At 37.9% G+C, this 57,671-nt stretch carries 48 protein-coding genes, 1 tRNA gene and 1 pseudogene (1 of these 50 running past the window's edge); 28 read left to right on the top strand and 22 right to left on the bottom strand.

Annotated elements, in window-relative coordinates; translation table 11 throughout:
• The 3 genes from Rain11_RS02035 to Rain11_RS02045 all read left to right on the top strand — a co-directional run.
• A partial coding sequence (locus Rain11_RS02035) for a transposase (RefSeq protein WP_133121467.1) occupies window positions 1-456 on the top strand: 456 nt, incomplete at its 5' end.
• Window positions 457-480: 24 nt separating this feature from the next.
• Window positions 481-849 carry a TonB-dependent receptor gene (locus Rain11_RS02040; protein WP_101357668.1) on the top strand — a complete coding sequence of 123 codons (369 nt, stop codon included), beginning with the start codon at window positions 481-483 and terminating at the stop codon, window positions 847-849.
• Window positions 850-951: 102 nt separating this feature from the next.
• Window positions 952-1,947, top strand: coding sequence for an oxygenase MpaB family protein (locus tag Rain11_RS02045; protein ID WP_101357669.1), 996 nt, complete (start codon window positions 952-954; stop codon window positions 1,945-1,947).
• A 46-nt stretch (window positions 1,948-1,993) separates the two neighbouring features.
• On the opposite strand, the gene Rain11_RS02050 is transcribed toward Rain11_RS02045, so the two are convergent.
• Window positions 1,994-2,839, bottom strand: coding sequence for a hypothetical protein (locus tag Rain11_RS02050; RefSeq protein WP_101357670.1), 846 nt, complete (start codon window positions 2,837-2,839; stop codon window positions 1,994-1,996).
• Between the two features lie 144 nt (window positions 2,840-2,983).
• Here Rain11_RS02050 and Rain11_RS02055 point away from each other — a divergent pair, with 144 nt between their 5' ends.
• Complete coding sequence (locus Rain11_RS02055) at window positions 2,984-3,412, top strand: DUF1573 domain-containing protein (protein ID WP_243390524.1); 429 nt, start codon at window positions 2,984-2,986, stop codon at window positions 3,410-3,412.
• Window positions 3,413-3,476: 64 nt separating this feature from the next.
• Here Rain11_RS02055 and Rain11_RS02060 read toward each other — a convergent pair whose 3' ends face one another.
• A complete protein-coding gene (locus Rain11_RS02060; protein ID WP_101357671.1) occupies window positions 3,477-4,358 on the bottom strand; it encodes a geranylgeranylglycerol-phosphate geranylgeranyltransferase in 882 nt (293 codons plus the stop codon).
• Window positions 4,359-4,477: 119 nt separating this feature from the next.
• Between Rain11_RS02060 and Rain11_RS02065 the strand changes: the two genes are divergently transcribed.
• Window positions 4,478-7,060, top strand: a complete 2,583-nt coding sequence (locus Rain11_RS02065; protein ID WP_101357672.1) for a glycosyltransferase family protein — start codon at window positions 4,478-4,480, stop codon at window positions 7,058-7,060.
• On the opposite strand, the gene Rain11_RS02070 is transcribed toward Rain11_RS02065, so the two are convergent.
• Together Rain11_RS02070 and cysC are read right to left on the bottom strand one after the other, a co-directional pair.
• Window positions 7,057-7,887, bottom strand: coding sequence for a hypothetical protein (locus Rain11_RS02070; RefSeq protein WP_101357673.1), 831 nt, complete (start codon window positions 7,885-7,887; stop codon window positions 7,057-7,059). The genes Rain11_RS02065 and Rain11_RS02070 overlap by 4 nt on opposite strands.
• A complete protein-coding gene (cysC, locus tag Rain11_RS02075; RefSeq protein ID WP_101357674.1) occupies window positions 7,884-8,477 on the bottom strand; it encodes an adenylyl-sulfate kinase in 594 nt (197 codons plus the stop codon). The genes Rain11_RS02070 and cysC overlap by 4 nt, the downstream gene beginning before the upstream one ends.
• A gap of 89 nt (window positions 8,478-8,566) precedes the next feature.
• On the opposite strand from cysC, the gene Rain11_RS02080 reads away from it, so the two are divergent.
• The 7 genes from Rain11_RS02080 to Rain11_RS02110 all read left to right on the top strand — a co-directional run bounded on the left by Rain11_RS02080 (window position 8,567) and on the right by Rain11_RS02110 (window position 14,015).
• The gene (locus tag Rain11_RS02080; RefSeq protein WP_133121468.1) at window positions 8,567-9,154 is read left to right on the top strand and encodes a hypothetical protein; all 588 of its coding nucleotides are present in this window, start codon (window positions 8,567-8,569) and stop codon (window positions 9,152-9,154) included.
• Between the two features lie 164 nt (window positions 9,155-9,318).
• Complete coding sequence (gene greA, locus Rain11_RS02085) at window positions 9,319-9,792, top strand: transcription elongation factor GreA (RefSeq protein ID WP_101357676.1); 474 nt, start codon at window positions 9,319-9,321, stop codon at window positions 9,790-9,792.
• A 154-nt stretch (window positions 9,793-9,946) separates the two neighbouring features.
• A complete protein-coding gene (locus tag Rain11_RS02090) occupies window positions 9,947-11,143 on the top strand; it encodes an acyl-CoA dehydrogenase family protein (protein ID WP_101357751.1) in 1,197 nt (398 codons plus the stop codon).
• A gap of 3 nt (window positions 11,144-11,146) precedes the next feature.
• Window positions 11,147-11,806, top strand: a complete 660-nt coding sequence (locus Rain11_RS02095; protein ID WP_101357677.1) for a phosphoribosylanthranilate isomerase — start codon at window positions 11,147-11,149, stop codon at window positions 11,804-11,806.
• Window positions 11,796-12,707: a hydroxymethylbilane synthase gene (gene hemC, locus Rain11_RS02100; protein WP_101357678.1), complete on the top strand. Its 912-nt coding sequence runs from the start codon at window positions 11,796-11,798 to the stop codon at window positions 12,705-12,707. Before Rain11_RS02095 ends, hemC begins: the two co-directional genes overlap by 11 nt.
• A 40-nt stretch (window positions 12,708-12,747) precedes the next feature.
• On the top strand, window positions 12,748-13,248 hold the full coding sequence (locus Rain11_RS02105) for an NUDIX domain-containing protein (RefSeq protein ID WP_243390525.1): 501 nt from the start codon (window positions 12,748-12,750) through the stop codon (window positions 13,246-13,248).
• Window positions 13,221-14,015: an SDR family NAD(P)-dependent oxidoreductase gene (locus tag Rain11_RS02110; protein WP_101357680.1), complete on the top strand. Its 795-nt coding sequence runs from the start codon at window positions 13,221-13,223 to the stop codon at window positions 14,013-14,015. The genes Rain11_RS02105 and Rain11_RS02110 overlap by 28 nt, the downstream gene beginning before the upstream one ends.
• 82 nt (window positions 14,016-14,097) lie before the next feature.
• On the opposite strand, the gene Rain11_RS02115 is transcribed toward Rain11_RS02110, so the two are convergent.
• The 3 genes from Rain11_RS02115 to Rain11_RS02125 form a co-directional block, all read right to left on the bottom strand.
• Window positions 14,098-14,907, bottom strand: coding sequence for a tetratricopeptide repeat protein (locus tag Rain11_RS02115; RefSeq protein WP_101357681.1), 810 nt, complete (start codon window positions 14,905-14,907; stop codon window positions 14,098-14,100).
• 99 nt (window positions 14,908-15,006) lie between these two features.
• Window positions 15,007-15,330, bottom strand: a complete 324-nt coding sequence (locus Rain11_RS02120) for a DUF59 domain-containing protein (RefSeq protein WP_101357682.1) — start codon at window positions 15,328-15,330, stop codon at window positions 15,007-15,009.
• A 25-nt stretch (window positions 15,331-15,355) separates the two neighbouring features.
• Entirely contained in the window at window positions 15,356-16,900 is a 1,545-nt protein-coding gene (locus tag Rain11_RS02125) for a hypothetical protein (RefSeq protein ID WP_101357683.1), read from the bottom strand.
• Between the two features lie 182 nt (window positions 16,901-17,082).
• Here Rain11_RS02125 and Rain11_RS02130 point away from each other — a divergent pair, with 182 nt between their 5' ends.
• Window positions 17,083-18,525, top strand: coding sequence for an NADP-dependent isocitrate dehydrogenase (locus tag Rain11_RS02130; RefSeq protein ID WP_101357684.1), 1,443 nt, complete (start codon window positions 17,083-17,085; stop codon window positions 18,523-18,525).
• 70 nt (window positions 18,526-18,595) lie between these two features.
• A complete protein-coding gene (locus Rain11_RS02135; protein WP_101357685.1) occupies window positions 18,596-19,681 on the top strand; it encodes a DNA adenine methylase in 1,086 nt (361 codons plus the stop codon).
• Window positions 19,682-19,702: 21 nt separating this feature from the next.
• On the opposite strand, the gene Rain11_RS02140 is transcribed toward Rain11_RS02135, so the two are convergent.
• The 3 genes from Rain11_RS02140 to Rain11_RS02150 all read right to left on the bottom strand — a co-directional run bounded on the left by Rain11_RS02140 (window position 19,703) and on the right by Rain11_RS02150 (window position 25,434).
• Window positions 19,703-22,642 (bottom strand): FAD-binding and (Fe-S)-binding domain-containing protein, encoded by a 2,940-nt coding sequence (locus Rain11_RS02140; protein ID WP_101357686.1) that lies wholly within the window; start codon window positions 22,640-22,642, stop codon window positions 19,703-19,705.
• A gap of 86 nt (window positions 22,643-22,728) precedes the next feature.
• Window positions 22,729-24,204 carry a Do family serine endopeptidase gene (locus Rain11_RS02145; protein ID WP_101357687.1) on the bottom strand — a complete coding sequence of 492 codons (1,476 nt, stop codon included), beginning with the start codon at window positions 24,202-24,204 and terminating at the stop codon, window positions 22,729-22,731.
• 150 nt (window positions 24,205-24,354) lie between these two features.
• Entirely contained in the window at window positions 24,355-25,434 is a 1,080-nt protein-coding gene (locus Rain11_RS02150) for an Ldh family oxidoreductase (RefSeq protein WP_101357688.1), read from the bottom strand.
• 146 nt (window positions 25,435-25,580) lie between these two features.
• Here Rain11_RS02150 and Rain11_RS02155 point away from each other — a divergent pair, with 146 nt between their 5' ends.
• Together Rain11_RS02155 and frr are read left to right on the top strand one after the other, a co-directional pair.
• Window positions 25,581-26,564: a bifunctional heptose 7-phosphate kinase/heptose 1-phosphate adenyltransferase gene (locus tag Rain11_RS02155; protein ID WP_101357689.1), complete on the top strand. Its 984-nt coding sequence runs from the start codon at window positions 25,581-25,583 to the stop codon at window positions 26,562-26,564.
• A gap of 78 nt (window positions 26,565-26,642) precedes the next feature.
• Window positions 26,643-27,206: a ribosome recycling factor gene (frr, locus tag Rain11_RS02160; RefSeq protein WP_101357690.1), complete on the top strand. Its 564-nt coding sequence runs from the start codon at window positions 26,643-26,645 to the stop codon at window positions 27,204-27,206.
• A gap of 75 nt (window positions 27,207-27,281) precedes the next feature.
• On the opposite strand, the pseudogene Rain11_RS14040 reads toward frr, so the two are convergent.
• The 3 genes and pseudogenes from Rain11_RS14040 to Rain11_RS02175 form a co-directional block, all read right to left on the bottom strand.
• Window positions 27,282-27,362, bottom strand: a pseudogene (locus Rain11_RS14040) (30S ribosomal protein THX); the annotation flags it as partial.
• A gap of 59 nt (window positions 27,363-27,421) precedes the next feature.
• Window positions 27,422-27,832: a large-conductance mechanosensitive channel protein MscL gene (gene mscL / locus Rain11_RS02170; protein ID WP_101357692.1), complete on the bottom strand. Its 411-nt coding sequence runs from the start codon at window positions 27,830-27,832 to the stop codon at window positions 27,422-27,424.
• A 42-nt stretch (window positions 27,833-27,874) separates the two neighbouring features.
• Entirely contained in the window at window positions 27,875-28,738 is an 864-nt protein-coding gene (locus tag Rain11_RS02175) for a ChaN family lipoprotein (protein WP_101357693.1), read from the bottom strand.
• Window positions 28,739-28,818: 80 nt separating this feature from the next.
• Here Rain11_RS02175 and smc point away from each other — a divergent pair, with 80 nt between their 5' ends.
• On the top strand, window positions 28,819-32,358 hold the full coding sequence (gene smc / locus Rain11_RS02180) for a chromosome segregation protein SMC (RefSeq protein WP_101357694.1): 3,540 nt from the start codon (window positions 28,819-28,821) through the stop codon (window positions 32,356-32,358).
• Window positions 32,359-32,399: 41 nt separating this feature from the next.
• Here smc and Rain11_RS02185 read toward each other — a convergent pair whose 3' ends face one another.
• From Rain11_RS02185 to Rain11_RS02195, 3 genes are all read right to left on the bottom strand, one after another.
• A complete protein-coding gene (locus Rain11_RS02185) occupies window positions 32,400-33,473 on the bottom strand; it encodes a glycosyltransferase (protein WP_101357695.1) in 1,074 nt (357 codons plus the stop codon).
• 2 nt (window positions 33,474-33,475) lie between these two features.
• Window positions 33,476-34,891: a hypothetical protein gene (locus tag Rain11_RS02190; RefSeq protein WP_101357696.1), complete on the bottom strand. Its 1,416-nt coding sequence runs from the start codon at window positions 34,889-34,891 to the stop codon at window positions 33,476-33,478.
• Between the two features lie 92 nt (window positions 34,892-34,983).
• A tRNA-Asp gene (locus tag Rain11_RS02195) sits at window positions 34,984-35,057 on the bottom strand.
• 69 nt (window positions 35,058-35,126) lie between these two features.
• Between Rain11_RS02195 and Rain11_RS02200 the strand changes: the two genes are divergently transcribed.
• Window positions 35,127-35,864 carry a shikimate dehydrogenase family protein gene (locus Rain11_RS02200; protein ID WP_101357697.1) on the top strand — a complete coding sequence of 246 codons (738 nt, stop codon included), beginning with the start codon at window positions 35,127-35,129 and terminating at the stop codon, window positions 35,862-35,864.
• Between the two features lie 44 nt (window positions 35,865-35,908).
• On the opposite strand, the gene Rain11_RS02205 is transcribed toward Rain11_RS02200, so the two are convergent.
• The 3 genes from Rain11_RS02205 to Rain11_RS02220 all read right to left on the bottom strand — a co-directional run bounded on the left by Rain11_RS02205 (window position 35,909) and on the right by Rain11_RS02220 (window position 42,494).
• Window positions 35,909-39,127 (bottom strand): DUF7948 domain-containing protein, encoded by a 3,219-nt coding sequence (locus tag Rain11_RS02205; protein ID WP_101357698.1) that lies wholly within the window; start codon window positions 39,125-39,127, stop codon window positions 35,909-35,911.
• Window positions 39,128-39,216: 89 nt separating this feature from the next.
• Complete coding sequence (locus Rain11_RS14045; protein ID WP_243390526.1) at window positions 39,217-40,866, bottom strand: SUMF1/EgtB/PvdO family nonheme iron enzyme; 1,650 nt, start codon at window positions 40,864-40,866, stop codon at window positions 39,217-39,219.
• A gap of 113 nt (window positions 40,867-40,979) precedes the next feature.
• Window positions 40,980-42,494: an SUMF1/EgtB/PvdO family nonheme iron enzyme gene (locus tag Rain11_RS02220; protein ID WP_101357699.1), complete on the bottom strand. Its 1,515-nt coding sequence runs from the start codon at window positions 42,492-42,494 to the stop codon at window positions 40,980-40,982.
• Between the two features lie 210 nt (window positions 42,495-42,704).
• On the opposite strand from Rain11_RS02220, the gene Rain11_RS02225 reads away from it, so the two are divergent.
• The 8 genes from Rain11_RS02225 to Rain11_RS02260 all read left to right on the top strand — a co-directional run bounded on the left by Rain11_RS02225 (window position 42,705) and on the right by Rain11_RS02260 (window position 52,868).
• Window positions 42,705-43,988 (top strand): sigma-54 interaction domain-containing protein, encoded by a 1,284-nt coding sequence (locus tag Rain11_RS02225; RefSeq protein WP_101357700.1) that lies wholly within the window; start codon window positions 42,705-42,707, stop codon window positions 43,986-43,988.
• A 57-nt stretch (window positions 43,989-44,045) separates the two neighbouring features.
• Window positions 44,046-44,747 carry an outer membrane beta-barrel protein gene (locus tag Rain11_RS02230; RefSeq protein ID WP_101357701.1) on the top strand — a complete coding sequence of 234 codons (702 nt, stop codon included), beginning with the start codon at window positions 44,046-44,048 and terminating at the stop codon, window positions 44,745-44,747.
• Window positions 44,748-44,908: 161 nt separating this feature from the next.
• Window positions 44,909-47,989, top strand: a complete 3,081-nt coding sequence (locus Rain11_RS02235; protein WP_101357702.1) for a PD-(D/E)XK nuclease family protein — start codon at window positions 44,909-44,911, stop codon at window positions 47,987-47,989.
• Window positions 47,990-48,084: 95 nt separating this feature from the next.
• The gene (locus Rain11_RS02240) at window positions 48,085-48,651 is read left to right on the top strand and encodes an RNA polymerase sigma factor (protein ID WP_101357703.1); all 567 of its coding nucleotides are present in this window, start codon (window positions 48,085-48,087) and stop codon (window positions 48,649-48,651) included.
• Complete coding sequence (locus tag Rain11_RS02245; protein WP_101357704.1) at window positions 48,638-49,912, top strand: outer membrane beta-barrel protein; 1,275 nt, start codon at window positions 48,638-48,640, stop codon at window positions 49,910-49,912. Before Rain11_RS02240 ends, Rain11_RS02245 begins: the two co-directional genes overlap by 14 nt.
• A 99-nt stretch (window positions 49,913-50,011) precedes the next feature.
• Window positions 50,012-50,335, top strand: coding sequence for a hypothetical protein (locus tag Rain11_RS02250; RefSeq protein WP_133121469.1), 324 nt, complete (start codon window positions 50,012-50,014; stop codon window positions 50,333-50,335).
• 35 nt (window positions 50,336-50,370) lie between these two features.
• Window positions 50,371-50,781, top strand: a complete 411-nt coding sequence (locus tag Rain11_RS02255; protein WP_101357706.1) for an acyl-CoA thioesterase — start codon at window positions 50,371-50,373, stop codon at window positions 50,779-50,781.
• Window positions 50,778-52,868, top strand: coding sequence for a BatA domain-containing protein (locus Rain11_RS02260; RefSeq protein ID WP_101357707.1), 2,091 nt, complete (start codon window positions 50,778-50,780; stop codon window positions 52,866-52,868). Before Rain11_RS02255 ends, Rain11_RS02260 begins: the two co-directional genes overlap by 4 nt.
• A gap of 48 nt (window positions 52,869-52,916) precedes the next feature.
• On the opposite strand, the gene Rain11_RS02265 is transcribed toward Rain11_RS02260, so the two are convergent.
• Together Rain11_RS02265 and Rain11_RS02270 are read right to left on the bottom strand one after the other, a co-directional pair.
• Window positions 52,917-54,077, bottom strand: coding sequence for a trans-sulfuration enzyme family protein (locus Rain11_RS02265; RefSeq protein ID WP_101357708.1), 1,161 nt, complete (start codon window positions 54,075-54,077; stop codon window positions 52,917-52,919).
• A 73-nt stretch (window positions 54,078-54,150) separates the two neighbouring features.
• Window positions 54,151-54,537, bottom strand: a complete 387-nt coding sequence (locus Rain11_RS02270; protein WP_101357709.1) for a DUF3127 domain-containing protein — start codon at window positions 54,535-54,537, stop codon at window positions 54,151-54,153.
• 64 nt (window positions 54,538-54,601) lie between these two features.
• On the opposite strand from Rain11_RS02270, the gene Rain11_RS02275 reads away from it, so the two are divergent.
• The gene (locus Rain11_RS02275; protein WP_101357710.1) at window positions 54,602-56,584 is read left to right on the top strand and encodes an NADH-quinone oxidoreductase subunit 5 family protein; all 1,983 of its coding nucleotides are present in this window, start codon (window positions 54,602-54,604) and stop codon (window positions 56,582-56,584) included.
• Entirely contained in the window at window positions 56,566-57,537 is a 972-nt protein-coding gene (fcl, locus tag Rain11_RS02280) for a GDP-L-fucose synthase (protein WP_133121470.1), read from the top strand. The genes Rain11_RS02275 and fcl overlap by 19 nt, the downstream gene beginning before the upstream one ends.
• 109 nt (window positions 57,538-57,646) lie before the next feature.
• Here fcl and Rain11_RS02285 read toward each other — a convergent pair whose 3' ends face one another.
• A protein-coding gene (locus Rain11_RS02285; RefSeq protein ID WP_101357712.1) for an Mrp/NBP35 family ATP-binding protein crosses the window boundary here: on the bottom strand, window positions 57,647-57,671 show its final stretch. It continues 1,067 nt past the right edge of the window; the window shows 25 of its 1,092 coding nt (coding positions 1,068-1,092); its start codon lies off the right edge, out of view; it ends in the stop codon at window positions 57,647-57,649.

The following is a 57,671-nucleotide window of genomic DNA, read 5'->3' on the forward strand; positions in this document are numbered from 1 at the left end:
GGACATAGCCCCGTGCTTCGGGAAGGCTGTCGTTATCAACACCTTTCTGCTATCAGTGCCATTAGTCCTGCGGGGGATTTGGTGTATCAAATACAAGAAAGTAGTTTCAAGGGCAAAGATGTGGTAGGTTTTCTCAAAAAATTACTTGACACTTTGAAGCAAAAATTACTCATCATTTGGGATGGGGCACGTATTCATTCCAGCAAAGAGGTGAAGGATTTTTTACGAAAAGACAAGAATGAAACTATTTATCTGGCTAAAATTCCCCCCTATTCCCCTGAATTGAACGCAGATGAACAGGTCTGGAAAACCCTCAAATGTGATATGCTTAAAAATGTTGTCTGTAAAAACTTAGCTCAACTCAAAACTAAACTTCAAAATGCTTTTCAAGTACTTCAACAAGCTACAAAAAAAATTGCTAACTTCTTTAAACATCCGAAAGTAGGTTTCGTATAAATCTTAAATTTATTTAACTATAATATGAAATTGAATTTTCAGAATACTTGGACTTGGACAAAAAATAAGACTATTAGCATAAATAACACTTTTGAAAATCAAGGTATTAGTAATGTTTTGGCGGTTGTTTTCAAGCAGAATGCACAAAATTATATTTTGTTCAACGTAGATTATTTTCTGCCTAACTTAATTACCCCTTCTAATAATTACTGGTTTTTGGATTTAGAATACAGATATAAATTCAAAAAACCCGTGGATTTGAGTATTTATTGCAAAAATCTTTTCAACCAACGTTATTTTGAGCAAATAGAAACTTCTGACTTTGCAATTCTTACCTACCGAACTAACCTACTGCCTCGTTATTTTATGATTTCTGTTTCTTGTAATTTTTAGGTTTTGTAAATCTTTTGCTTTCAATTACCAACCATTGGTTTGCTTATGAACTACTGAAAACAAAAATTCTTAGCAAAGCGTTTTTGCAAAAACAAAATCGCTATGCCCAAAATCTTTGATAAAGAGTTTTTAGCTTCGCAAAGACAAGAAACTGACGCTTATGCCAATCTTTGGGCTGAGGTTGTTTGGAAAAATTTTTCAATCCAAGAAATAAGTGATTTACTTACTTGGCTCAATGGTACGCAAAACACCATTCCCAACCAAATGAAAGCATCTTTACAACTTTATTTTGATGAAGTTATTTTTCCTTCTTGGGCAGATACCGCTAAAATGCAAGCAGGAGCAAGATTTTTTCATAAGCACCGAAGCATCATTTTACACCTTTTAGGAGTACTTTCGCTTCCTTATTGTTATGCGGCAAAAAACGGCGTAAAAGTCCTTACTTTTTCAGGGCGTCTGCAAAATGATGCTTTCAAAAGATTACAAGAAACTGCTATTTTTACCATAAAAGCTAATTCTTTTGTAACCTTGCAAAGCGAAGTTTGGAAAAATGAAATCTTGAAAATTAGACTATTACACGCATTGGTGCGAAAGTTTATTGGGCAGTCGCAAAAATGGAAAACCGATATTTGGGGAGAGCCTATCAATCAGGAAGATATGGCAGGCACAAATTTAGCTTTTTCGTACATTGTATTGCGAGGTATGCGAAAATTAGACATTGATTTTTCCGAAAAAGAAGCAGAAAATTTTTTGCATTTGTGGAATGTAATAGGGTATCTTATGGGGATTAGCGAAGATTTGTTGCCTTTTTCTATGCGTGAAGCCTACTGGCTTGATAAGCAAATTGCCACCACTCAATTTCAGGAAAGCGAGGAAGGCAAAAAACTTACCAAAACTCTTATAGAGGTATTTTATGAGCATCTACCTGCTCGTTTTCTTGCGGATTTGGCGGTAGCAGAAATGCGTTTTTTGCTCGGAAACAAAATTGCCAATATGCTTGAAGTACCACAAGTGATATGGAATAGAAATTTCTTCACTGAAAATTTAACTATTCAAATCAATAAATGGCTAATCAGCCAGCAAAGCATAAAAACATAGATACGCACTTATTTGCAAAGTGCGTATCCGTATGTTCATTTTGTTTTTAGTTCAAAGGGAAGGTAAATGTTCCTCCTCGGGGACCAGTAATGGTAACTGTTACGATTCTGTCGCAAGTTCCATTACCAAAATCTACGGTTTTTTGAGCATTTTCAGAAGTTACCACATACACGCCTGATACAGGTTTGCGAATACCTTGCAACCAACACTCTGTTTTCACAACGATAGGTACAGTAATTTCAGCAGTGAAATTTACCCCTCTGCGGTTAGTACCAGAGGCAGTGCCTGTGATTTGTATTACTTCATTGTAAGGATTCAAATCGCCGTAACCTTGTTGCCATACGCGTACACGATCGGTTTGCCAAGTGAAAGTAGTACCATCAGGGAAAGTTAGTTTGCCATTACGTACTGAAACGGTGTGTGTAGGCACTTGGTCGGGCTGTGTAACGTTTGTAACTACTTTTACGCCTTCTACTTTTACATCATTTACGTAGTAATCTTGAGTAGTAGTGGTAATTACGCTACCGGGCGTCATATAGCCTCCTGTATAGTTAATGATGATTTTTCCACGGCGGGTTCTGCCGTCGTTGCAAGTAGTACCTGTTCCAAAATCAATTACAATAGTTTTAGTGACGGCATTGATAGTAACTATACCACAATTTCTAAAACGCAAAGTACGCTCCGAAATACCTTCATCAGTAGTGCGAAGGTTATTGTTGTTTTCAAGCATTACATCAGAAACGATGTTGTCAAGGTCGTTAAATTGGGCATCTGCTTGGGCGTTATCCACAGAGCTTTGGTCAAAAAGAGGCTCTTGTTTTTTTCTACAACCTACAAAAGCCAAACTAACTACAAAAAGCAAGGCGAAAATAGGGAAAATTACTTTTTTCATATCTGTAAAATTTTAGGTTTTGTAGCTTTGATGTAAACTTTGAGCAAAGGTTTAATTTGATAAAAAAAATTTTTTTTATTTTTTGGAACACCTTTTGCTACAAAAGTGTATTAAAGAAAAAGTTTAACCTAAATCCATAAAAAAATGAAAAAAAATAAACCATTCGGAAATCCCTTTGGCTTCTTGTCAATAATGCTATTATGTATAAGTTTCGGATACGCCCAACCCAGTAGCACGCCCACGGAAAGCCAACCCCAAATTGCATTTGAGAAAACAGTACACGATTTTGGTGAAATTCCGCAAGGAACGCCTGTTACTACTACTTTTACTTTCACTAACAAAGGCAAAACTCCCATAACCATCTCTAACGTGCAGGCTTCCTGCGGTTGTACTACGCCCTCTTACACCAGAGAACCTATTGCACCCAAGAAAAAAGGTGAAGTAACTGCTACCTACAATGCCGCCGCAGTAGGAGAGTTCAATAAAACTGTTGCGGTATTTACCAACACAGGAACACCTATCACACTTACGCTCAAAGGCAAGGTAGTTGCTAAACCGCAAACACAACCTTAATTTTTTAGAGTGGAATTTGTAAGGGTCGGGGGCTTCGCAAAGCGAAGCCCCCGACCCGTCCCTATTAAATCTTTGCAAAAAAAATACTTATCAAACCCAAGAGCATAATAAATTTCACCCAACAGCTCAGATAGCGGAAATGCCTGCGTCTATCGGCGTAATACAAGCGAATAATAACCCAAGCAATCGGCAAGAAAATGATGCTTGTCAGAAAAACGACAATCCTATCGTGTAAAAAAAAGAAACTCACTGCTAAATTGGAAATAAAAGCCATCACAAGTGCATACACAAATATTTTGGTGCGTGGTATGCCCCAAATAATGGGTAAAGTTTTACAACCAAACGCTTCATCTCCTTTCACATCTTCCATATCTTTAATTACCTCTCTTACCAGCGTGATGAAAAACGCAAAAGAAGCGTAAATGTAAATTTCTTCATAGTGCTGATTGTAATAAAAAGCCACTATCCACACCGTAGCTCCTGTAAGCAGTGCAATTGCAAAATTTCCTACAAAAGGCAAGCGTTTGAGCAAATTAGAATACCACCAAAGCAAAAAAATGCAAAAAAAGTTAATGACAGCAATTTTCCAAGAGAGCCAAAAGCTGATAAGCATCGCTAAGGCATTGAGCAGAAAATTGAAAAGCAGAGCCATTCTCCGCTGAATGACACTGCCTACCACTACCCTATCGGGTTTGTTAAGCAAATCTATTTTTACATCGTAATAATCGTTGATGATATAACCCGCCGCCGCAATGAGCACCGTGCTGGAAGAGAGCATAAAAAAACGAAAATCTGTAAAATGTTCCCATACACTTTCGGCAGGGCTATCTATGAAAAAAATCTTTACCAAGTATTGCGTAAAGCCTATCATCAATAGGTTACCAAAACGCACCAAACGAACAAAAGCCCGAAGTACCGAAAACTTGCTCTGCTTAAAACGACCCATTGCAAGAAAAAATCCTCAACAAAAAAAGTAAAAATCACACAAAAAACATAATTTTGAAGCCAACTAATTCTAAACAAAACCAAAAGATTTGACTTCCAAAAAAATCCAACCTTTTTCGTATGAACGGGAAAATCATTTTATCAAAACTTTTACCTCACGTTATTGCGGTAGTATTGTTTGTAATTATATCACTTGCCTATATGTCGCCTGTGATGCAGGGAAAAAACCTTCGCCAACACGATGTAGTTCAAAGTTTGGGGGCTTCACATCAATCGCAAGAATATTACAAAAAAACAGGTGATTTTCCCTTTTGGAATCCGTATATGTTTTCGGGTATGCCCAACTATATGATTTATATGGATTATCCAAGCAGTATTTCGGTGCATTTGGGGCGTGTGCTTGTAAATCTGCTTCCCGAACCTGCCAATATACTTTTCCTGTATATGCTCGGAACTTATGTAGGCTTGTGTCTAATGGGTTTTTCATCTTGGATTGCATTTTTGGGGGCATTGAGTTTTGCTTTTACATCTTACAACATCATCAATATTGACGCAGGACACATCTCCAAATGTGTTTCTGTGGCTCTTATTCCTCCTATCATCGGAGCAGTGTGGCAGGTATATCGTGGCAATTATGTTTTAGGAGGCATTTTACTCACTTTTTTTTCAGCCATTCACCAGTATGCCAATTTTGTGCAAATGACCTATTATTTAGGGCTTACGCTTTTCATTTTCGCTTTGGTAGAATTCATCATTGCTATTCGGCAAAATAGGCTCAAACACTTCGTAATAGCTTCGTTGGTAGCTATTACAGCGGGGGTATTGAGTATGAGCAACCACATCAATCGGTATATGGTGGTGAATGAGTATGTCAAGAATACTACTCGCGGAAAAAATGAATTGAGCGATAGCCCTGAAAATATTGTTTCGGGTGCAACTGCAAAGAAAAATCAAAATAATACAGGAGGGTTAGATAAGGAATACGCTTTTCGTTGGAGCTATGGCATAGGTGAAACACTTAATTTCCTCATTCCAAACGCTTATGGAGGAAGTTCTTTTGAAGCCCCTACCGAAAACAGCAAACTAATGGAAACCTTACAAGAGGAAGCCTCTCAATACAACCTTCCCGCAGAAAACTTATTCAATTATTTACTTTCGCAAGGAGCTTTGCCCGCAATGTACTGGGGCGAGCAACCGGGTACAGGGGGGCCTGCGTATATGGGGGCGGTGCTTCTTTTGCTTTTCATTTGGGGAATGATTATCAGCAAAAATCCGCTTAAATGGTGGATTTTAGGAGCCGTATTGCTTTGTGTGAGCATTGCTTGGGGTAAAAATTTCTTCCTAAACGACTTTTTCTTTGATTACCTGCCAATGTTCAATAAGTTTAGAGCTGTTACGATGATTCTTTCTTTTATGCCAATTTTTTTTGTAATTGGAGCGGCTTGGGGCTTACAAGAAACTCAAAAACTCTTGCAAGAAAATCCTGATATTTTCTGGAAAAAACTAAAAGTTTTTGCAGTTGCTTTTGGTGGAATTATCTTGCTTATGGCACTGGCAAGCGGAATATTTTTTGATTTTCGTTCTGCACAAGATAAGATGCTTATCAAGGAAGGGGGCGAAATGGCTGATTTATTCAAAAAACTGGTAAAAGCCGCTCAAAGCGATAGAGAAGCACTTTTCAAAGCAGATGCTTGGCGGAGTTTTGTTTTTGTACTGCTTGCTTTGGGTACTTTGTGGGCTTTATGGAAAAAGTTTTTGAAGTTTGAAATTGCTGTAGCAATACTTTCTTTGCTTACACTCATAGACTTGTGGGGGATTGCCAAACGCTATTTGAATAGCGAAAAATTTGTGGAAAAGGAAGAAGCTCGCACCCTTGAACCTTCCTCTGCTGACGAAGTCATTTTGAAAGATACCACTTACTATCGCGTACTCAATGTAGGCAACCCTTTCAATGATGCCTCCACTTCGTATTTTCATCATTCGGCGGGTGGGTATCACGGAGCAAAGTTGCGAATTTATCAAGATTTAATCAGCGGGCATTTAGATAGAGAAATACAAGCTCTTTACAAAAATTTGCAAGATAGTGCAGGCAAGCTATCGCAAGGAAGCACCTACAAGCCCGTGATAGATATGCTGAATATCAAATACTTTGTTGTGCCTTTGCAAGGTGGTAAAAGCATTGCTATTCAGAACCCTGATGCCTTGGGAGCGGCTTGGATTGTGCCAGAATACAAAATCGTTGAAAATGCTGATGAAGAACTAAAAGCTCTTAAAAACTTAAATGTTCGTAAGATGGGTATTTTGCGTAAGCAAAAAGGTACAGAAAATTTAAGTAGCGTTCAGTGGGATAGCTTGGCAAAAATACGCCTGACCAAACATTCTCCTAATGAAATGGTTTATGAATTTGAAGCCAAAGCTCCTCAATTGGTTGTTTTTTCAGAAATTTACTACCGAATGGGGGAATCGGGCTGGCAAGCCTACCTTGATAGCAAACCTACCGAATATTTCAGGGCAAACTATGCTTTGCGGGGAATGGTAGTTCCTGCGGGTAAGCATACTATTACTTTCCGCTTTGAAGCAAAAGTGTATCAAGAGGGTGAAAAATTGGCATTTATTAGCTCTGTTGTAATGATTTTGTTGCTTTTGGGCGGTGGCTTTTATCTTTGGAAAAAGAATCAAACTAAAAAAGTCGCTGAAAGTTAGTTTTTAGTAAAAGCTAATTTAGCTCTCAGAAATTGGTTATCAAAACGGCGGGGAAAAGGCAAAAAGTGATGTTTCTCTTGGTAAGGTTGCATTTGCTTCATTACATTGAACCCACAAGCCGAAATTACCCGCCCTGCTTGCTCAAAATAGTGATGAGCTTCCTGCAAATGAAAATGCGTGTAAATAAGCGAAGTATCTAATTTAGAAATTGGACTTATCACACAAAAACGTGGCTTCTGATTTTCCATTTCGGCTTGCTCATAAGCGTATGCAAGCAACTCACATACTTCCGTTTCAGGTTCAGAATGAACTATGAGCCAGTCGTTTTCATCAAAGATACAAGAAACATTTTTGCGAGAATATTCAAAATGCAGGTTTTCTAAATTTTTGCTGTAATGGCTTTCTAAAAAATTCTGATGAGCTTTTTCCAAAGTTTCAAGCAAATAAACTTTTTCAAAGGGCAAAGTTTTTTGCCAAATGCCTTTATAGTTTTCCCATTGCAAAATACGTGCAAAATAAGCCCATTGCAAGTTGGCATCGGCAAATGCCTGCAATTCACCCAAAATGCCACAAGGAAAACTATCTACCCAAACTTGTTCAAAATTGTACTTGCGAAATTGTTGCTGAAGCCAAACCTGATAAAATTCAGGATTTTGGGCTAAATGCGAAGGCAAAGGCAAGATAGGTAAATCAGGAAAGCAACTTTGGGCAAAAGGCGAAGCTGTAAGCACTTTCACACTTTCCAAAGGCACTTGAAAATGCTCAATAAGTGCTTTGGCTCGCGTCAGATGCCCCATTCCACCACCTACGGCATAGTATAAAATCACACTTTGGTAATTTTAGGTAAAATTAGGTCTAAAATCTGCTCCAAACATTCTTCTTTACTTTGCAAGTGCGTGTGTAGCACCAAGTCGGGGTTAAGCGGTTTTTCAAAAGGGCTATCAATGCCTGTAAAATTTTTAATCAGTCCTGCACGAGCTTTGGCATATAGTCCTTTTACATCTCTTTGCTCACAAACTTCCAAAGGGCAATCCAAAAAAATTTCAATAAAATCCTCGCCTACAATATCTCTGACAAGTTTTTGAATTTCATTAGTAGGCGAAATAAAAGAAGCTATCACAATTACGCCGCAATTCATTAAAATTTTAGCTACTTCGGCGGCACGGCGTATATTTTCCTTGCGGTCAGCTTCGCTAAAACCTAAATTGTTATTCAGCCCGCTACGCAGATTATCGCCATCTAATACTTGCGTCAAGAACCCTCGTTCGTATAATTTTTTTTCCAAAAGCAAAGCAAGTTCGCTCTTGCCCGCTCCTGAAAGTCCTAAAAACCAAATCACTTTTGATTTTTGTTCTAAAAGGGCTTCTTTGTGGCTTCTTTGCAAAAATTCAGTAGGAAAAATTTCAGTGGTAGTCATTGGCTAATAGTTATAGTGGAAAAGTTTTTCTTTGCAAAGATATGCAGATAAGTCGGATTTTTTCTAATTTTGTGCAAAATTTTGATAAGATGCTCATCAAGACCAAAAAATACGAACTTACACCCAAGATGTATCGGCGGGTAGGTATGCAGTACATTCTACGTAAGCAGTGGTGGCTTCCTGTGGCTATTTTTGTAGGAATTATTGCTCTCAATGTTATTATCAATGCTTTGGGCTATAAAAATTGGTGGATTTACACGCTTGCCCCACTGGGAGCTTGGCTTTGGTATTTGTTTTGGTGGATACAATACACAGGCATACCCCAATTACCTCAAAACCAAGTGATGTTTGAAAAATATTCATACGAGATTAGCAGTCAGAATATTTTGATGAAAAAAACGCCCCAAGAGGCAATGATGTTCAAATGGGATTTAATCAAAGAAGCTCACAAAAGCAAAGATGCTATTACGCTGGTGATTTCCAAGGGTCAGTTTTTACATTTTCCTTTCAAAATGTTTAACTCTGATAACGAAATCAAGTTTTTAGAAACAATCCTTATACGTAAAAATCTCCTTCCTTCATCAGATAACGAAAAAAATGAAGGTAACAAAGAAAAAACTACTACGGTGCAAGTTTCGGGGAATGGTGTATTACAGAAAAGCAAAAAAAGCAAGTAAAATTCTTGTTTTTTTGAAAAAACATTCTTACTTTTGTAACGTATAAACGAGAGAACGGTCGGCAAGCAGTCAGCCGTTTTTTTTACTCATAAGGCAATACAGGTTAGCTATTCAGCTTGCTTGTATTTTCGTTTTTTGTTGGTTGAACTAAACAGGTTATTGTTATGTCAAAAATTTCTTATTACACCCAAGAAGGTTTAGAGAAGTTGAAAAAAGAGTTGCACGAACTTCGTACCAAAGGCAGAGCCGATATTGCCCGCCAAATCGCAGAAGCACGTGAGAAAGGCGATTTATCTGAAAATGCAGAATATGACGCCGCCAAAGAAGCCCAAGGTTTGCTGGAACTAAAAATTGCTAAATTAGAAGAACTTATCAGCAATGCCCGCCTGATGGACGAAAGCAATATTGATTTGTCCAAAGTTTCTATTTTTTCAACGGTCAAAATTAAAAACAAAAAAACCAAAGCAGTAATGACTTACACGCTGGTTTCACAAGAAGAAGCAGACCTCAAAGCAGGGAAAATTTCCGTAGAATCGCCTATTGGTAAAGGGCTATTGGGCAAAAGCGTTGGTGATGTAGCTAAAATTCAAGTTCCCGCAGGCGAGCTGGAAGTAGAAATTTTAGAAATTTCACGCTAAAAAATGGTCGGTGGGGAAAAAAACACCGACCATTTTAGTTTTCAAGTTTGCATTTGAAAATGTCCTTTTTCTTGCTAACTTTGTACCTATATTTTTGGTTGATAACAAAAAATTTGGTTTTATGCAAGCAAGCACACTCAACGCAAATGGTGAAATGGTGTTTCAGAAACGTTTGAAACAAGATACTTTTGAACACCCCGATTTTTATGGCATTGATGATTTGCTCACCGAAGAGCATAAAATGGTTCGTCAGGCGGTAAGAGATTTCGTAAAAAGAGAAATTTCTCCTTATATTGAAGATTGGTACGAGAAAAATCATTTTCCTTATGAAATAGTGCGGAAATTTGGCGAATTAGGTGTTTTCGGACCCACTTTACCCCAAGAATATGGCTGTGGCGGAATGGATTATATTTCGTATGGTTTGATGATGCAAGAAATTGAACGTGGCGATTCAGGTATGCGTTCTACGGCTTCGGTGCAGGGTTCGCTGGTGATGTTTCCTATTTATGCTTTTGGCTCGGAAGAGCAAAAACGTAAATATTTGCCCAAACTTGCCAAAGGCGAAATGTTAGGTTGCTTCGGACTTACCGAGCCCGATTTTGGTTCAAACCCTGCGGGAATGGTGAGTAATTTCAAAGATATGGGCGATTATTATTTGCTCAATGGTTCTAAAATGTGGATTTCCAACTCTCCCAAAGCTGATATAGCCGTAGTTTGGGCAAAAAATGAAGAAGGACGCATCAAAGGTTTGATTGTAGAACGAGGAATGGAGGGCTTTTCAACCCCTGAAATTCACGGCAAATGGTCTTTGCGTGCCAGTATCACAGGCGAACTTGTATTTGATAACGTAAAAGTCCCCAAAGAAAACCTATTGCCTTTGGCTGATGGACTTTCTGCTCCGCTCAAATGCTTGGACTCAGCACGCTATGGTATTGCTTGGGGGGCTTTGGGAGTAGCAATGGACTGCTACGAATCGGCTCGCAAGTACGCAATGGAACGCATACAATTCGGAAAGCCTATTGCCTCATTTCAGTTAGTACAAAAGAAACTTGCTGAAATGCTTACCGAAATTACCAAAGCACAGCTTATCTGTTGGCGTTTGGGTACGCTTAAAAATGAAGGCAAAGCCACTACTGCTCAAATTTCGCTTGCTAAACGCAATAATATTGAAATTGCTATGAATATTGCCCGTGAAGCTCGTCAAATTCACGGCGGAATGGGCATTACCAATGAGTACCCCATTATGCGTCATATGATGAACCTTGAAAGTGTGGTTACTTACGAAGGCACTCACGATATTCATTTACTCATTTTGGGTAATGCCATTACAGGTATTCCTGCATTCAAGTAGGTTATGCTACAATGGAAAATTTGCGGTATGAGAGATGCTACAAATATCAGTGCAGTAGCATCTCTTTCACCTCATTTTATGGGTTTCATTTTTTACGAAAACTCCAAACGATTTGTAGGGCAAAACTGGCAAATGCCTTACCTATCAAGGCAAATTCAAAAAGTGGGTGTTTTTGTAAATGAAACTTCTGAAAATATTGCTTCCATTGCTCAAAAATACGCATTAGATTATTTGCAATTGCACGGCGAAGAAAGTCCTGAATTTTGCGAAAGGTTAAAGCAAAAACTTCACCTGCCTATTGTAAAGGCTTTTGGTGTGGGACAAGGCTTTGAATTTTCAAATTTAGAGCCTTATCTGCCTTGTGTTGATGCCTTTCTGTTGGATACTCAAGGCAAAGAGCGTGGCGGAAATGGTATTGCTTTTGATTGGCAAATTCTGCAAAGTTATCCTTACTCAAAGCCTTTGTGGATTAGTGGCGGAATTTCTTTGGAAAATAGCCTTGTTTTGTTTGAGTTTTTGCAACAAAAACCGCAAATTCCCGTACAAGTCATAGATTTGAATAGCCGATTTGAAATTGAGCCTGCCTTGAAAGATGTAGAAAAATTAAAAACTTGGAAAACAGCGATTTTTGAACCTTTTTGCCAAACTATCAATGAAACTTAAAATTATCAGTCGTAGCAGTAAGCTTGCTTTGTGGCAAACTGAATTTGTTGCCCAAAAATTGCAAGAAGCAGGTTTTAGCACCAAAATTGTAACCATTGAAACCAAAGGCGATAAAATTCTTGACCGCTCGCTTGCTAAAATTGGCAGTAAAGGCGTTTTTACAGAAGAATTGGAAGCGAAGTTACTTTCAGGGGAAGTGCATTTGGCAGTGCATAGTGCCAAGGATTTGCCCTCTCGCCTGCCCGAAGGACTGAAAATCATTGCCTTTACAGAAAGAGAGCAGATGAATGATGTGCTTGTGAGTTTTAAGGAAAATATTTCGCTCAACGATAAAATTATCGTAGGTACTTCCTCTACCCGCCGCATTGCGGTTTTGAAGCATTTTTACCCACATATTCAAACAACTGAAATACGTGGCAACCTACAAACACGCCTACAAAAACTACAAAATGGGCTTTGCAATGCTCTGATTTTGGCTTATGCAGGCGTAAAAAGAATGAATTACGAACATCTTGTTTGTGAGCATTTGCCTTTGGAAATTTTTACCCCTACCGCAGGACAAGGCAGTATTGCCGTTGAAATCAGCGAGCATTTGGAAGAAAATTTACAGGAAAAACTAAAAAAAATCTTAAATCACGAGGCTACAGCTATCTGTGTAGAGGCAGAAAGAGCTTTTCTGCACACTTTACAAGGTGGGTGTAGTGTGCCTGTATTTGTACTTGCGACTTGGCAAGGCGAAAAAATCTACTTGCAAGGTGGTCTGCTTGCTTGGAATGGTGAAAAAATTATCCGAAAAACAGCTCTCTGCTTGCCTACTGAAGCTAAAAATACTGCCATACATCTTGCCAATGAAGTTTTAGCAAGCGGCGGAAAAGAAATTTTAGCAGTAGCAAGCAAATGAAATTCACGTTTCAAAATTCAAACAGCAAAAATTCTGTATCTTGGAACATCAGACTATCATAGAAACCTTTGGCAATCGCCTGCGTGTGCGTATATGCGGATTGCTGGTGCAGGAGGGCAAGATTTTGCTTATCAAGCATACCAATTTAGGCGAGGGTGGCTACTTATGGTCTCCGCCGGGTGGCGGTTTGCATTTTGGCGAAAGCATAACAAATTGCTTACAAAGGGAGTTTTTAGAAGAAACAGGCTTACAAGTACAAATGAAGCAGTTTTTGTTTGTGTATGAATTTTTAGAGCCACCTCTTCACGCTATTGAGCTATTTTTTGAAGTAGAACAAATTGGAGGAGCATTAAATTTAGGCAAAGACCCTGAAATGAGCCAAGAAAGTCAAATTTTACAGGAAATAGCTTGGGTTGATTACAATTTTTTGAAGCAAGAAAATCCCCAGTGTGTCCATTGGGCTATCCAACAAGCCGAAAACATTGAAAATTTACTTCAATTCAGAGGTTGTTTATGCAAAAATTCTTTCAAGGGAAAATAGTTCTTATCACAGGGGCAAGTTCAGGTATTGGCAAGGCATTGAGAGAAGCACTTTCCCGGATAGGGGCTATTGTGTATAATGCAGATATTCAAATCCCTGCTAATGATATAGAAAATGTCTCTTACTTTCCTTTGGACGTGAGAGATTTTGACCAATTTCAAAATGTTTTTCAAAGTATCTTACAAAAGCACCAACGCATAGATATACTTATCAACAATGCAGGCATAGGTATCGCAGGAGAGGCTCAGGATTTGAGTATTTCGGAATGGAAAAAAGTGCTTGATATCAACCTAATGGGGGTCGTAAATGGTAGCAAAATTGCCTACGATATAATGGTAAAGCAAGGTTTCGGGCATATTGTCAATATGGCATCTATGTCTGCCCTCATATCCTTTCCGCTTGCTGTTCCGTATGCTACCGCCAAACACGGTGTTTTAGGACTTTCTAAATCTTTGCGAGCCGAAGGCAAAGCATTAGGTGTGAAAGTAACAGCTATTTGCCCTGGTTTTGTAGAAAGTTCGCTTTACGAAAATGCTATCAAATCTCACACGAATACCGAAAAAATAAAATCCACGATACCTTTTCCTATTCTTTCTACTGAAAAAGCAGTCGGATATATTCTCAAAGGTATCATTCGTAACCAAGCAGTAGTGATTTTTCCTTTTTATACCAAATTAGCCTTATGGCTTGAAAGAATTTTCCCGAACCTATTAAACAAATTTGTACTTCAAAAAACTATTACAAACTTTCGTGAAAGCAAAACTTGATAAAAATGCAATGTAGTCTAATATAAAAGCCTCTACTTATAAAAAAGTAGAAGCTTTCAATCATTTTTAAGAATCTTTATGATTACTTACAATACTTTGCTAAATACTCTTCACACTCTACATCTCCGTGTTCTTGTGCTTTTTTCCAATCTGCACAAGCTCCTTTTTTATCCCCTGTAAAAAGTTTGGCTTGCCCACGGAAAGTGTATGTACTACCCACACTATTATCTAACTCAATCGACTTATTAAAACTTGCAAGAGCCGCTTTATATTGTTTTTGGTGCATTTCTATTTCTCCTTTTAGGGCATAAGCCTCTGCGTTATTAGGATTTGCGGCAATGGCATCTTTTACGTGTTTAATAGCTTCAGCATTTTTTTCAATATTGAAATAGTACAAAGCTAAGCTATAATGCCCCTTATCATATTTTGGGTTAATTTTTAAGGATTTCTCATACTCTTCTATGGCTTTGGCGGCATCACCTTTGCGGCGATACACATTTCCTCTCCTGATATAAGCCTCTAAATAATCAGGTTTCATTTCTGTAATTTTGTTGAGGTCTTTAATAGCTTCATCTTCCTTCCCCATAGCAGAATATACATCAGATCTTTCAATGTAAGCCTCCAAGTGGTCTGGTTTGAGTTCTATCACTTTGTTGAAGCTATTGATGGCTAAATTATACTGCAACATTGCCTTTTTTGCTAAACCCCTCTGAAAGTGAGCCTCTACGGAGTTGGGTTTGGCGGCAAGCACCAAGTCAAATTTTTCAACAGCGGCGGCATATTCTTTTGCCTCCATTTTAGCAATACCTTCTTTAAGTACCTCATCAAGGTTTTGGGCAAAAGCTATCAGAGAAAGCCAAAAACAAGAAAATAGTAAAGAAAATCGTTTCATAACACTTTTATTTTAAGTTTTACAAAATTTCAATGCAAAAATAACAAATATCTTGCCAAAAAGCAATAAAAATTAAAATTCATTCATTTGTTTTTGAAATTACAAAAATCCCAGTTCTAATTTTGCTACTTCGCTCATCATATCGGTAGTGTAGGGCGGGTCAAAGGTGAGTTCAAGTTCTACATCATTCACTCCTTCAATTGCCTTGATTTTATCTTTTACTTCTTGCGGGAGCATTTCAGCCGAAGGGCAATTAGGCGAAGTAAGCGTCATCTGTACATACACATTGTTGATAGGAAAAATTTTCAGGTCATAAATCAAACCCAATTCCCAAATATCCACAGGAATTTCAGGGTCGTAAATGGTTTTGATAGCTTCAATTACTTTTTCTCGTAAATCTGGAATTTCTGTAAGATGGCTCATAGTTGTAAAGGTTTTTATGCAGAAATTAGAAAAACAAAGTAAGTCCTAACAAAATAGCAAGCATACTATTTTTGCTTTCCGCCGAATAATAAAAATCAGGATTAGGTAAGGTGTAAGGCGTGTAAATGCTTCTATAAGCTGTGTAAGTAACTGCCAAATCTATGGCACTATTTTTAGAAAATATGCCGATACCGCCTGTGTAACTCATAATATTTCGGTTCAAGTCATCAAGTTTAATTTTATAGGGGTCTTGGAAATATGCAACTCCCAACCTTCCACGAAATATACCCGTACGCCCCTCCAAACCTGCTCGCAAATTAAGAGCTGTCTTGTATAGGTTTTTGATAGTTCGGTTATCAGCATCTAAACTAAAACCTTGTACATCTACATCTGTACTAAGGTTCATTCCGCCATAGGTTACCCATTCTGCCTCAGCAGTGAAAAAACCAAATTTTTTGAACTGCACCAAAATACCCGTATTCAAACGCCAAGGAGAAACAAAATTGTAATCTAACTGGCTCTGCACCATTCGGGCGGTAGCAGGTTGAAAAGATGAACCTGCAAAAGTTGCAGTCATTTCATTATCATCTATTTCGGTAAGTAAGTAAGCCGTGGGAGATTGTACCGAGCCTCCTATTCTAAACATCTCCACAGGACGATAAATAAATCCAAAATTGAAATTCACTCCCCCACCTGTTACACTACGTTGGTTAGTTAAGCTAAAAGATTGTAATTCATTGACCGTGGCTTGGCGAGTCAGGTTTTCTTCGTAAATGCTTGAAAGTTTGTAACGAATACTGCCAATACCAAAACCTGCCCCCCAATAAAATTTATCATTGATACTTGACCCGTAAGAAATATTTATCATCGTTTCGCCTCCACGCACCCGATAGCTTTCCCGCTGACGAATAGGAGCGACCAAGTTATCATTTATATCTCTAAATTCGGTGTAATACGAAGTGCTATCATTGACATAAGGATTGATAACAAAAGTAGCATAAGCAAGCGACGCCAAATCATAAATTTCCCCTGTGGCGGCTTCATTCTCAAAAACCCTTGCGTGAATACCATCGGCTAAAAAGCTAAATCTATCCGCCATTGTACTACGCGTATTGATACCCTCATATTCAAAGCGTTTTTGGTAGTTGTTGCTCCTCGTAATAGAAACGGCTATACTGCCACTACTCAAAGAATTTCCACTATTTTCTGTGCTGGTAGTCAGAGGCGAAATCCAACCAAAATGATTGAGTTTAAGAAAGCTATAACTATCCTCAATAGTCTTGCTGATATAGTCGGTACTTGCACCAAAATTATTCATTCCCAAACCCAAAGTCACCTGACCACGTTTAGCAAGCCCTAAACCCGCAGGGTTTAGAATGCAAGAGTACAAGTCGGCTCCCATAGTAACCCCTGTACCTCCTAATGCTTGGGTTCGTGCTGTTCCCATTGGCATAGTGTTTTGGGCAAAAATAAGAGCATCGTTGTAGTAACCCACTGCTCGGGGTTCTATTTGAGCATAAATAACTGAAAAAATCGGAAAAATAAGACTAAACGCAGTCAGTTTTTTCATTGTATAAAAGTATTTTATGATTTTAACTCAAAAGCAAAGTTTTTTGTTCAAATACAGCACTTTTAATGCCATTATTCTTTTAGTAGAGTAAAAATTTCAAAAAAATCCTTTCCAAATCCCCTAAAAATCTGAAAATAGTTTTAATTTGCGTGCCAAATGTTGGACTTAAAAAATAAACAAGTATGCAAGAACTCACACCTATTACGGTAGCTTACGGCGATGGCATCGGTCCTGAGATTATGGACGCCACTTTACGAATTATTATGGCGGCAGGAGCTAAAATAAAACCCGAAGTCATTGAAATTGGAGAAAAGGTATATTTACGTGGCAACCCAGCAGGTATTGATGATAGTGCTTGGGAATCACTCCGTAGAACAAAAGTTTTTTTGAAAGCTCCTATTACTACCCCCCAAGGTGGCGGTTTCAAAAGTTTGAACGTTACTACTCGTAAAATGCTTGGTTTGTATGCCAATGTACGTCCTTGTGTTTCTTATGCTCCTTACGTAGATACCAAACACCCTGTAATGGACGTAGTTATCATTCGTGAAAATGAAGAAGACCTTTATGCAGGTATTGAGCATCAACAAACCCCCGAAGTAGTGCAGTGTATAAAAATTATTACTCGTCCGGGTACAGAAAAAATTATCCGTTATGCTTTTGAGTATGCTCGTCAGTATGGCAGAAAGAAAGTTACTTGCTTCACCAAAGACAACATTATGAAGCAAACTGATGGGCTTTTTCATAAAGTTTTTGATGAAATCGGTGCCGAATACCCTGAAATTGAAAAAGAACATTGGATTGTAGATATTGGTGCCGCCAAGCTCGCCGATACTCCCGAAGCCTTTGATGTAGTAGTGTTACCTAATTTGTATGGGGATATTCTTTCTGATGTTGCCGCTCAAATTGCAGGTTCGGTAGGATTGGCAGGTTCAGCAAATATTGGCGAAGAAGTCGCTATGTTTGAGGCTATTCACGGCTCAGCACCTCGCAGAGCAGGGCAAAATTTGGCTAACCCTTCGGGATTGCTCTTGGGAGCAGTGCAAATGCTTGTGCATATCGGACAAGGCGATATTGCCGAAAAAGTACATAACGCTTGGCTCAAAACTCTTGAAGACGGTATTCATACCTACGATATATTCAAAGAAGGCGTAAGCACCCAAAAAGTTGGTACGAAAGAATTTGCTGATGCTGTGATTGAACGTTTGGGGCAAAAGCCTTCTAAACTCAAAGCCGTAGATTACTCTAATGCCAAAAAGACTATACAAGTAAAGTTGAAGCCTGCTCAACCTGTAAAAATGGAAACTATCGGCGTAGATTTATTTTTGCATTGCAACGACAGAAATGCAGAAAAATTAGGCAAAGCCATAGAGCAAATCAAACAAAACGAACTGCATCTCACTATGATTACCAACAGAGGTGTAAAAGTATATCCTAATGGCTTGCCCGAAACTTTCTGTACCGACCACTGGCGTTGCCGCTTCAAAGGAAATGGTTCTCCTGTTTCTTATCAGGATATTATTGAGTTGCAACGCAAAGTAACCGAAGCAGGTTTTCAGATTATCAAAACTGAAAATCTCTGTACGATTGACGGCGTTGATGCCTTCTCCACGGGACAAGGTGCGTAACAAAAACTTCCCAAAAGCCCAAACTTTTGGGAAGTTTGTTTTTGTTATTTTACAAAAACAAGTTCTATCAATGAAAAATGGCAAAGTGCATAAAAACGATAGGTCAATTTCTCAGCTAAATCTATTTGAGGATTTTAGTTCTAATACTCAAACTAACTCCTCTCAGTGGCTTATTGACGAAATTTTACAGGATTCTCATTACTCCCGCAAAACTTTACTTTTGAACAGCTTAAAAACTTCCAAAGGTTACAAAAGATATTTAGGCAGTCCTTTAAGATACGGCGGGGGAAAATCTTTGGCAGTGGGCAGTATATTAGAATATATCCCTGATAACGTAGAAAGAGTAGTAAGTCCTTTCATTGGTGGTGGAAGCGTTGAAATTGCTCTTGCAAAAGAATTAGAAATTGAAGTCGTTGCTTATGATATTTTTGAGCTGTTAGTAAACTATTGGCAAGTACAAATCAAATATCCCCAAGAATTGTATAAAAAGCTATCTCAAATCCCAAATACAAAAGAAGAATACGAACGTATTAAAAATTTGTTAAAAGAAATTTGGAATAAAAAAGACGGTTTATTGCCAAACAATTACTCCGAATTGGAATTAGCCACTTTTTACTATTTCAACCATAATTTGAGCTATGGACCAGGATTTTTAGGCTGGATGTCCTCTATTTACACAGATAAAAACAGATACGAAGCTATGCTTGAAAAAGTTAAGAATTTCAATGTTCCTAAGTTACAGGTGTATAGAGAAAGTTTTGAAACAAGTATTCCTAAACATAAAAAAGACTTTTTATATTTAGACCCTCCTTATTTTTTGGAAGGTGATAGCAAAATGTTTAGAGGAATATATCCTATGCGAAATTTTCCTGTACATCATAACGGATTTAAGCACGAATTATTAGCTGAACTGCTCAAAAAGCATCAAGGTGGCTTTGTTTTATCTTACAATGATTGTTCTTGGATTAGAGAAACTTACAAAGATTTTGAAATTATTGAAATTGCTTGGCAATACACAATGGGACAAGGCGAAACCAGAATAGGTAAAAATAGAAAAACACGAAACTATGATAATCGAAACATTAAAACTTCTCACGAAATATTGATAATCGGCAAAAGAATGTTTTCATCTAATACAAACATTTCTTACTATTGAATATTTCAATTTTTTTTTCTACTACCTCCTCAAAGCCTGCCACATTACTTCTGCCAAGTGGTAGGCTTTTTTACCTGTACCATCTTTAATTTGATGACGGCAACTCGTACCACTTGCTACAATAATAGTTTTTTCATCAGTTTTTCGGATTTCGGGAAAAAGCACCAACTCACCAATTTTCATTGAAACTTCATAATGTTCTTTTTCGTAACCAAAACTACCCGCCATACCACAACAACCACTCTGAATAAGTTGCATCTGATAGTTTCGGGGTAAAGAGAGAACCTTTTTCGTATAAACCAAATTAGAAAGAGCTTTTTGGTGGCAATGTCCGTGCAGTTTTAAGATTTTAGGCTCATCGCTGAACTGCTCGGCTCGGATATTGCCTTTATCTATTTCAGTGGCTAAAAACTCATCAAGCAAAAAAGTATTTTGAGCAATTTTTTGAGCATCAGGCAGAAGGTCTTTATCTACCAAATCCAAATATTCATCACGGAACGTAAGAATTGCCGAAGGCTCTATTCCCACCAAAACCGTCTTTTCAGAAACCAAATCCTTGAAAATTTTTACATTTCTTTCTGCAATTTGCTTGGCTTTTCGCAAAAGCCCTTTGGAAAGATAGGTTCTGCCACTTTCCTCGCACAAAGGCATCTTTACTTCATAACCCAAAGCCTCTAAAAGTTCTATCGTTTTAATGCCCACTTCTACATCATTGTAGTTTGTAAATTCATCACAAAATAAAATAACAGCCCCAATAGTCTTGTAGCCTGTGTCTTGCTTCTTGTGTCGGTGTTTAGCAAACCACTCTCGTAGGGTAAATTTGTGCAAAGTAGGCAAAGAACGTTCAGGAGCAAAGCCTGCAATTTTTTTGAAAATTTTAGAGGTGAAAGAATTTGTTACCAAAAAATTGTAAAAATTTGGAAATTTAGAAGCGAAATGCGTGCTTTTGGTAAAATTAGCAATCAGTTTAGTACGAAAAGGCACGCCATTGGCATCGTAATAATGTTGCAGAAATTCAGCTTTCATTTTGCCTACATCTACATTAGAAGGACATTCCGCTTTGCAACCCTTACAACTCAAACATAAATCCATTACCTGCTTAATTTGCTCGCTATCAAAAGGGTTGCTTTTGGTAGAATGCGTCAGAATTTCACGCAAAATATTCGCTCGGGCTCGGGTGGTGTCTTTTTCGTTACGAGTTGCCATATAACTCGGACACATCGTACCGCCTGTAATTTCTGTTTTTCGGCAATCACCCGAGCCATTGCACTTTTCAGCCATTCGCAAGATACCTTGCTCTTTTTCAAAGTTGAAAATCGTAGGAATTTCGCGTGTTTTTTGCCCCGCCTCGTAACGTAAGTCCGTATCCATTGGCAAGGTATCTACAATTTTATTAGGATTGAGAATATTCTCGGGGTCAAAAATACGTTTTACTTGACGGAAAAGTTCGTAACACTCCTCCCCTACCATCATTTTAATAAACTCTCCTCGTACTCTGCCATCGCCGTGTTCGCCTGAAAGCGAACCTTTGTATTTTTTTACAAGTTCAGCAGTTTCTTGGGCAATAGCCCGAAAAATTTTTCTATCTTCCACATCTTTCAAATTCAGAATGGGTCGTAAGTGCAACTCACCCGTGCCTGCGTGTGCATAATGCACCGAATATTTACCATATTTTTTCAATATTTCGTTAAACTCTCTGATGTATTCGGGCAAATCCTGCACATCAACGGCAGTATCTTCTACAAAACAAACAGGTTTGGCATCGCCTGCAAGGTTGGAAAGAAGCCCCAATCCTGCATTACGCAAAGCCCAAACTTTGGCAATATCTTCCCCTTTTACCACAGGAAAATGATAGCCTAAATTTTCTCTTTGTAGATGAGCTATCATTGCCGAAATTTTACTTTGCAACTCGTTTTCATCTTTGCCAAATAGTTCTACGGCAAGAATGGCTTGCGGGTCGCCTTGCACAAAAAAGCGGTTTTGTTGCTGTTGAATATTGGTTTTCGTACATTCTAAAATGTAGTGGTCAATGAGTTCGGAAGCCGAAGGATTATACTGCACTGCTACAAGATTAGCCCGTAAAGCCTCATCAATGCTTTGCGTATGAATGCACACAAGAGCCTTATGCGTAGGGGGCAATTCTACCAAATTGAGCTTGATTTCTGTAATAATCATCAGCGTTCCTTCCGAACCGCAAATCAATTTAGCTATATTGAAAGGTTCTTTGCTTTGGGGGTCAAGAAGCGAAGAATTCAGCAAAATATCCAAAGCGTAACCTGTATTTCTGCGAGGAATAGAAGGTTTGGGAAAATTATCACGAATAATAACTTGATTTTTAGGTATTTGCAAAAGTTGAATAAGTTGTAAGACCTCACTTTCTATAACGCTCTCCTTTGAAAAGGGGACGTCTGAAAAGGCATTGAAAGTAACTTCTTTGCCGCTAGCAAGTAAGCCCTTAACTTCTAAAACGTGTTCGCGAGTACTTCCATAAATAATGGAATTAGAACCACAGGAGTTATTTCCTACCATTCCGCCAATCATAGCACGCGTTTGCGTGGCGGTTTCGGGGGCAAAAAATAAACCATAAGGCTTTAAGTAAGCATTCAAATCGTTGCGAATAACGCCCGGCTCCACTCTGCACCATTTTTCCTGCTCATTGACTTCTAAAATTTTTGTAAAATATCGGCTCATATCCAACACTATGCCCGTTCCGACTACCTGCCCCGCCAATGAAGTGCCCGCTGTACGAGGAATAAGCGAAGTTTTATGCTTTCGGGCAAAGGCTAAAAGTTTTTTCAAATCTTCTGTATTCTTGGGATAAGCAACTGCCAAAGGAATTTGACGATACACCGAGGCATCAGTAGCATAAAGCCTCCGCATTGTATCATCAAAGAAAAAATCTCCCGAAAGTTCGTTTTGAAGTTTTTGAAGCTCAATTTCAGGAATATTCAGGCGAAGCATAGCTTGGGGTTCAAAAAGTTCATAAAAAAACTTCCCGAAAGTTACGAATTTCGGGAAGTTTAGCGAAAAATTTCAAAAGAGATTTTTTATAAGCCAAAAGCGTAAAAGAATGTGCCGTCAATATCTTCATAGATGCCTTCAAGCATTACGCCGCCTTCGGCTTTTTCAAGAGCTTTTTCAAGGTCTTTAAGTGTTTTCACAGGTTTTTTATCTACTTTGGTGATAATAAAACCTTCACGCATATTGGTATTTCGGCGAAGTTTGCCGTTGCCAAGTTCTGTTACTTTTATGCCTCCCTGTATTCCTAATTTTTTAGCAGTTTTTTCATCAATCGCTTCTAACTTCGCTCCTAAAAGACTCTGTAAATCTTTGCTATCAGATTTGGCTACTTTTTCTGCTTTACCTTCTTGGTTACGAAGCACCACTTTGAACTCTCTTTCTTTACCTTCTCTATTCACTTTTACTTTTACTTCATCACCGGGACGCTTTCTACCAATAATTTCTTGTACTTCGGAAACATTATTGGTTTTTTTACCATCAACTTCCAAAATTACATCATTTTCTTTAATGCCTGCTTTTTCGGCAGCGGAGTTATCCATTACTTTGGCAACCAAAGCTCCATTAGTTACTGCTAAATCTTTTTCTTTGGCAATTTTACCATCAACATTTTGCAACTGCACGCCCAAAAAGCCTCTTTGCACTACACCATACTGCAAAATATCTTCTACTACTTTGGCAACCAAATTAGAAGGCACTGCAAAACCATATCCCGAATAAGCACCTGTAGGGCTTGCAATGGCTGTATTGATACCAATCAAATCACCATTCAAATTTACCAAAGCACCTCCACTGTTACCTGGGTTAATAGCGGCATCAGTTTGGATAAATGCCTCAATGGCAAAATTTTCACGAACGATGTTAATATTGCGAGCTTTGGCACTCACAATACCTGCCGTAACGGTAGAATTTAAATTGAAAGGATTTCCTACGGCAAGAACCCATTCGCCAACTTTCACATTATCAGAATTATAGAATTTTAAGTATGGTAAATTTTCAGCTTTAATTTTGATAACCGCAAGGTCGGTAGTGGGGTCTGTACCAACAACGGTTGCTTTGAAAGTTCTACCATCTGTCAAGCTCACTTCTACTTCATCAGCATCTTTGATAACGTGATTATTCGTAACAATATGCCCTTTTTCATCAATAATCACCCCCGAGCCGGTACCTACGCGTGGCATAGGTTTGCGTTGAAAAGGTCTTTGGTTATCAAAAAAAGGGTCATTAAAGAAAAACTCAAACATCTCCATTTCGCGGTTGCTGGTGCTACTTACACTGGTAGATTTGATATGCACCACTGCACCCGTTACTTTTTCAGCAGTAGCCGTAAAATCAATAGGGATAAGATTTCCTTCCGCATCTTTTGTATAAATAGCAGAACGAGCATAGTTACCATCTACGGTTTCAATTTTGGTAACTGCAGGTTTTTCAAAAACTTTTACAATTCCTGCTGAAACACCGCCGCCCAAAAGAGCCGCAAGCAACAATTTCTTAAAATCTTTCATAGCGATAATATTTTGGTTTTTACACAAAAACGCAGAAAAAAGGGTTTTATTGTTAGCAAAAAAGCCTTCTCAAAATTAGTGCCAATTTTGAAGGTAGATGTTAGATGATTAGAGTTTAGACGCTGAATATCAACAAAATTAGACTTTTTGTCAGTTTGCAAGTGGGTCAATTTGGAATTTCTCTGCCAAATTGTTCAAGTCAGCGACTACGCTTGGCATAAGTGGAATACCGCTTTGCAGTCTTTCTTTTTCAGTTTCTCTTTCAATATCGCCCGGAATAAGCACTTTTTTATCTTTCACGGCTTTGGCGTTACGAAAAGCCCTTATCCAATTATCCATATGGCTTAAAAATTCCTCTTTGGGGCGGAAAGCGTCTATGCGAATAGCCCCCAAGAAATGCCCTATACCCTTTCCCACAGGATTTGTAGGCAAGGATAAATAACTGACAAAAGGCGGCACCCAAGAAGCATAATTTGCCCCTGAAAAAACCCCTGAAAAAATATCTACCAAAGCTCCCAAGCAATAACCCTTATGACTTCCGTGTTCATAATCGCTACCCAATGGCAGTAATGCTCCTCCTTTCTTGCGTGCTTGTGTATCGGTGGTGATATTGCCTTCGGCATCTTGTAACCAACCCCAAGGGGCATTTTCGCCTTTACGTTCTAAAATTTCAAGTTTTCCATTGGCGGCGGTGGTGGTGGCAAAGTCTGCTACGAAAGGCGGTTCGGTTTGGGCAGGAATAGCTACCGCTATGGGATTAGTGCCTAAAAGTCTATCTACGGAAAAAGTAGGTGCTACCAAAGGACTGGCATTGGTAAGAGCAATGCCTATCATATTTTTCTGCAAAGCCAGCATTGCGTGATAGCCTGCAATACCAAAATGATTGGAATTTTGCACTGCAACCCAACCTGTTCCATAGGTTTCTGCTTTTTGCATCGCTATTTCCATAGCTTTTTGAGCAACCACTAAGCCCACACCGCTATCGCCATCAAGGGTGGCAGTAGTAGGTGTTTCATAAATAATTTTCATTTGCGGTTGCGGGTTCAATCTTTTAGCTTCCCATAGTCTTACATAGCCCGAAAGACGAGCTATGCCGTGAGAATCTATTCCTCGCAAGTCGGCTTTGAGCAAGGCTTCGGTAGCTAATAGAGCCTCTTTTTCCGAAAATCCTATTTTTATGAAAACCGCTTGGATAAAATTAAATAAAATTTCATATGAGAAAATATGCATAAAATTACATCTTTTTTCAAGCAAATTACTGCACAAAAATCCTAATTTTTGCAATTTTCGTATGAAAATTTAAGAAATTTTGAAATAGCGATTTGTTTTCGCTAACAATTCATCTAATTTTGGGCAAATTTTAATAATATACCCTAATGAAATCGGTACAAGAAATTTTCAAAAGTTTTGAAGACTTGCGTGTGCTTGTAATTGGTGATGTGATGATAGACTCATACTTGTGGGGTAGTGTAACACGCATTTCACCCGAAGCCCCCGTTCCCATTCTGAACGTACAACGCCGTGAGCAACGCTTGGGTGGTGCGGCTAATGTAGCCTTGAACTTACAATCTTTGGGAGCTAAACCAATTCTGTGCTCAGTAATTGGCAATGATAATGAAGCCGACAAGTTTTTGCGTTTGTTAGAAATTTGTGGGCTTTCTGCCGAAGGTATTACCCAAAGTATGCATCGCATTACGACCGTGAAGCATCGTATTTTAGCCGCCTCGCAACATCTGCTCCGCATAGATTCAGAAATGGATAAACCCATTGACGAGGAGGAAGAAAAACTTTTATGGCAAAAAATTCAAATGCTTTTACCCCAAACGCAAGCTGTTATTTTTGAAGATTACGACAAAGGAGTTATTACCAAAAATTTGATTGAAAAAACCATACAGCTTGCCCAAAAACTTAATATTCCCACTATCATTGACCCCAAAAAACGCAATTTTGACTACTACGTTCATTCTACGCTTTTCAAGCCCAATCTGAAAGAACTGAAAGATGGACTGAAAATGGATTTTGAGAACAATAACCTTGATGCCATCAAAGAAGCCGTAAAACTTTTACAACAAAAACTTTCTGCTAAATACATAATGACTACCCTTTCGGAAAGAGGAGTGTTGATTTACGCAGAAAACGAAATGCACCACATTCCCGCACATATACGCAATATTGCTGATGTTTCGGGAGCAGGCGATACGGTAGTAAGCGTAGCGGCTCTTTGTGTAGCCTTGCAACTGCCTGCTAAATTCATTGCCGAACTTTCTAATTTAGCAGGAGGCATTGTTTGCGAATATCAAGGGGTTGTGCCTATTCCCAAAGAAAGGCTACTTTCTGAAGCCTTAAAAACAATGACTTGAATAGCTAAAAATTATCCTTTTGCATAGCATTTTGATTTGCTTTTTGTATATTTGCCCAAAACTAAAATATATTGCAATATGGAAGACGAAATTAAAATGTATCTGGACGAAGCCCAAGAAATGATGAAGAAAGCCGTATCCCATACGCAAAGCGAACTTGCCAAAATTAGAGCGGGAAAAGCTATGCCCAGTATGCTTGACGGCATTTTGGTTGAATACTACGGTGTAAATATGCCTATCAACCAAATAGCTACTATCAACACTCCCGATGCCCGAACCCTTACGATTCGTCCTTTTGAAAAAGGCTCTATTAGTGCGATTGAAAAAGCTATTAAAGATAGTGATTTAGGCATCAACCCACAGAATAACGGCGAAATGATTATCTTAAATATTCCCCCCCTCACCGAAGAACGTCGCAAACAGCTTGTCAAGCAGGTAAAGCAAGAAATAGAAAATGGCAAAATCAGTGTGCGAAATGCCCGCAAAGAAATCAACGAGGCTTTACGAAAACTGCAAAAAGAAGGAGCCGCTGAAGATGCTATCAAAAAAGCTGAAGATAGCGTGCAAAAATATACTGATAGCTATATTCACAAGTTAGATGAAATAATGACTACCAAAGAAGCCGAAATAATGAAAGTATAAAAAAAGCCGAGTTTAGCTCGGCTTTTTGCTTTAGTTTTGCTTTTGTTTGTCAGAGGTTGAGGTTTCTTGTGTTTTTTTCTTTTTGCTGGGACGAGTTTTACCATAAGTCCCACGCCAAATTTTACCTCTGCGGGTTCTGATGTCGCCTTTTCCCATAACATTTTGAGTTTTAGAGCTTCAAATTTAGGAATTTTTAGAGAAAACAGGCGAAAATTTTAATTTTTTTGTTTGAGCAAATCTCTAATCTCTGTAAGTAAGACCTCTTGGGCAGGTGGCGGAGTGGGTTCTTCAGCTTTTTTCTTTTTGAGAGCATTGACCGCTTTTACAACTAAAAACATTACAAAAGCAACTAATATAAAATCAATCGTTACGGTAATAAATTCACCATATTTGATAGAAACCTCTGCGGAAACCTCTTTTCCGTTCTCAACAACAGCATTTTTGAGTACAATTTTCCAGTCTTTCAGGTCTTTACCCTGAATCATACCTACCACTGGCATTACCATTCCTTGAATAAAAGTGGTAGTAACTTTGGTGAATGCGGCACCCATTACAAAACCTACGGCAAGGTCAATCAAATTGCCCTTGATGGCAAATTCCTTGAACTCTTTGAGTATGCTTTTCATAAATTTTGAAGTTTTAGAAAATTAAAATGCCAAATATTCTACTCAATACGTTTTCGTCATATCCGCAGGCGAAACTAAAATAAAATTGGCTTTATTTTGATGTTCTTTTTGCAGTTCTTGTAAGTTTTCCTGTTCTACGGTGCTAATTGTAAGAATTTTTAAGTCAGGTTTTTGGCGTTTCAGATACCAAACAATTCCTTCAAAGTTATCGGAATGGTACGAGCCATTGAAGTGCAAGAAAATTTTATTTTTTTGCCAATTTTGTAAAATAAAATGAGCCATCGTTGCATCTTTAATAGCTTGTGCTTGGGCAAAATATTCAGGCTTACTGCTACCCCCTCCCATTGCTCCGTGTGAAGCCATTTTCATCATTTCAGCATAAGCAGGCAAAGAAGCATCAAAAGCAATAGGTAAAGGGGCTATCCATTTTTTGGCATCAGCAGAAAGTTTATTCAAGCTCTCTAAACCCTCACGCGAAACGATATTGGCATACCTGCGAGGAACATTCGTGGCTACAAATGGAATTTTCTGCTTGATGGCAAAATCCAACAAAGGTTTGTAATCAGTACGGTAATTATCCCACATTTTGGCTTCTTTTGTAAAATGATTTTCCTTTATCCAACCATTTGCGTATTCATCAAGCACAATTTGGTCATCTGCTTCAAACATCTCTGCTCCTAATACCAACTTTCCTGCTTGCTTGGCGTGTAAATCTTTCAGCAATTGTAGTTGCAACCAATGACAAATAGAATTGTTGTGCAATTCACCAAAAAAAACAATATCGGCTTTTTCGGCTTCGGCAAGCAAGGAAGCGTATTCTACTTTTTTACCTTTGGCATCAAATAGTTGATAAGCAGGCTTGGTTAGCATAAACAAACTAAAAAACAAAATTCCAATCTTAAACATACATTTTGCATTTTGAAAGAGGCTTAAAATTAAGACTTTTCGCAAAATTTTCTAACTTTGCCTTCCAAAAGTTTTAGAATATGTTACTAACTAAACTGGAAATCAAGGGTTTTAAGAGCTTTGGCGATAAAGTTACCATTTTATTTGATGAAGGAGTTACAGGCATTGTAGGGCAAAATGGTTGTGGCAAATCTAATGTGGTTGATGCTATCCGTTGGGTGCTTGGCGAGCAGAAAACTCGTGCTTTGCGTTCTGATAAAATGGAAAACATCATTTTCAATGGTACAAAAAAACGAAAGCCCTTGAACCTTGCCGAAGTTTCGCTTACTTTCAAAAATACTAAAAATATTCTTGCCACCGAGTATTCGGAGGTTACCATTACACGCCGCTTATATCGTACAGGTGAAAGCGAATACTTGCTCAATAACGTACCTTGCAGGCTTAAAGACATCAACAACCTTTTTTTAGATACAGGTATCGGACCCGATAGTTATGCCATTATTGAGCTGAAAATGGTTGATGATATTCTCAACGACAAAGAAAATTCTCGCCGCAATCTTTTTGAAGAAGCCGCAGGTATTTCCAAATTCAAAATACGTAAAAAAGAAACCCTCAAAAAACTTGAAGATGCCGACCAAGATTTAGCTCGCGTAGAAGATTTGCTTTTTGAGCTACAAAAACAACTCAAAACCCTTGAACGCGAAGCCAAGCGAACTGAAAAGTATTTCAAAACCAAAGAAGAATACAAAAAAGCCAGCCTTGAACTTGCCAAAAAAAGTGTCAGCGATAAACGCGAGCTGATGCTCCATTTGGCTAATCAATTGCAAAAAGAAAATGACGAAAAACTTCATATTCAAACGCAAATTACTGAAAAAGAAGCTCTTATAGAAAAACAAAAAAATGATTTTGCCTTTCAAGGCGAAGCCGTAAGAACTAAACAAAAGGAAGTGAATGAATTTTTTAATGAAATCAGGCAGTATGAAAACGAAAAGAAAATCAGACAAGAACGCATCAAAATGCTTTATGAAAAACAAAAAAACCTCCAAGAACAAATAGAACACGACAAAGAACGTGAGCAAGAAATTCAGAGACAAATTAGCAATTGGCTCGTAGAAAGAGGCTCTGCCGAAAAGTTGATGAAAGAACTATGGCTGGAATTGCAAAGCATTAAAGCCGAATACGAAGCCGAACAACAAAAAGTAAATGCCCTTCAAGGTGAATTTGCTGAACTTTCCACTTTGCTCAATAGCAAACAAGAACAAGTCTTTTCCCTTACCAAACAATACGAAATCAAGCAAACCCAAGTCAAATCTTTGGGGCAAGAAATCGCCAAAGCCAAATCCGAAGGTACGCAGAGAAACGAAGATTTAGCACTTTTTCAGGAGCAACTGGAACTATCTCAAAATGAATTGCAAGACCTGAAAAGTGAATTAGAACGCCTACAAACTAATGAAAATGACTTGCAAAACCGTTTGCAAGACCTTTTAGACGAAAATGCTGAAATCAAGGAGATTTTAATCCAAAAAAATCGCCTCCTTGATGCCAAACGCAACGAATACAAACTGACAAAGTCTTTGGTAGAAAATTTAGAAGGTTTCCCCGAAGCTATCAAATTCCTAAAAAAGCAAGATTTCTTTTCGCAAACTCCTTTGCTTTCCGATATTTTTACTTGCAAAGATGACTACAAGCCCGCCATAGAGGCTTTTTTAGAGAATTTATTAAGTTTTTATGTAGTAAAAACCCCGCAAGAAGCCTACGAAGCGATTTCTTTGCTTACAAAATCTGAAAAAGGAAAAGCTAATTTTTTCATTTTAGAAAGCATAACCCAAGAAAACAAACCTACTCCAAAACCTCAAAATTGTATTTCTGCTCTTGAAATTTTGGAATTTGAACCTATTTATCAAAACTTATTTACTCACTTGTTTGAGAATGTTTTTTTGGCAGAAAAGGAAGCTATTCCTGACTTGCAAAAAAAACACCCCAATTGCATATTCATAAGCAAAGATGCCCAAATAGTCAGTCGGAAAGCACGTATTTCAGGAGGCTCGGTAGGCAGTTTTGAAGGAAAAAACATCGGCAGAAAAAAACAATTAGAAACTCTACAAAAAGAAATAGAAGTATTAGAAAGCGAAATTGCAGATTTACAAGAGCAAAGCCAAGCCAAGCAAGCCGAAATCAATGATTTGAAAAATGCCTCTTTCAAAGAGCAAATCCGAGAAACGCAAATTGCTTTTCATAAAAAAAATGAGCAATTCATAACGCTTCGCACCAAAACCGAACAGCTTCAAAGTCTTATTGAAAGTGGCTCGGAAAATTTAGAAAGTTTGCAAGAGCGTTTGGAAGAGTACCAAAGCGAACTCAAAGCCCTTGAACCGCAAATCAAGCAAGCAGAAGCCGAATTGTATGCTATACGCGAAGAGCATACTACCAAAAATCAGCTTTTGCAAAAAGCCAATGATTTGCTATCACAGAAATTAGGCGTTTTTAATCAGCAAAACCTGAAATATCATCAGCAAGAAAGCCGAGTGCAAAGTATTGAGCAGGAAATCAAATTCAACGAAAGTGCATTAGATGCTTTGCGAAATCGTTTGCAAAAGAACAATGAAGAATTAAGCCGTGTAAGCCTTGAAATTGAAGGCTTTGAAGAAACCAAAGAATCCGAAGATGATAAAATTCTTTTGATGTATGAGCAAAAAGCTGTTTTAGAAAAAGAACTCAATGAAATTGAAAAAGAATATTATGCCTTACAAGGTGAAATTGGAAGGTTAGAAAAAGAAGTACGCGAATTGCAGAGAAAACGTGAGCAAACAGATTTGATTATAGGTGAAATCAATGCGAAAATTAACGAAACAAAGTTATCTTTTGCAAGCATCAAAGAACGGCTTTCTGTGGAGTTTAATGTAGATTTAGAGGCTTTGATGAGCGATGAAAATGCAGAAATTTCCGAAAAAAACGAAGCAGAACTCAAAGAAGAAGTACAAAGACTCAAAAATGTGTTAGATACCATTGGGGCAATTAACCCTATGGCTATGGAAGCATTCAAAGAAATTAAAGAACGCAATGATTTCATTTTAGCTCAAAAAGAAGATTTACTTAAAGCTAAAAATTCTCTTTTAGAAACAATTCAAGAAATTGACACCGTAGCTCGTGAAAACTTTTTGACAACTTTTGAGGCTATCCGACAAAATTTTCAGAAAGTTTTTCGTTCGCTTTTCACCGAAGAAGATACCTGCGATTTGGTGCTGGTCAATCCTGAAAACCCTTTGGAAAGTCCTATTGATATTATTGCCAAACCCAAAGGTAAGCGTCCGCTTACTATCAATCAGCTTTCAGGCGGAGAGAAAACGCTTACAGCTACCTCATTGCTTTTTGCGATTTACCTCATTAAACCTGCTCCCTTTTGTATTTTTGATGAAGTTGATGCTCCTCTTGATGATGCCAACGTGGATAAATTCACAAATATTATTCGCAAGTTTTCCGAAGAGTCGCAGTTTATTATTGTTACCCACAACAAACGTACAATGGCGGCAACAGATATAATGTATGGCATTACGATGTTTCCCGAAGACCCCGGCGTTTCAAAACTCGTACCTGTGGATATGCGTGTATTGCAGAATTAGCAACAAGTTAATAGCCCTCAATATTTTATATTCTAAAAAACTTAATCAAAAAATTGCTCAAAGTTTTTCTGATTAGCAACAACCGAGTAACGTTCAAGAATGGTTATTCGGGCATTTTTGCCTACATTTTTCCTCAATTCAGTATTTTCAAGCAATAATAGCAATGTTTGCTCCCATTCTTGCTCGCATTGACAAAGAAAACCATTGTAGCCATTTTGTACAATTTCGGTATTCACCCCCACAGGCGAGATGACAGGTACAATTTCCAAAGCCATATATTGCAAAGCCTTGAATCCGCATTTTCCTCTTGCCCATTCATCATCTACAAGTGGCATTATGCCTATATCTAAAAGCATAAGGTCTTGAATTTCAGTTTCTTTTTGCCAAGAAATATATTCTAAATTGGAAATTTGAAAGTTAGGGGGCTTATCGGAAATAACAAGAAATAGAAAAGCTTTTTGCTTGGCAATTTTTGCTAAAACCGGTAAAAGCGGTTCAAGATACTGAATAGTAGAATGCGTGCCTGTCCAGCCAATAACGGGTAAATGTTTTTTTTTTACCTGAAATCTATATGGATTATGCCAATTTTCAGTATCAATGGTAGTGGGATTGATAAAAACATTTGGGTTGAATTTTTGGGCGTATTCTGCTAAAAAGCGGTTTCCTGCTGAAATTTTGTAAGCCCAAGCACAAATAAGAGCGGTTTTTTGATGAAATTTGAGCCAAGCTATCATTTTATTAACTTCCGAAGTATTCGGTAGCCAAATGGCATCATCAAAATCAAATATCATTTTTTTGCGAAAAACTTTGCTAATAATCCATTCTACCAAGGGAAATCCTAAGGGAGTAGCCTCCCGATGCACAAATACATAATCATAGCGAGGTATCTGCCACAAAAGCCACAAACGTCTGATGAAACCTCGTAAAATTCCCCAAACTTTCTGCAAAGTATGCCCTCGTTTGTAGAGAATTTGCCAAGTTTTTTCATCTAAAAAGGGTTTAAGGGTAATTTGAAAACCTTTTTCTCGCAAGAAGTCTAAATACTGCTCAAAACGAAAGCGTTGCGAACCTGCTGTTCCCGAAGGATAAGGAAATAAAAATAAGATTTTTTTCATATCTAATTATTCGTGGCTATACTTTTCAATTTCCACCAGCCTTTCTCGCCTTGATATTCGTATTTTTGAGCCAAAGCAGGCAAACGTTTGAATATTTTTTCAATGGTATTTTTTTCGCCTGCAATAATTGTAGGCAAATCTTGCGATAATCTATCGTATATTTCAGCTTGTATATCGTAGTAATCCAAGAATTGTAAATGTTTTTGAGCAAGTTCGTAGTGAAAATATGGGGTTGAGGCTTTATTTTTTAGGTAAAACTCCCACCTTTTTCCCAAAAACCAAATTTTTTCATTTTGAATATCAGGCACTTGCAAATTTTCAAAAAGGCTAATATATTTTTGCCACTTTGCAGGAATTTTTTGAAGTAAAAAAACATAGTTCAAGCCTATACAAACCAGTAAAAAAAATGCAAAAAGCACTTCACGCAACCACCTACTTCTAAATAACAAAAATAAATGAGCTACAAAAAACGCTACTATTGCCCAAAAGGGAGCAAAACTATGTATGGAAATTTCGGGGGTAAAGAAAACACCCAAAACTCCAAAAATCAGCATAAACAAGAGTGCTTGTTGTGAGCGTATCTGGTAATTGATAAAACCACCACTTTGCAAAAGAAAAAGAACACCAAAAAATAAAAAAATAGTGGGTAGAGCTAAAAAAATGGCAAAATGCAGAAAAGACATCGCATATTCTTTGCTTAGCCAAAAACCACTGAAAGCAAAAAATTCCACAAATTGCCCAAAAGCATCTTTGAAATAGAAAATAAGTCCTACCAAGGCAAAAGGCAAGAAAGCCCCCAAACAAAGTAAAACATACTCTCTAATCTGCGTACCCGAAAGTGTGGCAAACACAAACATTACCCCCAAAAGCCAAAAAATGCTTGGAAAGTAGCATAATATTGCAACACCTAAATAAATACCAATGTCAAAGCCTTTCTGATAATGATACTGTTCGTTAAGATGTAAAAGCAAATTGCCCAAAGCAATAATCAAAAAGGTATTGGCAAGTATTTCGGGGGTAAGCGTGAAGCAGTCCCACCAAAGCGAAGCCAAAAGCAAATAAATCAGTGCAGGAATTTGGTTTCTTTCGTGATACATTTTGGTCTTGATAAGCCAATAGTTCCACTGAATAGCTTGCACAAAAACCAGCAAGCTCGCCAAAATATGCAGAGGCACTACACTTTTTCCAAAGAAAAAATAAGAAATGCCATACACGAAAGCAGGTAAAATGGGAGTATTGTCCCAAATATCAATGTAAATCCAATTTCCTTCGGCAATTTTTTCACCCAAAGCCAGAAATTTAGCTTCAATAGGCAGGAGGGGCACCCCTATCCATTCGGCAGGCAGACGAATTACTGCGAAAAGTAAAGCCAGCAGTATTGTACCAAAAATAGAACTACTACGAAAAATGTTTAACACACCCTGATAATTTTGTGGTGAAATTAGCGAAAAATATGAAAATAGCTATGAATAAAAAGAAAAAAGCCTTAAACGTGATGTTTAAGGCTTTGCGGAACGGACGGGGCTCGAACCCGCGACCTCCTGCGTGACAGGCAGGCATTCTAACCAGCTGAACTACCGCTCCGTTTTTCGTGTTGCAAAAGTAGAAATCTTTTTCTTTCTTGCCAAATATTTTCTTAAAAATTTTTTTACAATGAAAAAACTTGGACTGATTGGTTTTCCCTTAACTCATTCATTTTCAAAAAAATATTTTCAAGAAAAGTTCTTGCGTGAAAATTTACAAGATTATTCCTATGAGCTTTACCCATTGGAAAATATCCAACAATTTTCCCAACTCCTCACCCAACACCCCGAACTCATTGGCTTAAACGTTACTATCCCTTACAAAGAACAAATTTTGCCTTTTTTAGACGAAATAAGCGAAAATGCTCAAAAAATCGGTGCTATCAATACCATAGCTATCCAAAATGGCAAAAAGATAGGCTATAATACAGACTACGAAGGTTTTTTAGTTTCACTGCAAAATTTTTTGCAAGACGAAAAACCTAAAAAGGCTCTCATTTTGGGTACAGGCGGGGCAAGTAAAGCTGTACAAGCAGTTTTAGAATTCTTGCAAATCCCTTTTCAACTTGTTTCAAGGAAAAAGGGGACTTCTTTGCTCTCATATGAAGAATTAACCCCACAAATCATAGAAAACGCTTCGCTTATTATCAATACAACCCCTTTGGGAATGTATCCTGAAACCAATACCTACCCACCTTTGCCTTATGAAAGCATAAACCAGAAACATTTCCTTTACGATTTGGTGTATAACCCCGAATTTACACTTTTTTTACAAAAGGGCAAAGCAAGAGGAGCAAAAATTAAAAACGGATTAGAGATGCTCTACCTGCAAGCCGAAGCGGCTTGGGATATTTGGAAAGAGATTTAGACCTATCAAAAAAGCCTCTGCATTTCATTACAGAGGCTTTTGAGTTATTTCATTACTTGCAACCAACCACTACAGTTCACTCCCGAAGGAGACTCTAAATGATAATAGTACGTTCCTGACATTACTTCTTTACCATCGCCCCATTCCTTTTTGTAATTATCAGATTGGAAAATCAACTTACCCCAACGATTCCAAATCTTGATTTTAGAACCTGCTTCCGCTACTTCAAAAACATCATTTACGCCATCGCCATTAGGAGTAATAACGTTAGGTGGGAAAATCGGCGGTTTGGGTACATACACTTTCTTTTCAACTTTGGTTTCGCAATCATTCAAATTTACGCCTACAAGTGTAATAGTGTATTCTCTATCAGGAATGAGGTAAGCGTGCTCAGGAGGGTTTGTGCCCGTGTAAGTAGTACCCTCTCCCATAGACCAACGAAACTGCTTAAATTTAAGCGTATCTACATTTACCAAATTGAGTTTTACACGATAAGGAGTATTACAATCTTTTACAAGTTGGAAGTCAAAATTTACTGGTTCGGCTTGAATAACTGTAACTTTTACTTGTTTTCGTACCGTGCAATTATCATCTTTCATTTCCAATGTATAAGTAGTAGTTTGCAAAGGCGAAGCAATTGGATTAGCAATATTAGGGTTGCTCAGACCTGTTGCAGGTGTCCATTTATAGGTTTTTGCACCACTCGCCACCAACTGCACACTATTAAACTTGCAAATAGTAGCGTCATTAGGAGCTTGAAAATTGGGAATAGAAATGACCAGGTCTTGAACTTTTTGAGCAGTTTTGTTACAACTTGTTACAAACAAGCGAACCTTGTAGTTACCTGAACTTGCAAAAGTATAAGAGAAATTTTGTTGGGTAGTATTAGTGTATAAAATATTTCCTCCAATATCGTAGATAGTCCATTCAAAACTATCAAATTCAGTAACATTAGGCGGGAACACAAAATTTACAAGAGCCGAGCAAGAGGTCCCTCCACCGATAATAGTAGTATTACTGCTGGGGTCTTGCATAGTAAAATCAGCATTGATGTTCGTTTGAAATTTGAAAACTGCACAATCCCAACCTGCTCCCGAAGCAATGGTGGGTTGCCAAACACCTGTTGTAGTAAGAAAGCCACTATTTGAACAAACGGCGTGATACACCGTGCCATCTTTGGCAAAACGGCTTGTACCGCCATCAACGTGTTCGCCTGATGAAGATCCCCCGACAAAAGTAGCATACAACAAACCCACCATATTAGGACGATATACTGCAAGATAAAAATCTCTCCCATCAGTAGTGCTTTTGAAAGCATCAGGCGTAACAGGTGAGCCTGTAACATTAGGAATACTGCTCCAACCACCATACCCCGCGATGTAGATGTTTCCACAAATATCTACAAGAAATGCTGTGGGTGAAAGATTGTAAGTACCATTACCATTACCTACACGAGTACTCCATCCGCTTACGGTCAAATCGCCATTAAGTTTATGGATAAATTGCCCGCTATTGCCATTATTATAGACGCTTGCAGGAGCAATAGGATAGGTAGCATTGAGACTTTGCCCATATGCATAGGCATTGCCATCAGTATCCAAATCAATAAAAAAGACCATATCAGCTTGAGCAGTACCCAAGTAAGTAGAACGAATAAGATTTCCGTTACTATCAAATTTGGCAAGGAAACCATCATCATTGCCAAAAGCCGCAGTATGCAAACCTGTGGCATTCGGTAAATCGGTGCTTCTTGTACCTCCACCAATAAAGATTTCGCCTGATGTATTTGTTTTTACAGAAAGAGCTAAATCTAAATTATTTCCTCCAAAATACCTACCAAAGACCAAATTCAAATTATCATCAAATTTTAAGAGCAGAGCATCTTGTCCGCCTTGTAGAGTTCCTGTAACCCCTGCAATAGTATTTGAGGTAGTATTGGTAGCTACAAAAATATCGTTATTGCTATCTACATAAATATCTCCCCTACTACCATCGCCGTAGTTATTGATTGTCCAAGCCAAAGAATTTGCTTTGATAGCCTCATTACCACTTCCACCAAGCATTCTTGCACGGTTCAAAGAGCCGTCAGCGTTAAGTTTGACGATATACATATCGGTACCATTACTATAAGTGGAAGCCGTCACTGAGGCTGATGTTCCTCCTTGGAAAGTAGGTCCGAAGGTGATAGGAAAATCTGTAGAGCCTGTTGCCCCAAAAGCATAAAGTCTGTTATCATTATCCACAACCAAACTATGAGGAATTTCGTTTTGGTTACCTCCCACAAAAGTTACATACAAAAGTGTAGTACCCGTAGGATTGTATTTGTAAAGGCGAATATTGATAGAGCCACCCAAACTACCTACATTCGTTGGTGTAGGCGAGCCTGAACGCATACCAGGACCGAAAGAAGTAGAGCCTGAATAAAGATGTCCCGCTTCATCAAAACAAGCGGTATTACCATAATTGCTTGCAGTAGCTCCTGAATAAGTGGCAAAGACGATACCTGGGTCTATCACAAGCGGATATTTTTTATTATATCCTTGTGGAAACTCAAAACTTACTATATTTCCATTCAGCACAAATTTAGTAGGCACTTCTACTTCTTTGCCCTTGATAATCTGATAGCTGTAAGGCTTTTTCTCGTAAATACTTCCCAAAGTGGTTTTAATTTCCAAAGAGCCATCGGGCAAAATCTCTAATCCCAAAGCATACTCATATTGCATTTGGATAAGACGAGGATTGGCATTTGGTTCTAAATGAAACTCATATTTTAGTGAATTGCCTTTGCTGAATAAATGATAAGAGATATTTGGATAGATACCTTCAAAAAGTACTTTTTTGTAGGCATTACACTGGTCTGCCCAGAATTTTTTGTCGTTGCCTAAATAATAATTGTATTTGGTTGGTTGAATTTCTGTGGGTTTGGCTTGCACAGGGCTTGCCCCCAAAAATTTTACTACAAAACTATGAAAGCGTATCTCTGCATCGGGGTTGATATCTTCGGGGTGTTCTTGATGATAACGTTTATGAACCGATTGCTCGTCATAGAAAAAATACTGCAAACTACCATTTTGTACATCTAAAAAACCCGAAGGTATTTCAGCACGCAACTGAATATCCTTGTACCATTGTCCTTTGTTTTCTACAAAAGAGATTTGAGCAGGAGCTACCTCTAAGTTTTTGATAGGTGTTTGTTTTTTTTGAGCAAAAATATTGCCCACTATGCCCCCCCACAAGAAAATGAGTAAATATTTATGTTTCATTGTAAAAAAATTTTGCCCGATAAAAATTGTTCAGGCAAAATTACTCAAAAAAATGGAATATTCAAAATAAAATTTTGCAAAAACATCTCCTATTCTTGCTCATTCTGTTCGTTTTGATTTTTCCTTTTATTTTTTCTTTCTTCTTTTTCTTGTGCCTTTTGTTGTTTTTCCTTTAACCTCTGTAATTTTTTGCGTTCTTTGGCTTGTTGAGCTTCAAATTTAGCTTTTCGTTTCTTTTGAGCCTCTGTGAGGTCAGCATCGCTGGTAATGGTGTTGTCTTTGGGGTTTTCCTTTTTGGGTGCATAATTCATAGCACAGCGGAAACCCAAAGTAGCCAGACTCTTGTCCATTTCCAAATATCTACGCGTGCCGGGAATAAGCCAATAGGCTACATCTTTCCAAGAACCACCTTTATAGACCTTGAAACGAGATAACTTTTCTTTTGCTATAATATTGCCGGGTAAGCCAAGCAAGTTATGGCTCATTGCATTTGGGAAAGGCATTAAATTTTCTTTAGCAATATCTATGGTGTCTTTTTGTTGCTGTTTAATTCTTTGCCCTTTCGTTTTCATCGTTGTATCCGACCTACCATAAAGCATCACATTGATTGTGAGTTTGTTTTGATAAGTAGAATCTGTATAAGTGGCTATTCTCTTTACCTGACGTAAATCAGGGTATTCTTCCCAACCTTCTACAAAGTAAGCGTCTTCTACCCATTCATTTACATTTCCTGCCATATTGTACAAGCCAAAATCATTAGGAGGATAGGAGTAAATAGATGCCGTAACCATCGCCCCATCGTTAAGCCTGCCTGCAATACCTGCATAATCGCCCCTGCCACGCTTGAAATTAGCTAAAAATAACCCTTTGTTCGGATTGTAAGGATTACGGGTTTGGCGTGTATCCCAAGGATACAAGCGTTCTTTACCTGCGGCACGAGCATTGTCGTATTGCGTGGCGGTCATCGCTTTGGCGGCATATTCCCACTCGGCTTCCGTGGGCAAACGATAATCAGGGAACTTAATAATATTTGCAGTATCTATTTTTTCGGGTTTGGTAAATTGCCCAACGGTAAGTTTGCCATCAAGTTTTACACCTGAATAATAACTTTTCATTTCTTGATAATGATTTACCATTTTGGTTCGCCACTTGCAAAATTCTTGTGCCTGAATCCAAGTAACTCCCACAACAGGATACATTCTAAATCCTGGGTGGCGTAAATAGTTTTTTACATAAGAATCGTTAGCGGCGGCTTCCGAAGCCCAAACGGTGGTATCAGGTAATAAAATCTCTTCTGCAAATTCTTCAAAGGTCATTCCTGCGGGGATAGAATCACGATTATAATAAAAAAAATTCATAAATTCAAGCCAATGGATATTGGCTATTTCGGTTCTATCCATATAAAAAGAAGGTACAATCACACGCGTAAGACGATTGCGAGAAAGATTAATGACATCTTCTTCGGTAATGCCCATCACGAAAGTTCCTCCTTCAATGAAAACCATATTAGGAGCGTTAGGCATATCGTAGTATTTAGCTACAATCATACTATTATCAATGGTGCTATCGTTATAGGGAATACCCGTAACCTGACTAACACCATCTACATTACCTGCTTGCATATCCTCAAAAGATTGCCGCTCGGTTTTATCTTTTTTCTTGAATAAAGAACAAGCCGAAAAAGTATAAAAAATTATGAACAGAAAAGCCAAGTATGTATATTGGACTTGAATTTTCATAATGAAGTTTTTGAAATAATATTTCAATTTCAAGATTTAGCTGATAGGATTTTTTGCAAACACAAAAAGGCTTTGATAACACACAAAGCCTTTTTGTGGATATCTATAAAAGATTATCTGTACTGACCGCCCACACGCTTATTACCACGACGTTTTTCACCCACTTTCTCTCCCGCCATAATCATAGCACAGCGGAAGCCAATATAATCACGAGCTTCAAACTTGTTTAAGTATCTTCTTGTACCAGGTGATAGCCAGTAAGCTACGTCTCTCCAAGAACCGCCTTTGTATACCCTTGCACTGTCATCAACCAACGAGTTTTTCTTACCAGCAAGCAAGTAATTAGAGGTAGGGTCTCCCACGACAGATTTTGAAGGGTCTGATTTGAGTTTGGTACTATCTAATTGAATTCTTCTTACAGGGTTCAAATCATTTACATCTTCAAAAGCCAAAGGACGATACACATCTTCAACCCACTCAGCTACATTACCACCGATATTGTAGAGACCAAAATCGTTAGGAGGATAAGCATACACCCATTCTGTAATAAGAGCGGCGTCATTTTGTTTTCCTGCAATACCCGCATAATCACCTCTACCACGCTTGAAGTTAGCTAAAAAGAAGCCCATTTGCTTTCCGTAAGGATTACGAGTAGCGTGCCCGTCCCAAGGATATACACGATTATTTGATTGGTTCTCATCTTCATATTGCGTTCCAATCATACCTTTGGCGGCGTATTCCCATTCTGCCTCTGTGGGCAAACGATAATCAGGCATAATTACGCCACTCTCCAAAGGAGCATCTTTGGCAGTTTTGTATTCATTCAAAGCACCATCTTTGTCTTTCTTCTTTGCTTCGTTGAATAAATACTCGTTGGCAGCACGCGTACGCCACTTGCAAAATTCTTGTGCTTGCACCCAATTAATGCCTACCACAGGGAAAAAGCGGAAGCCGGGATAACGCAAATAATTGGCAACATAAGAATCATTAAAAGCTGTTTCTCTTGCCCATACGGTAGTATCGGGGCGTAAGATTTGAACCAAAAAGTAAGAATAATCAAAACGCTTTACATCGTTTGGTTGGATAACATCTAACTTTTGGAAATTGTATTTATTGGTTTTAGTGTTATTTAAGTAATCCACATAAGCATTGTATCGCTCGGTTTTTTTGGAGTCGTAAGTATAACCATCGTGGATATTAGGAATTTCTGACTTGTTTTTATCTTGCTTGTAAAACTCCATAAATTCAAGCCAGTGAATATTTGCCACTTCGGTCATATCCATATAAAAAGATTGGATACTGATAGCTCTCTCACGATTATCGCGGGTGTAAAGAATATCCTCCTCCCCTGAACCCATCACAAAGCGTCCTCCTTCAATAAATACCAAATTGGGACCATCGGGTTGTCCTAAATAAGGTCTTACTTTTAGCGAGGTGTAAGCACCTGTATCTTGCATATTGTAAGGTATGCCCGTAACTTGGCTAAACATACCTTTCTTATGGACATTGTCGCTTCGTTGCACCTGCATTGGGAAACCTTCGCTTTGCTTTTTCCCAAACATACTACACGCCCCAAGCGTAACCGCACACGTACCCGCTACGAGCAAGGTTTTCATACTTTGATTCATAATTCTTGGATTTTTTAACACTATTTCAAGTTTTTTGAGGTTACATCAGTAATTGTACCAAAATTGAGAGTTTTTTTTGAGTTCGCCAAAATTTTTTGAAAAAATTTTTCAAAAAAATTTTTGAAGCAGACATTTTGTCAGCACTTTTGCAACTCTTTGGCACTTTTTTATGTTTATGATTTTGCCTCAAAAATAAATATTTTTTTAATAATGATAACAAATTTAGACCTTCAAAGTATCAAGCAACGTTTCGGAATAGTGGGAAATGCTCCTTTGCTCAATCACGCTCTGGAAAGGGCTATAATGGTTGCTCCCACCGAAATCAATGTGCTTATTACAGGTGAAAGCGGTGTAGGGAAAGAGTCTTTCTCAAAAATCATACATCAATTAAGTCCTCGTAAGCATAATGCTTTTACAGCAGTCAATTGTGGAGCTATTCCCGAAGGAACCATAGATTCAGAACTTTTCGGACACGAAAAAGGAGCTTTTACAGGAGCTGTGGAAAGTCGTAAAGGTTTTTTTGAAGTAACCAACGGAGGAACTATTTTTTTAGATGAAATTGGCGAAATGCCCTTAGCTACGCAAGCCCGCTTATTGCGTGTATTAGAATATGGAGAATTTATAAAAGTAGGCTCTTCCAAAGTACAAAAAACTGATGTACGAGTAGTAGCGGCAACAAATGTCAATTTAGAAGAGGCTATTCGTAAAGGTAAGTTTCGTGAAGATTTGTATTATCGTTTGAGCACCGTTCCCATTTACGTACCCGCCTTGCGTGAAAGAGGCAATGATGTACTATTGCTTTTCAGAAAGTTTGCCACCGATTTTGCTGAAAAATATCGCAGAGACCCCATAGAACTAAACGAAGAAGCAAAAAATATCATTCTGAACTATCGTTTTCCCGGAAATATTCGCCAACTGAAAAACCTTGTGTATGATCTTTCTATCACCGCCGAAAGCCAAATCATTACAGCTGACATTCTACAAAAATACTTACCCAAAGCTATCCATAACAACTTACCCGCTCTTGTAGAAAACGAAAACCAACAGCAAACCTTTTCCGATAGAGAATTGCTCTATAAAGTGCTTTTTGATATGCGTAAAGATGTTACAGAACTAAAAAAGTTGGTCTTGCAGATGCTTACAAGCGGTAGTTCGCTTGCAGGAGCAGAAATTCTCAAAAACCACCAAGACTTGTTCAAAGAAGTACAGGGCTTTCCTGCGGTAGTATCTAGCGAAAGCAATATAGGTAATAAAGTAGTCCTGCCTGTCATTCAGTCCGAAAGTAGTGTCATTCCTTTTTCGGAATCTACCGAACAAATTGAAGATATTCCACACGAAACAGAGGAAGAAACCCTTTCTTTGGAAAAGAAGGAGAAAGAGCTAATTATCAAAGCGTTAAAACAACACAACGGTAAACGCAAGTACGCCGCCGAAGATTTAGGCATTTCGGAAAGAACCCTTTACAGGAAAATCAAAAAATATGGACTTGAATAGTTTGGCACGCTATTTGTGATAATTGCTTTCAGTTATTTAACCTAAACCCAAAAAACTATGTTGAAAAAATTTTCTATTCTCGCTTCCTTCGTAGCCACTTTTGGTGTAGCTACCTCTTTTGCTCAAACTGCTCAAGGTACTTTGTACTTAGGTGGTGGATTGGGCTTTACCACATCTTCAAACAAAGTAACTACTTCTCGCGGTGGAACAACTGTTTCTGCTGATGGTCCTAAAAGTACAAGTTTCTCTATTGTACCCGGTGTAGGTTATTTTATCGCTGATAAACTTGCTGTCGGTATTGATATTTCGTTCCTAAACGAATCAGAAAAAGAACCCTATGAAGGACCTGGTGCTCAAACCGGCGACTACGATAAAGTAAGTGGTAACCTCATTAGCTTCACTCCTTATGCAAGAAAATTCTTTATGCTCAGCGATAATTTCGGTTTCACAGGAACTTTTGGTGTAGGTGTAGGGTTTGGCAGTTCAAAAACTGAATCTAAAAGAGGAAGTACTACTATAACCAATGACGGACCTAAAGTAACTGCTCTTGAAGTTGGCATCACCCCCGGTCTTGTATTTTTCCCTACTAACAAAGTTGGTTTAGAAGCTAACTTCGGTTTTGTAGGTTTCTCTTCAAGAACTCAGAAAACTACCACTGGTGGCGGAGAACTAAAATCTACAGATACTTCTATTGGTTTCGGAGCTAATTCTATCCAACCTACTTTTTCACTTGGCTTCCGTTACTACTTAGCTAAGTAAAATTTCCTAAATTCTAACATATTACGAAATAGCAAGGAACATTGTAGCCTTGCTATTTTTTTATTACGGCGTGCTTGCAAATTTTTAGAGTTTAAGACTTGCTTTTCCCTTTGAATTTTGCTTATTTGCAAAGATAACTACCTATCAAATCGCTTCCTCATATGACTTTTTTGGAGAAAACCTGTGAATTTCTGCTTGAAAATCATCAAAATTTACAAAATATCTGTGTGCTTGTACCTTCTCGAAGAGCTATGCGTTCTTTGCGTTTAGAATTTCGCAAGCAGAAAATAGAAAAAGACCAAATGCCTACGGTATATCCCATAGAGGATTTCGTAAGCCGAACTTATAAAAAAACTGACTTATATGAAAAAACTGACTTAATTGAGCAACTCTTGCTTTTGCAGAAAACCGCTTATGAGGTTCTAGGTAAATCAATGCAATCGCAACAACCCAGCGATAATTTGCTTTCTTGGCTTCCTGTGCTTCTCAAAGACTTCAACCTTATAGACCAAAACCTTGTTGATGCCGAAAAACTCTTTGCCAATTTAGCAGATATTGAAAGAATGAAGTCTTGGGAACTGGACGAAACACGAAAAAAATATGTGCAAGACAAACTCAAATATTATTTTGAATTTTGGGATAAGCTATTTGAAATTTATAGGCAGTTTAAGCAAAATTTAGAGGCTCAGAATTTGGCTTATTTGGGAATGATTTATCGTAAATTGGCTGAAAATATACAAAAGTGGCTCGAAAATGGTTATCAGCATTATTATTTTGTTGGTTTTAATGCCTTCAGCAAAGCCGAAGAGAAAATTATTGATAAATTACTTGCCCTGAACAAAGCTACCTTGCTTTGGGATAGCGACACTTTTTATATGGAACACCAAGGTGAAAATCAAGCGGGTAAATGGCTGAAACATTACAAACTAAAATGGCAAAATTGGCTTTGGCAAGAAAATTTCTTGTTATCGGAAGCTAAAAGAGTGGAAATTATTGGCACAGGCAGTTATAGCCTGCAAGCACAAGTAGCTCAGAATGTTCTCAATAAATGGGATAAAGAAAGTCGCTCACGCAAACGCACCGTGATTGTAATGCCCGATGAAAATATGCTTTTACCACTAATGCATAGCATTTCAGAAGAAAATTACAACATTACTTTGGGTTTGAGTTTGCAAAAATCAACTCTGTTCAACCTCATTTCTCTGCTTTTTGAACTACAACAAACCCGCAAAGAACATAAATGGAAAGCCAAAGATAAAGACGGAAAAAGTGTAGATAAGCATACTTTTGTGTATCATTATAGCAATGTTGCGAAAATTCTCACACACCCTTTTATCCGAAAATTTGAGCAAATTGTACTCAAAAAACATCATTTACCCGCTCATCAAAGTTTTCTTCGTTTGGCTCGTAGGTATTTAGTTCAATACAATAAGGTTATTAACAAATCTTGGGAGCTTAAAAAATTGCCTGAAACCTTACTTAAAGACGAACCTGACGAAGCCATCAAAAGCTCTCTCCAACCCTTCTATGCCGAAATGCAGACGCTCTGCAAGCTAATGTTCAGCTCTTGGAACTTGCAAAAAGTAACTTCTATTTTGCTTCATTTAGAGCGTATTATGCTGTTTTTTGAAAAAAATTTTGAAAGCGAACAAGATGATTTAGAGCAATTCTATATCAAGAAATTCAAGCAGATTTTTGCTAGAATGCGTAAGATACTCAAAAAACGTAATTTCAATATTGATTTCCGTACTTTCAGAAATTTTTTGTTTCAACTTGCACGCGAAGAGCGTATTCCCTTTGAGAGTAGCGTAGATAACCGCCTGCAAATTATGGGCGTACTTGAAACGCGTACGCTGGATTTTGAGCAAATCATTGTAGTATCTGCCAACGAAGGTACTTTCCCTACGGTTCAGAAAAACAAATCGCTTATTCCTTATGATATAGCCAAAGCGTTTGGCTTACCTACTTACGAGGATTACGAGGCTATGCACAGCTATTACTTTTATCGCCTTTTGCAAAGAGCCAAAAAAATTGCACTAATCTATTGTACTTCCAAAGGCGTTTCATTAGTTGGCAACAGCGAAGTAAGCCGCTATGCTTGGCAGTTGGAATATGATTTGGCTCAGAAAAATCCTAAAATAACCATTCAAAAAACGAGTGTTGTTTTTCCTGCTGTTCCTAAAAATCAGCAAGAAGATTTACGCATTGAAAAAAATGAGGAGATTTTGGCAATTATCAAACAAAAGCTACAAAATCAACTTTCCCCTACTGCTATTGACTCATTTATTCGTTGTTCGTTGCAATATTATTTCAATTATGTGGCGGGTATTAAAGAAGCTAAAGAAGTTCGCGATGAGATTGAATCTGACACACTCGGAAGCATTGTACATCACGTTTTGGAGGATATTTTCTTTGAAATTGGCGAAAACAATCAAGTTTCAGCACAAGACTTGCGAGCCGTTTTGCCACAAGTTCCTGAAAAGGTAAAACAAAAATTCAAGGATACGGCTCATCTTTACACGCAAGAAGCTATCATCGGCAATAATCTAATTGCACAAGAGGTAGCTATTTTGTACGTAAAAAACTTTTTAGAAAAACAAATCGCCGAGTTGGAAGATGAAAACAACAAATTAGAAGAAAACCCTGTTTTTGAAATATTGAGTTTGGAGAATAAACACGAGCTTTTACGCATTGAGCCTGCTATTTTCCGCTACCAATACAACGGAGAAAGCCTTGATGTACGCTTGCGAGGCATTGTAGATAGGGTAGATAAAATAAGCGGTATCCTGCGTATCATTGACTACAAGACAGGAAAGGTTGAGAAAAAAGATGTAAGAATTGACCATACCGAATTGCTTTCTATTGCTGATAATCCTGATATGGGTAAAATTAGGCAATTGTGGCTTTACAAATATCTTTTACAAAAAAATTTGGATAGTAATCCTCAATGGGAAATGTATCAGAATGCTCTTGTTGAGGCTGGTATTTACAGCCTTCGCAACCCAACCAAAGAATTACTTGCTCTGCACACCCCTCCTGCTAAATTCAAAGAAAAGGATAAAGATAAAGGCAATCCCGAAAATATACGCCTCAATGATAAAGAATGGTTTTATCAGAAAACTGAAAATTGGCTTTCAGAGGTTATTCGCAAAATGTTGGATAAAGATTTACCTTTTGAGAAGACAGATAACCTAAGCATCTGTGAATTTTGTATCTATAAAAATATTTGTGGAAGGGGGTAAGATGCTAAATGAAAAATAATTCAATTGTAAGAAATGTAATAATTTTGGATTTTTTCAAAAAAAAGTATAAGTTTGCAAAACATACTTGTCTAATAATGTCTGATGTTCAAACCCATATTATTGAGGCTTGCCGCAAGCAATGCCCCAAAGCTCAACGCAAACTTTACGAGCAATATGCCTCTAAAATGTTTGCGGTGGCTTTGCGTTATACTTCGGGAAGGCTTGAAGCAGAAGACGTTTTACAAGAAAGTTTTATCAAGGTTTTCAATCATATCCAAACTTTTCGGGGTGAATGTAGTTTAGAACATTGGATAAAGAAAATTGTTATTAACACGGCTCTCAAACAAAATCGTAGTAAATTATACTTGTTTCCTGCCTTTGATGTGCAGGATTTACCCGAAGAGTATCAAGAAACTTGCGAAATTTTGGAAAATTTAGAATATGAAGACTTGCTCAATATGGTGCAAAGTTTAGCACCTCGTTACAGGGTAGTTTTCAACTTATACGCTATTGAAGGCTATCAGCACAATGAAATAGCTGAAATGCTCGGTATTAGCGAAGGTACTTCCAAATCACAATATGCAAGAGCAAAGCAAATTCTCAAAGAAATGATTTTGCGAGAAAGCCGTCAAACCCAAAAGCCAAATTATGAAAGGTCTTAAAAATTTTGAACATATTTGGCAAGAGAAGTTTTTACACGCTTCTGTAAATCCTTCGGAAAGGGTATGGGAACTAATTGCTTTGCAAATTGATGAAAAACGCCAACAAAGACGCCGAAAAATCATAGCTTGGTGGGCGGCGGCAATGCTAGCTCTCTTTTTAGGCGATGGTGAGCTTTTGTATCAGAGAAAAGGACTTATTGGTGAGTGGTTTGGAGAAACGAATATTTCAAATTTTACAATTATCCACGATACCCCTACAAACACAAATAAACTCATTTCTCCTACTCCTAAAACAACCCCAAAAAAACCTGAAAAAGCCATTACACAATATGCAAATGACACTAAAATTCTGCAAGAAAAACTATTAACTTTTCAGATAAAAGCTGAATTTGAAGTAGAAAAAGAAGCTGTTTTAGCTCAAAAACACCAACAAGAATTTAGCAATGAAAAAGTTGGCACTCCCAAAGCTAAACGTTGGTGGGTTCAGCAAGGCTTGAATGTCGGAAAATTTCAGCAAAATTGGCACTATACGCCTTCACCAATTTTAGCAGGACGTATGCTTAATACCCCGCAAGAACAAGTTATGCTTAAAAGAGAAGAGAATTTGCTCAAAGAACTTTCTACTTATCAAACTCTTTGCACTTGGGGTGCTGGAATGGATTTGGGTTTTCAAATCAATAAAAATTGGTTTGTAAGTGGTGGTTTTCAGTGGCGTAAAAGTTATGCGGTTTTTCAAAGTAATGCCCCTGTGCCTATTCTTGCAAAATTTTATGGCAATGTGCCAAATTTAGATGTTGAAGCACCGCCTGTAAGTACAATTAACTCAACTCCTAGCATAGAAATAGCAGAAGGAGGACAAAATCAAGTGGCGGCGGCTTTACCTAATCATTTAGAGGTAAGCGAAGTTACCTATCGTCATACTACTGAATTTATCAGTATCCCTTTGAAAATAGGTTATCAGTTGCAAAAAAACAAATGGCGTGGTGCAGTTGCGGTGGGTACTGAAGCTAATTTTCTGATAAACAACACTTTCTCCTCTGAAACTGCAACTTATTCCAGTGTTTTTGAAAAAATAAATCGTGTGCAGTATGCAGGTATTTCCGAATTACAAATAGGCTATCAGATAGCTCCAAAATTATACTTGCAGGTAACTCCTTCGTTCAGGCAGATGCTTACTCCGTTATTCAAAAATCATTCCTCTTTGCAATTGCAAAATCAAAAGTTGTGGTTTGTGGGTGTAGGTATGCAATGGAGATTGTAAAATCTTACGTTTATGGTGCAAAACGTCTTAAAAATAACTTTTATTTCTTTAATGCTTGCTTTGAGCAACTTCACGGCTTGGGCACAAAAAGAAAAGACTATGAAAGTACTAACACAAAAATCAGAATTGCAAGAAAATATCGGTAAAGATGTAATTCTGGAGGGCATTATGCAAATGCAAAAATTCCAGAACAAAGCAGGGAGAATTTTTGAATTTTATGAGTTTTGGCTACAAATGGCAGATGGCACACGTGTTTTGCTTCGCAATAATATGGGGCATCCTCTTTCCAAAGAACCCTTTACACGCAAAGTTCATCTAAAAGGCAAGCTCTTTTATGGCAACATAGACAGCGAAGATGGCAAAGCACAATCTCGTCTGGGCTACCGATTAGATTTTACCGAATGGAAAATTGTGGAACGATAGTTTAGACTACTCTTCATTTTATACCTCTATCATCAATGTACCAGTCGCATACGCAAATACGGGTTCGTTACGCCGAAACCGACCAAATGAAATATGTATATTACGGCAATTACGCTATTTATTTTGAAGTGGCTCGCGTAGAGTGTCTGCGTAATTTAGGACTTGACTACAAGTCCTTAGAGAGCGAACATAAAATTATGATGCCTGTCTTGGAGCATTATTCACGCTACCTGAAACCCGCTTTTTATGACGATTTGCTTACTATTCGTGTAAGTATTCCCGAACTTCCTCAAAGTCGCATACGTTTTGAATACGAAATTTTACGAGAAAATACACTTCTGCACAATGGTTACACAACGCTTGCGTTTATACACACAGAAAATTTGCGTCCTGTGCGTTGCCCTGATGTGCTTTTGAATTTACTTAAACCTTATTTTGCAGTATGAGTTTTTTATATCCGTCTTTTCTATGGGCATTAACGGCTTTATCCATTCCTATCATTATTCACATTTTCAATTTTCGTAGGCTAAAAAAAGTGTATTTTACAAATGTTCGTTTCCTGAAAGAACTTAAAACTGAAACCAATTCTTTCAAAACCTTGCGAGAACTGCTTATCTTGCTGATGCGTTTGGGTTTGGTGGCTTCTTTGGTTTTGGCTTTCGCACAACCTTTTTTGCCTAATGAAAATCAAAAAACACTTTACAATGCAGGTAGCATAGCCAGCATTTATTTGGATAATTCGTATAGTATGCAAAATGAACTTGCTCGTCGCAAGTATCTTTCTTGGGCAAAAGAAAGCATTTCAGATTTAGTGAAAATCTTTCCCAAATCGGCTCAATTTCAGCTTGTTACCAATGATTTTCGCAATCGCGAGCAATTTGCTATCAATGCTACCCGCGTAGAGGATATTTTGAGCGAAACTAATTTCTCGCCCCATACTCGTGATTTGCAAAGCGTATATGCTCGTCAGCAGGCTCTTTTGAAGCGTTTAGCGTCTGATGAAAGAAATCAAATTTTTTGGTTTTCCGATTTTCAGAAAAGTACGCTTGGCAATTTGGAAAAATTGAGTTTAGATAGCACAACGCAGTTTATTCTTGTTCCGCTCAAATCCGAACAAAAGGCAAATTTGTATATTGATTCAGCCTGGCTTGCCAATCCTTTTGTAAAAGCCAATGAAACGAATAATTTACTTTTTTCTGTAAAAAACGATTCGGAAACTCCCGTTCAGGATTTAGTAGCTCGCCTTTTTATTGAAGACTTACAAGTTTCTACCACTACTTTGGATATAGGAGCAAATGGTAAAGTAACAGGCAGTTTTAATTTTGTAACTCAAGAAAGAGGCACTCGCAAAGGAAAAATTATCATTGAAGACCAGCCCATCACTTTTGATAATGAATATTTTTTTACGCTCAATGTAGCCCCTACAATACGCATTTCGTATGTGTATGCAGGCGGGGGAAATCCTTTTGTACGTAGCGTGTATGCGAGTGAAAAAAGTTTCAATCTTGTCAGCTACGACCTCAATACCTTCCATTACGATATTCTACCCAACACCGATTTGCTTATTTTAGACGGCTTGCCCAATTTGCCCGCCAAGATGCGTGAAGAGTTGCAAAAATTTACACAAAATGGAGGTAGTGTGCTGATTTTCCCCAACAATAGCCCTGATATAGCAAGTTATGCAGAAGTTTTAGGCAGTTTGGGAGTAAGAGGCTTGCAAGCCGAAAAAGTAGATTCTTTGGGTAAAAATTCAGTAAAAACTTTGCTTCCGCCTAATATCAATAATCCTTTTTACGAGGGCGTTTTTGAACAAAACCCTAAAAATGCCGATATGCCTTATGCTAATGCTGTAATGAGTTGGTTAGGTGTAAGTACGCAACTTTTGGGTTTCAAGAATGGAAAAAGTTTTCTTTCAGAGTTTAGAAATGGCAGAGGAAAATTGTACTTGTGTGCCTCCCCTTTGGAAAAACGCTATACCGATTTTCCCGTAAATGCTCTTTTTGTGCCAATTATGTATAAAATTGCCGCTCGCAGTTTAGAAGAAAACGAAAAAATTGCTTACAATTTTCAGGAAAAAGTAATTACGCTCAAAGTAGGCAAAAGCAACAAAACCCAAGTTTTTAAGCTCAAAAATCACAAAACGGAGTTTGTTCCTGCTCAAAGAATGAGCGGCGAACAACTCATCATAGAACTGCCCGAGGAAACCATAGAAGCAGGACATTATGAGGTAATCAATGGTGATAACCAAGTTGTAGGGGCTTTGGCTTTTAATTATGACAAGCGAGAATCGTCAATGCAATTTTACAGCCTTGATGAACTGAAAAAAGTTTTTGCAGGCAAAAAAAATGTTCAGATTTACGAAAATATTGCAGATAAAAAGTTTATCCAAGATTTTCAGGAACGCAATATTGGTACGTCTCTTTGGAAATACTTTGTGTGGCTTGCTCTGTTTTTTTTGCTTGCTGAAATATTGATCATTCGTCTTTTCAAAAAATGGCGTAAAGATAAAAAAAGTGAAGCCCTTGTTTCGTAGCAAGAGCTTCAAAAGAGTTTTTTCAAAATAGAGGTTGATTTTTCTCAATTAAATTTGAGCAAGAGCCTGTTCTAAATCAGCAATAAGGGCATCACTTTCTTCCAAACCAATATAAAACCGAATTAAACTCCAATGAAAAGGGGCAGATGCATAATTTTCAGACGTGTAAAGCGTACAAGCAGGGAAAATCAGCGATTCATAACTGCCCCAAGAAGCGGCAAGCAGAAATCTACGTAAATTATTACAAAAGCGTTCAACAGCTTGCATATTATCGGCTTTCAGCTCAATGGAAAATTGCCCTGTGGGGGCTTTCATTTGTTTTTTAGCAAGCTCAAATTGAGGGTGCGAGGGGTGAAAAGGATAGTATATTTTACTTACTTTGGGGTGTGAAGCTAAAAAATTCACAATTTTAGGAGTAGTTTCTGCCACTCTTTGCATACGAATAGGCAGAGTTCGCAAACCTCGCAAGATAAGCCAAGCATTGAAAGGAGAAATTATTCCGCCAATAGTCATAAATTCGCTTTCAAAAATTTTCTTTAAGTGAACTTTTTTGCCACACAATACACCGCCTACTGCATCGCTATGCCCCGCTAAATATTTAGTAGCCGAATGAACCACCATATCAACTCCAATAGTAGCAGGTTTCTGATTAAGCGGCGTAGCATAACTATTGTCTAGGATAGTCGTGAGATTGTATTTTCGGGCAATTTTTACAACTGCTTCAATATCTTGCAACTCAAAGGTGAAAGAATTTGGCGTTTCTAAAAAAAGCAGTTTTGTATTTGGCTGAATGGCTTTTTCGTAATTTTCGGGTTTTGTGCCGTCAATCATTGTCGCACTTACACCAAAGCGTTTGAGCCAAAGGTTGAGCAGTTTATTAGTCCAGCTATAAGGCTTTTGCATACAAACTATGTGGTCGCCTGTTTCTACTACTGAAAGCACCGCCGCTGCAATTGCCGCACTGCCACTGGCAAAAATGAGAGCGTCTTCGGTTTCTTCCAAAGCCGCCATTTTTTTGCGTAAAATATCAGTAGTAGCATTATTGCCTCGCGTGTAGAAAGGCGTTTCGGATTCTTTGGCTAAACTTTGTCGCATAGCTTCCACACTCGGAAAGCAAGACATTGCCGTCTGAAATATTGGAGGAGCTACGGAATATAAGTAGTTTTCGCGTTCTTCGCCTAATTCGTTGATGATGTAAGATATGTCCATTAATAGTTTTGATTGTTAAAACACAAGCTCTGATATTTGAACGTTATTCAACCATATTTGTTGTATTTTTTGCCTAAAATGGCAAATCATCGTCTTGTTCTTCGGAGGCTAATATATCAAAATTGATGATTTCATTTTCAGGTTGGGGACTTATGATACCGCCTTTTTCTTGTTCTTTGCGAGTGATATTATCAATTTGATAGGCGGTAATGTCGTTATACCACTTGCCATTATACTCTCGGGACGCCACATTGAACATTACACGCACTTCATCGCCAATTTCTACGGCTTCTGTTTCCAACTGCTTAATTTTATCATTCCAAAGTGAAAAACAAATTTTTTTGGGATAGGCTTCAGCAGTTTCTATTACAAAATCTTTACGCTTCCACTCGCCGTTTTTACTGGCTCCTGTTTGTTCATCTAAAATTTTGAGTACTTTCCCTTTGATTTCAAAACTCATAGCAATGCCTTTTGGGTTTTGGTAAAAATTTCTGCAATTTTACGCAATATTTTCAAAAACCACTATGATTGCACTGCTTTTCTTGCAATTACTGATAGTTTCTGCTTTGCTTACTTTTCTGAAAAATAAGCCTAAAATTATTCATTTAGTCAGTTTTTTTTCGCTATTGTTGAATTTGGTTTTGTGTACAGTTGCTTTTAAGCAGTATTTACCCACAAATTTCGTTTGGCAAAAGCAATGGATACATTTTGCTTCTTTGCATTTAGGCATATTTTTAGGCAAAACAGAACTTTTAATGATTGTATTGGTTGCTTTTATAGCTCTGCTCGTGGGTATTTTTTCTTTTGCATATATGCACGCCGAAAAGCGATTGCATTTGTATTTTGCTTACTTGCTTTTCTTTGTGTTTGCTATGCAAATGCTGATTGTGGCAGATAATTTTTTACAAACTTATGTTTTTTGGGAATTGGTGGGGGTATGTTCGTATTTGTTGATAGGTTTTTGGCAAGAAAAAAGCGAGGCAGTCAAGGCGTCTCGCAAGGCATTTTTAGTGAATAGAATTGGAGATGTAGGCTTTTTGATAGGTATTTTGCTTGTTTTTCAGTATTTCCAAACCTTTTCTTTTTCAGAAATATCGGTTTTGCTTGCAGAAAAAACTTTTCCCAATGAGTTACTCACGCTAATAGGCATTTTTTTGTTTTTAGGAGCTATGGGGAAATCGGCTCAATTTCCTTTGCACGTATGGCTTCCTGATGCAATGCAGGGACCTACGCCTATTTCGGCTCTTTTGCACGCGGCAACTATGGTAGCGGCAGGGGTGTTTTTGATGGCTAAAATTTTCTTTCTACTTACACCTACGGCTCTGCAATTTGTGCAAATCATAGGGCTGGTGAGTATGCTTTTGGGGGCTTATCAAGCAATTTTTCAAAGCAATATCAAAAAAGTGCTTGCTTACTCTACCATTTCGCAACTGGGTTTGATGTTTGTAGCCATTGGGGCGGGTAATCGGGAGGCGGGTTTGTTTCATCTATTTACCCACGCCTTTTTCAAGGCGGGGCTTTTTTTGTGTGTAGGCGTGGTTATTCACCATACGCACCATTGGGCTAAAAGTTTCCCCTACGATAGTGAAAATATGTATCTTTTGGGAGGCTTGCGAAAGAAACAGCCTTATGTATTTGTTTTTTACACCATATTTTTGTTTTCACTTTTGGGACTTCCCTTCACAGCGGGTTTTCTTTCCAAAGAAATGATACTTGAAACCCTTTGGCATAATGCAAGTACCCCTTTCCAAATTTCTGTATTTGTTTTTACTTTGATAGGCTTTGGACTTACCGCATTTTACATCGCCCAACAATACAGAGCTTTGTTTTTTGGGAAGTTTCATCTGCAAACTTTTTTCCCAAATCTTAAATTCCATTTTGAAAAACCCACTTTTAGCTTTGCTTTTCCTCTTTCCTTGCTTGCTTTGGGCAGTCTTTGGATAAGTTTTTCTTTCAATCCTTTTTCTGTAAAAAATGCGTGGATAAGTGAAATTCTAATGTTTTCAGAAAAACAAAGCATCGTATATTTGCCTTTTTTGGCTTTGGTAGTTACTTTGATTGGCTTTTGGATTGGATTTCAGAAACAGACAGCTTTTGAGGCTAAAAAACGTTTATTTTCGCAAAAATTATTTGCTCTGCAATTGCAAATTTTTCGCCTTCTGAAAGGCTTTTGGCAAAGGGTCTTACTTGTAGGAGTGGCTATTTTTCAGGGATTTCAAAACTCTACTCAATTAGCTTATGCAATAGTGATTTTTGCCCAAAAACTGCACAAACTTGAAAAAACTTGGGACAAGATTTTAGATAACCTGGCAAAGTTGCAAGTAGTCTTTGCTCATATTATTTACTGGGTTGATAGAGCCTTTGTAGATGGATTTTTACATTTTTTGCTTTGGATTGGTAGAACCTTTGGTAATTTTGTCAGAAATTTGCAAGGAAAAGAAATACAGGGGTATTGGTTTTTTACCTTGGCTGTTCTGCTTGCAATTATATGGTGGATAGTAAAATAAATTCAGTATCACAAAAAATCATTATGGAAAAAAATAGCAAAATATACGTTGCAGGTCATAGAGGAATGGCAGGCTCGGCAATTCTACGCAAACTGAAAGCCGAAGGCTATGAAAATATTGTAGTGCGAACTTCAAAAGAATTAGATTTACGCAATCAGCAAGCTGTAGCCAATTTTTTTGCTCAAGAAAAACCCGAATATGTTTTCTTGGCAGCGGCGAAAGTAGGAGGCATTTTAGCAAATAATACCTACCGAGCCGAGTTTATTTATGATAATTTAGCCATTCAAACAAATATCATTCACGAAAGCTACAAAAACGGAGTTAAAAAATTGCTTTTTTTAGGTTCATCTTGTATTTATCCGAAATTCGCTCCGCAACCGCTCAAAGAAGAATATTTGCTTACAGGAGCCTTAGAGCCTACCAATGAACCCTATGCAATAGCTAAAATTGCGGGTATCAAGATGTGTCAGGCGTATCGCAGTCAGTATGGGTGCAATTTTATTTCCGTGATGCCTACCAATCTGTACGGCGAGGGTGATAACTACGACCTACAAAACTCCCACGTAATGGCAGCACTCATACGTAAGTTTTGTGAAGCCCAAATGCAAAATAAACCTTTTGTAGAAATTTGGGGAACAGGCACACCTAAACGAGAATTTCTAAACGTTGATGATTTGGCAGATGCTTGTGTATTCTTGATGCAAAACTATGATAGTGAGGAAATTATCAATATTGGCACAGGTGAAGATATTAGCATCAGAGATTTGGCTTTGCTTATCAAAGAAATTGTGGGTTATCAGGGTGAATTACGATTTGATACCTCTAAACCCGATGGCACCCCCCGCAAACTTTTAGATGTAAGTAAAATGCACGCCTTGGGTTGGAAACATAAAATAGGTTTGCGTGAAGGGATTGCTCAAACTATCAGACAAAAGTTTGGTATTCAGGTTTGAATATAAAGTGGGAATTGACAAAGTTTTCAAACTATTGCAATGAGTTAGGCGTTTTTTAGGGCGAAGCCCGCACCATTGGTGCGGGCTTCGCCCTGTAAAATGTTCTCTTTCACGAAACAGCTACATTTTGAGCC

This window comes from Raineya orbicola (genome assembly GCF_002843425.1).
Classification (GTDB): domain Bacteria; phylum Bacteroidota; class Bacteroidia; order Cytophagales; family Thermonemataceae; genus Raineya; species Raineya orbicola.

Coding starts and splice junctions, on each gene's coding strand:
- Rain11_RS02050 (WP_101357670.1), bottom strand. CDS start 2,839: ATGAAAAAAGTAATTTTCCCTATTTTCGCCTTGCTTTTTGTAGTTAGT.
- Rain11_RS02140 (WP_101357686.1), bottom strand. CDS start 22,642: ATGCTTCGCCTGAATATTCCTGAAATTGAGCTTCAAAAACTTCAAAAC.
- Rain11_RS02130 (WP_101357684.1), top strand. CDS start 17,083: ATGCAAGAACTCACACCTATTACGGTAGCTTACGGCGATGGCATCGGT.
- hemC (WP_101357678.1), top strand. CDS start 11,796: ATGAAACTTAAAATTATCAGTCGTAGCAGTAAGCTTGCTTTGTGGCAA.
- greA (WP_101357676.1), top strand. CDS start 9,319: ATGTCAAAAATTTCTTATTACACCCAAGAAGGTTTAGAGAAGTTGAAA.
- Rain11_RS02260 (WP_101357707.1), top strand. CDS start 50,778: ATGAGTTTTTTATATCCGTCTTTTCTATGGGCATTAACGGCTTTATCC.
- Rain11_RS02060 (WP_101357671.1), bottom strand. CDS start 4,358: ATGGGTCGTTTTAAGCAGAGCAAGTTTTCGGTACTTCGGGCTTTTGTT.
- frr (WP_101357690.1), top strand. CDS start 26,643: ATGGAAGACGAAATTAAAATGTATCTGGACGAAGCCCAAGAAATGATG.
- Rain11_RS02245 (WP_101357704.1), top strand. CDS start 48,638: ATGAAAGGTCTTAAAAATTTTGAACATATTTGGCAAGAGAAGTTTTTA.
- smc (WP_101357694.1), top strand. CDS start 28,819: ATGTTACTAACTAAACTGGAAATCAAGGGTTTTAAGAGCTTTGGCGAT.
- Rain11_RS02250 (WP_133121469.1), top strand. CDS start 50,012: ATGAAAGTACTAACACAAAAATCAGAATTGCAAGAAAATATCGGTAAA.
- Rain11_RS02175 (WP_101357693.1), bottom strand. CDS start 28,738: ATGTTTAAGATTGGAATTTTGTTTTTTAGTTTGTTTATGCTAACCAAG.
- Rain11_RS02230 (WP_101357701.1), top strand. CDS start 44,046: ATGTTGAAAAAATTTTCTATTCTCGCTTCCTTCGTAGCCACTTTTGGT.
- Rain11_RS02065 (WP_101357672.1), top strand. CDS start 4,478: ATGAACGGGAAAATCATTTTATCAAAACTTTTACCTCACGTTATTGCG.
- Rain11_RS02155 (WP_101357689.1), top strand. CDS start 25,581: ATGAAATCGGTACAAGAAATTTTCAAAAGTTTTGAAGACTTGCGTGTG.
- Rain11_RS02235 (WP_101357702.1), top strand. CDS start 44,909: ATGACTTTTTTGGAGAAAACCTGTGAATTTCTGCTTGAAAATCATCAA.
- Rain11_RS02200 (WP_101357697.1), top strand. CDS start 35,127: ATGAAAAAACTTGGACTGATTGGTTTTCCCTTAACTCATTCATTTTCA.
- Rain11_RS02265 (WP_101357708.1), bottom strand. CDS start 54,077: ATGGACATATCTTACATCATCAACGAATTAGGCGAAGAACGCGAAAAC.
- fcl (WP_133121470.1), top strand. CDS start 56,566: ATGGTGGATAGTAAAATAAATTCAGTATCACAAAAAATCATTATGGAA.
- Rain11_RS14045 (WP_243390526.1), bottom strand. CDS start 40,866: ATGAAAATTCAAGTCCAATATACATACTTGGCTTTTCTGTTCATAATT.
- Rain11_RS02120 (WP_101357682.1), bottom strand. CDS start 15,330: ATGAGCCATCTTACAGAAATTCCAGATTTACGAGAAAAAGTAATTGAA.
- Rain11_RS02185 (WP_101357695.1), bottom strand. CDS start 33,473: ATGAAAAAAATCTTATTTTTATTTCCTTATCCTTCGGGAACAGCAGGT.
- Rain11_RS02275 (WP_101357710.1), top strand. CDS start 54,602: ATGATTGCACTGCTTTTCTTGCAATTACTGATAGTTTCTGCTTTGCTT.
- Rain11_RS02055 (WP_243390524.1), top strand. CDS start 2,984: ATGAAAAAAAATAAACCATTCGGAAATCCCTTTGGCTTCTTGTCAATA.
- Rain11_RS02135 (WP_101357685.1), top strand. CDS start 18,596: ATGAAAAATGGCAAAGTGCATAAAAACGATAGGTCAATTTCTCAGCTA.
- Rain11_RS02205 (WP_101357698.1), bottom strand. CDS start 39,127: ATGAAACATAAATATTTACTCATTTTCTTGTGGGGGGGCATAGTGGGC.
- Rain11_RS02040 (WP_101357668.1), top strand. CDS start 481: ATGAAATTGAATTTTCAGAATACTTGGACTTGGACAAAAAATAAGACT.
- Rain11_RS02145 (WP_101357687.1), bottom strand. CDS start 24,204: ATGAAAGATTTTAAGAAATTGTTGCTTGCGGCTCTTTTGGGCGGCGGT.
- Rain11_RS02270 (WP_101357709.1), bottom strand. CDS start 54,537: ATGAGTTTTGAAATCAAAGGGAAAGTACTCAAAATTTTAGATGAACAA.
- Rain11_RS02125 (WP_101357683.1), bottom strand. CDS start 16,900: ATGAAAAAACTGACTGCGTTTAGTCTTATTTTTCCGATTTTTTCAGTT.
- mscL (WP_101357692.1), bottom strand. CDS start 27,832: ATGAAAAGCATACTCAAAGAGTTCAAGGAATTTGCCATCAAGGGCAAT.
- Rain11_RS02150 (WP_101357688.1), bottom strand. CDS start 25,434: ATGCATATTTTCTCATATGAAATTTTATTTAATTTTATCCAAGCGGTT.
- Rain11_RS02220 (WP_101357699.1), bottom strand. CDS start 42,494: ATGAATCAAAGTATGAAAACCTTGCTCGTAGCGGGTACGTGTGCGGTT.
- Rain11_RS02095 (WP_101357677.1), top strand. CDS start 11,147: ATGCTACAATGGAAAATTTGCGGTATGAGAGATGCTACAAATATCAGT.
- Rain11_RS02110 (WP_101357680.1), top strand. CDS start 13,221: ATGCAAAAATTCTTTCAAGGGAAAATAGTTCTTATCACAGGGGCAAGT.
- cysC (WP_101357674.1), bottom strand. CDS start 8,477: ATGACTACCACTGAAATTTTTCCTACTGAATTTTTGCAAAGAAGCCAC.
- Rain11_RS02080 (WP_133121468.1), top strand. CDS start 8,567: ATGCTCATCAAGACCAAAAAATACGAACTTACACCCAAGATGTATCGG.
- Rain11_RS02225 (WP_101357700.1), top strand. CDS start 42,705: ATGATAACAAATTTAGACCTTCAAAGTATCAAGCAACGTTTCGGAATA.
- Rain11_RS02115 (WP_101357681.1), bottom strand. CDS start 14,907: ATGAAACGATTTTCTTTACTATTTTCTTGTTTTTGGCTTTCTCTGATA.
- Rain11_RS02255 (WP_101357706.1), top strand. CDS start 50,371: ATGTACCAGTCGCATACGCAAATACGGGTTCGTTACGCCGAAACCGAC.
- Rain11_RS02240 (WP_101357703.1), top strand. CDS start 48,085: ATGTCTGATGTTCAAACCCATATTATTGAGGCTTGCCGCAAGCAATGC.
- Rain11_RS02090 (WP_101357751.1), top strand. CDS start 9,947: ATGGTGTTTCAGAAACGTTTGAAACAAGATACTTTTGAACACCCCGAT.
- Rain11_RS02045 (WP_101357669.1), top strand. CDS start 952: ATGCCCAAAATCTTTGATAAAGAGTTTTTAGCTTCGCAAAGACAAGAA.